The following is a 57,671-nucleotide window of genomic DNA, read 5'->3' as shown; positions in this document are numbered from 1 at the left end:
ACAAGCTCCTCGGCGTGATCGAGCTGGCGTCCTTCTCCCGCTTCTCGGACGTGCACCTGGCCTTCTTCGACCAGTTCGTGAACACCATCGGCGTCGCCATCAACACCATCATCGCCAACTCCCGCACCGAGTCCCTGCTCGGCGAGTCGCAGCGCCTGGCCAGGCAGCTCCAGGAGCGCTCGGACGAACTCCAGAAGCGGCAGGCCGAGTTGCAGCGCTCGAACGCGGAACTGGAGGAGAAGGCGGCCCTGCTGGCCACGTCCTCGCAGTACAAGTCGGAGTTCCTGGCGAACATGTCGCACGAGCTGCGCACTCCGCTGAACTCCCTGCTCATCCTGGCGAGGCTGCTCTCGGACAACCCGGACGGCCGTCTCTCCGACCAGGAGGTCCAGTTCGCGTCGACGATCCACCGCTCGGGCTCCGACCTCCTCCAGCTGATCAACGACATCCTGGACCTGTCGAAGATCGAGGCGGGCCGGATGGACGTACGCCCGAAGCGGCTCCCCCTGATCAAGCTGCTCGACTACGTCCACGCCACCTTCCGGCCCCTGACCATCGACCGGGGGCTCGCCTTCGAGGTGACGGTCGGCGAGGACGTGCCGCGCGAGATGTACTCGGACGAGCAGCGGCTCCAGCAGATCCTGCGCAACCTGCTCTCCAACGCGATCAAGTTCACCGCGTCGGGCCGGGTGGAACTGCGCGTCATCCGCGTGCAGGACCCCGAGCACCGCTACGTCCGCGACAGCGACGACGTGGTCGCCTTCACGGTCTGCGACACCGGTATCGGGATCGCCCCCGAGAAACTCCCGGTGATCTTCGAGGCGTTCCAGCAGGCCGACGGCACCACCAACCGCAAGTACGGCGGCACCGGCCTGGGCCTGTCCATCAGCCGTGAGATCGCGGGCCTGCTGGGCGGCCGGATCGTCGCCGAGAGCGAGCCCGGCCGGGGGTCCGCCTTCACGCTGTACGTCCCGGTCGTCGGCCCCGGCCACTCGGCGACCGGTCCGACAGCCGAGGACCGCCCGCTGCCGGTGCCGGACGACCTGCCGGCCGAGCCGTCCCCCACCCCCCACGACCCCGACGACTCCTGGCCCGCGCCGACCAGGCTGGAGGCGTGGCAGGCGGGCCGCGCGGGTCACGTCCTGACCGGGCGACGGGTGCTGATCGTCGACGACGACATCCGCAACGTCTTCGCCCTCACCCATGTCCTGGGCCGGCTCGGCATGCCGGTCCTCTACGCGGAGAACGGCCGCGAGGGCATCGAGACGCTGGAGCGCAACCCGGATGTCGAACTCGTGCTGATGGACATCATGATGCCGGAGATGGACGGATACGAGACCATCGCCGCCATCCGCCGCACCCCCCGCTGGACGGGCCTGCCCATCGTCGCGCTCACCGCGAAGGCGATGCCGGGAGACCGCGAGAAGTCCATCGCCCGGGGCGCCGACGACTACGTACCGAAGCCGGTGGACATCGACCAGCTGCTGACCGTCGCCTGCGCGCTCCTGGACCCCGAAAGCGGGGAACGGGACGGACGCGCCGGCGCCGAGGAGGCCGCGGTGCCGTCCACGGACGACTGAATGAGGCCCGTCACCCGAGCCCTGAGGCCACGACCGACGGCGCGTCCTGACCTTCCGCGGGCGCGGGGAACCGGGCGGCCGGCCGCAGACCGGCTGCGTCGGCGGCCGAACAGTCCCCCGCCGTCCCCTACGCCTCGCGCGTGCCGGCGTACATCTCCTCGATCAGGTGCTTGTACTCCCGCTCGACGACCGGCCGCTTCAGCTTCAGGCTCGGTGTGATCTCCCCGTGCTCCACGTCGAGATCCCGCGGCAGCAGGCGGAACTTCTTGATCGTCTGCCACCGCTGCAAGCCCTCGTTGAGCTGCTTCACGTACTCCTCGACCATCGCGACCGTGGCGGGCTCCGCGACGATCTCCGCGTACGGCTTCCCCGCCAGCCCGTTGTCCTTGGCCCACTCCTGGATGGACACCTCGTCGAGGGCGATGAGCGCCGTGCAGAAGTTCCGGTCGGCCCCGTGCACCAGGATGTTGGACACGTACGGGCACACCGCCTTGAACTGCCCCTCGACCTCGGCGGGCGCGATGTACTTGCCGCCGGACGTCTTGATGAGGTCCTTCTTGCGGTCGGTGATCCGCAGGTACCCGTCGGGCGACAGCTCGCCGATGTCCCCGGTGTGGAACCAGCCGTCCGCCTCCAGCACCTCGGCCGTCTTCTCGGGCAGCCCGTGGTAGCCCTCCATGATGCCGGGGCCGCGCAGCAGGATCTCGCCGTCGTCGGCGATCCGCACCTCCGTGCCGGGCAGCGGCTTGCCGACCGTGCCGGTGCGGTACGCCTCGCCGGGGTTCACGAAGGAGGCCGCGGAGGACTCCGTGAGGCCGTAGCCCTCCAGGATGTGGATGCCGGCACCGGCGAAGAAGTAGCCGATCTCCGGCGCGAGCGCCGCGCTGCCGGAGACACAGGCGCGCAGGTTGCCGCCGAACGCCTCGCGGATCTTGGAGTAGACGAGCGCGTCGGCGACCTTGTGCTTGGCGCTCAGCCCGAAGGGTGCAGACGCCGTGCCGGTGCGGCGGAAGTTGTCCTGGCTGGCCTTGGCGTACTCGCGGGCGACCTCGGCCGCCCACTGGAAGATCTTGTACTTGGCGCCGCCGCCCGCACGGGCCTTCGCGGCGACCCCGTTGTAGACCTTCTCGAAGATGCGCGGCACGGCCGCCATGTACGTCGGCTGCACGACCGGCAGGTTCTCGATGATCTTGTCGACGCGGCCGTCGACAGCGGTGACGTGCCCGATCTCGATCTGCCCGGAGGTCAGCACCTTGCCGAACACGTGCGCGAGCGGCAGCCACAGGTACTGCACGTCGTCGGGGCCGAGCAGCCCGGTCGCGGCGATCGCCTTCGCCATGTACGACCAGTTGTCGTGCGGCAGCCGCACACCCTTGGGACGGCCGGTGGTGCCGGAGGTGTAGATGAGGGTGGCGAGCTGATCGCTGGTGATCGCGCCGACCCGCTCCCGGACCAGCTCGGCTTCCTTCTCCAGGCGGGCGGCGCCGCGCCTCTCCAGCTCGTCGAGGGTGAGGATCCAGTCGGCGGTCTCGACGCCGGCCGGGTCGATCACGACCACATGGGTGAGGTCGGGCAGCTCGGCCCGCTTCTCGACCGTCTTGGCGAGCTGGGCCGCGTCCTCGGCGATCAGCACCCGGCTGTCGGAGTCGGAGAGGATGAACGCGGACTCCTCCGCGTTGGTCTGCGGGTAGACCGTGGTCGTGGCGGCGCCGGCGCACATGATGCCGAGGTCGGCCAGGATCCAGTCGATCCGGGTGGAGCTGGAGAGCGCCACGCGCTGCTCGGGCTGCACGCCCAGCTCGATCAGGCCCGCCGCGATCGCGTAGACCCGCTCGGCGGCCTTCGCCCAGGTGAGCGACTTCCAGTCGTCCGGGCCGTCACCGGAGGCCGGCGGTACGGGATAGCGGTATGCCTCGGCGTCCGGTGTGGCCGCCACGCGCTCCAGGAAGAGGGCCGCCACGCTCGGCGGACGGTTCTCGATCAAAGTCTGTGTGTCGCTCACGACATCCTCCGGGGCCCGCGACAGTGCGGCTGGCTCAGTGCGGCTGGGTCATTGCGGCTGGACGGTGCGTAGGGGGCAGTCCGGCAGGGGACCGCGTACGGATCATGCGGATATTGCCACTCGCGGGCCGTTGTTTAACTCGCGAGTAACCGTCGAGCAGAGATCAGGGTAGAGCGCGACCGGCCGGTGCGTAAGGGGCGGCGGCCTGTCACTTCCTACAGAGAGCGACGCTACGCACGCGTAGGGGCCCACCGCGCAGACACGCGGCAGGCCCCTGTTCTCACGGTGAATGGCCGGCTACTTCTTGCCCTTGCCGGAACCCGCGTTCTCCTCGCTGCTCAGAACGGCGATGAAGGCCTCCTGCGGAACCTCCACGGAACCCACCATCTTCATCCGCTTCTTGCCCTCCTTCTGCTTCTCCAGCAGCTTCCGCTTACGCGAGATGTCACCGCCGTAGCACTTGGCGAGGACGTCCTTGCGGATGGCGCGGATGGTCTCGCGGGCGATGACCCGGGAGCCGATGGCGGCCTGGATGGGGATCTCGAAGGCCTGGCGCGGGATCAGCTCGCGCAGCTTGGCGACGAGCCGTACGCCGTACGCGTACGCGGCGTCCTTGTGGGTGACGGCGGAGAAGGCGTCGACACGGTCGCCGTGGAGCAGGATGTCCACCTTCACCAGCTGGGCGTCCTGCTCGCCGGTGGGCTCGTAGTCCAGGGAGGCGTACCCGCGGGTCTTGGACTTCAGGTTGTCGAAGAAGTCGAAGACGATCTCGGCGAGGGGGAGCGTGTAGCGGATCTCGACGCGGTCCTCGGAGAGGTAGTCCATGCCGAGGAGGGTGCCGCGGCGGGTCTGGCAGAGCTCCATGATCGAGCCGATGAACTCGCTGGGCGCGAGGATCGTGGCCCGGACGACCGGCTCGAAGACCTTGTCGATCTTGCCCTCGGGGAACTCGCTCGGGTTGGTGACCGTGTGCTCCTTCCCGTCCTCCATGATCACGCGGTAGACCACGTTGGGCGCGGTGGCGATGAGTTCGAGGTTGAACTCGCGCTCCAGGCGCTCACGGATGACGTCGAGGTGCAGCAGGCCGAGGAAGCCGACGCGGAAGCCGAAGCCGAGGGCCGCGGAGGTCTCCGGCTCGTAGACCAGGGCGGCGTCGTTGAGCTGGAGCTTGTCCAGCGCCTCGCGCAGGTCCGGGTAGTCCGAGCCGTCCAGCGGATAGAGGCCGGAGAACACCATCGGCTTGGGGTCCTTGTACCCGCCGAGGGCCTCGGTGGCGCCCTTGTCCTTGCTGGTGATCGTGTCACCGACCTTGGACTGACGGACGTCCTTCACGCCGGTGATGATGTAACCCACCTCGCCGACGCCGATGCCGTCGGCCGGTGTCATCTCGGGCGACGAGACGCCGATCTCCAGCAGCTCGTGGGTGGCGCCGGTCGACATCATCTTGATGCGCTCGCGCTTGTTGAGCTGGCCGTCGATGACCCGGACGTAGGTGACCACGCCCCGGTAGGAGTCGTAGACCGAGTCGAAGATCATCGCGCGGGCGGGGGCGTCCGCGACACCGACCGGGGCCGGCACGTCACGGACGACCCGGTCCAGGAGCGCGTCCACACCGACACCCGTCTTCGCCGAGACCTTGAGCACGTCGTCGGGGTCGCACCCGATGAGGTTGGCGAGCTCCTCGGAGAACTTCTCCGGCTGGGCGGCCGGCAGGTCGATCTTGTTCAGTACCGGAATGATCTTGAGGTCGTTCTCCATCGCCAGGTAGAGGTTGGCGAGGGTCTGGGCCTCGATGCCCTGGGCGGCGTCGACGAGGAGCACGGTGCCCTCGCAGGCCGCGAGCGACCGCGAGACCTCGTAGGTGAAGTCGACGTGCCCCGGAGTGTCGATCATGTTGAGGATGTGCGTGTTGCTCTTGTCGTGGGTGGGAGCCCACGGCAGACGCACGGCCTGCGACTTGATCGTGATTCCGCGCTCACGCTCGATGTCCATGCGGTCGAGGTACTGAGCACGCATCTGCCGCTGCTCCACCACACCGGTCAGCTGGAGCATCCGGTCGGCGAGCGTGGACTTGCCGTGGTCGATGTGCGCGATGATGCAGAAGTTGCGGAGCAGCGTCGGGTCGGTACGGCTCGGCTCGGGCACATGGCTAGGGATCGCGGGCACGCAGGGTCCTGATTCTTGAGGCGTCCGCAGTGTCTGCGGTCTCGGGTCGGATCGATACGTAGCCTCCATCGTCCCACGGGCGGGCCTGTGCGACCGGTTTGGGCCACTCGCGGGCCCGCTGGTACTGTGAGGGGCTGTGTCTCATGCCCTCTCAGCACGAGGCACGTCATCAAGAAATCACCGGCGCGTGAGACGGACCGCAAACGGTCCTCGCTCTCGCGCGCCTGACCTGTAGAGGCTCATTCGTGGCGAACATCAAGTCCCAGATCAAGCGGATCAAGACCAACGAGAAGGCCCGGCTGCGCAACAAGGCCGTCAAGTCCTCCCTGAAGACCGCGATCCGCAAGGCTCGTGAGGCCGCTGCCGCGGGCGACGTCGAGAAGGCCACCGAGTACCAGCGCGCTGCCGCGCGTCAGCTCGACAAGGCCGTCTCCAAGGGCGTCATCCACAAGAACCAGGCCGCCAACAAGAAGTCGGCGCTCGCTTCGAAGGTCGCGACCCTCAAGGGCTGAATCCCTTCTTTGATCTGACCGGGTCCCTCGGGATCCGACTCGCCGGAAGGACCAGAGCGGGCCCTCTCTCATCCGCTCCCGACCGGCATCCCGAGCCTGTACGCGGCCTGCGTTCGCCACGCGGGTACGGGCTCACCAGCTTGGACCGAAGGCCCCGGCACCCCGCCCCTCCCAGGGCGGCGGCCGGGGCCTTCGGTCTGCCCTGGGAGGGGCCTTCGGTCTGCCCGGGCCGGGGCGTGCCGGACCCGGCCGGGGTCACGACCAGAAGTCGTCGGCCATGTCGATGTCCTCGATGCACTCGTCGAGGTCGGTGATCTTGTCTCCGACGATCCGGAAGATGATGCACGCGTTCTCCTCGATGCGCTTCCCGCCCCGCTCGGCCGAGAACCGGTGCATGGCGACCGCGTGCCCCCGGCCGTCGACGAGGATGTTGCGCAGCTCGACCCGCAGGGTCCCCGCCGTCTCCTCGAAGAGCCGGCCGTACATGTCGATGACCGCGTCCTGCCCCTTGAAGTCGCCCGACATCGGGTGACTGCCGGGCGTGTGGTGCGTGGCGTCCGAGGCCATCAGCCCACGCATGGTGTCCATGTCGCCCCGCGTGAAGGCTTCGTATCCCCTGCGGACGAGTGCTGCGTGCGGGTGCTCAGCCATGACCGACCGCCACCTCTCGTTGTTTCGGCGATGTTCGGCTGGTATGTCCGATTCTCCTCCGTGTCGGGGGTACGGCGACTCGGGCAATCGGGAGAGGGGAGCGGCGGGGGCGGCGGGGCGACTTGAGGGTGTGCGCGAAGGCGCGGGACGGGGAGCGCGCGTGGGTGAGGGAGCGAGCGAGGAGAGGGCGAGGGGACGGAGCGTCACGGGACGCGGACGTCAGGGGACGGGGGCCTCAGGGGACGCGGACGTCAGGGGGGCGAAGGTGCCGGGGCGGGCCGGTGGCATCCGGTCTGCCTGCGGCTACCCGCGTCCCCGGGACCGCGCCGCCCGTGCGATGGCGACGACCGCCTTCTCCAGGGCGTACTCGGGGTCGTCCCCGCCGCCCTTCACCCCCGCGTCCGCCTCGGCGACCGCCTGCAGCGCGTACGCGACACCGTCCGGCGTCCAGCCCCGCATCTGCTGGCGCACCCGGTCGATCTTCCACGGCGGCATCCCGAGCTCCCGCGCGAGATCGGCCGGCCGTCCGCCACGCGCCGACGACAGCTTCCCGATCGCCCGCACAGCCTGCGCCAGCGCGCTCGTGATCAGCACCGGGGCCACGCCGGTGGCCAGCGACCACCGGAGCGCCTCCAGCGCCTCCGCGGCCCGACCCTCGACCGCCCGGTCGGCGACCGTGAAGCTCGACGCCTCGGCCCGCCCGGTGTAGTACCGCCCCACGACCGCCTCGTCGATGGTCCCCTCGACATCGGCGATCAGCTGGGACACGGCGGACGCCAGCTCCCGCAGTTCGCTGCTGATGGAGTCCACCAGCGCCTGGCAGGCCTCCGGGGTGGCGGACCGCCCGGCCGCCCGGAACTCACCCCGCACGAACGCCAGCCGGTCCGCCGGCTTCGTCATCCTCGGGCACGCCACCTCCCGCGCCCCGGCCTTGCGCGCGGCGTCCAGCAGCCCCTTGCCCTTGGCTCCGCCCGCGTGCAGCAGCACGAGGGTGATCTCCTCGGCGGGCGCCCCGAGATACCCCTTCACGTCCTTGACCGTGTCGGCCGAGAGATCCTGCGCATTGCGTACGACGACGACCTTCCGCTCCGCGAAGAGCGACGGGCTGGTCAGCTCCGCGAGCGTCCCGGGCTGCAACTGGTCCGGGGTCAGGTCACGTACGTCCGTGTCGGCGTCGGCGGCCCTCGCGGCAACCACCACCTCCCGCACGGCACGGTCGAGCAGGAGGTCCTCCTGGCCCACGGCAAGCGTCACCGGGGCGAGAGGGTCGTCATCAGCAGTCTTCCTGGCCATCGGGTCAAGCATGGCACGGACCACTGACAACGGGTCCCGCTGCTCGGCAAGGGGCAGCCCGGCGGAGGCGGCGGCCGTCGGCATCGGGTCCGCGATCCCCCTCGGCCACCCCCTGGGCGGACGGCGGGGGCGAGCCAAGCCCTTGGCATCAACCCGTCCGGGCGGCACCCCCCGGTCGAGCTCACCCCCGGACAGAGCTACGGCTCCTCACGCCACCCCTCCCACTCCCCCGCGAACGCGTCCAGCTCCCCCGCGTCCAGCCGTCCGTCCTCGTCCCGCACCACCACGAGCCACTGCGCGTCCTCGGCGTCGTCCTCGCCCGCCAGCGCGTCCCGCACCAGCTGCGGCTCCTCAGCCACACCGAACCGCTCCCCGAGCGCCACCGCCACCTCCTCCGCGGCATCCCGGTCGGGCAGCACCAGCACATGTCTCACATCACTCACGCGGCCATTGTCCGGCACCACGCACCGTGGGCACGCCGTCGAGTTCGACACCGAACCGCTCCCGGTACACCGCCAACACCTCCTCGTCCGTACCGACCTCCCGCTCCTCCCGCGCCCCGTCGGCACCCGTCACCTTGAAGGTGCGCCCGCTGAGCGTGATCCGCCCCCCGTCCTCGGTCACCCGCGAGCAGACCAGAGACTGCGTGAAGTGGGAGACCGGCGAGGTGCTGTGCCACCAGGCCCCGGCCACGAAGTCACCGAGCACCCGGGGCCGCGTCTCCAGCCGGTACTGGGCTTTCCCGTCCATGACCACGTCCAGGTCCACCGCCTCCACCGCCCCTCCGTCCACCGCTCCCTTCTCCGGCCCCCCGCCCCCGCCCTCACTCCCGCAGCCGCCCCGCACCCCGGCCGCATCCGGTCCCGCCTCGACGATCCGGAACGTGCCGGCGGGATCCTTCTGCTCCCCCCGCGCCTCGAACGCCAGCGGATAGTGGCTGTGCGCCCCGAAACCGACGTCGGCCAGCCATACGCCCGCGTCCGCCGTCCCCACCCGCAGCGCGAGATGGTCGTACGGGATCCCGAGCCGCCCCTCACCCGCGTACACCCGGGCCGCGAGCAACGTGACGTCGAAGCCGAGAGCTGCGAGCAACGCCCCGAACGCGCCGTTCAGTTCGTAGCAGAACCCTCCTCTCCTCGCGCCCACCACCTTGTCGAGCAGCCGTCCCTCCTCCAGCACGATCCCCTCGCCGAGGTGGACCGACAGGTTCTCGAAGGGCACGGTCTGCAGATGACGCAGGTGCAGGTCGCGCAGTACGTCGAGGGTCGCGCCGGTGGGCCCCACCGGTCGCTCGACTCCCAGGCGCCGGAGATAGGCATCGATCTGTGCGGAGTTCATGGCCTCAGTCTGGCGCCACCCGGAGCGCCGCGTCGCCGGTCCCGTCACCATTTCCGGCGACCGCGAGCGCCCCGTCCCGGTCGGTCCGCAGCACCGTCGCGCCTGCGGCCCGCAGCGCCGCGACCGTGCTGGGGGCCGGGTGACCGTACGGGTTGTCGGCACCGCAGGAGATGAGCGCCAGCCGCGGCGCCACCCTGCGTATGAGCTCCGGGTCCTGGTAGGCCGACCCGTGGTGGGCGACCTTGAGCACATCCACCCCGGCCACCGCCGCGCCCGCCGGTGAGCGCACCAGCGCCTGCTGTGCCGGAGGTTCGAGATCGCCGAGCAACAGGAACCGCAGCTCCGCCGACCGGACCAGCAGGGTGACGCTCGCGTCGTTCGGCCCCTCCGGCTCCGGTGCCGGACGTGGGGGCGGCCACAGCACCTCCCAGGACAGCTCCCCGGTACGCCGCCGCTCTCCGGCCACGGCACGGGTCACGGGAATGCGCCGGGCCGCCGCCTCCCTGCGTACGAACTCGGCCTGGTCCACGGGCTCCTCGTAACCCGTTGTCTCGATCGCTCCCACCGAGCGCCCGCGCAGCACTCCGGGCAGCCCCGCCACGTGGTCGGCGTGGAAGTGGGTCAGCACGACCAGCGGGATCCTGGTGATGCCGAGCGCGCGCAGACAGCGGTCGACGAGCACCGGATCCGGTCCGGCGTCCACGACCACCCCGGTGCCCTCGCCCGCCGCGAGCACCGTCGCGTCCCCCTGTCCCACGTCGCACATCGCCAGCCGCCAGCCCGGCGGCGGCCAGCCGGTGATCACCCTGGTCAGCGGGGGTGGCTGCACCACCACCAGGACCAACAGCAGCCCGCACGCCCCGCACAGCCAGGGGTGTCCCAGCAGCCGTCGGCCGACGAGCAGGACGACCACGGTGACGAGGAGGAGCAGCGCCGCCCCCGTCCAGGTGTCCGGCCAGTCCATTCCCGCGCCGGGCAGCGCCGCACCGGTACGGGCGATCTCCGCGATCCACTCCGTCGGCCAACTCGCGCCCCAGGCCAGCGCCTCGGCCACCGGCATCGCCACGGGTGCCGCCGCCAGCGCCGCGAAGCCCAGCACGGTGGCGGGTGCGACCGCGAACTCCACGAGCAGGTTGCACGGCACCGCCACCAGGCTCACCCGGGCCGACAGCACGGCCACGACGGGTGCGCACAGGGCCTGTGCGGCAGCCGCGGCCGCCAGCGCCTCGGCCAACCGCGGCGGCACCCGGCGTCGCTGCAACGCCGTGCTCCAGCGGGGCGCCAGCGTGAGCAGGGCACCGGTGGCCAGCACGGAGAGCAGGAAGCCGTAGCTCCGGGCCAGCCATGGGTCGTACAGCACCAGCAGCAGGACGGCCGTCGCCAGCGCCGGGATCAGTGATCTGCGGCGGCCGGTCGCGAGCGCGAGCAACGCGACGGCTCCGCAGGCCGCGGCCCGCAGCACACTCGGGTCCGGCCGGCACACGACGACGAAGCCGAGCGTGAGCACCCCGCCGAACAGCGCGGTCGTCCGCAGGGACATCCCGAGGCGGGGCGCGAGCCCCCGGCGCTCGACGTGCTGGGCCAGCCCGGGCGGTCCGATCAGCAGGGCCAGGATGATCGTGAGGTTGCTCCCGGAGACGGCGAGCGTGTGCGCCAGGTCGGTCTCCTTGAAGGCCTCGTCCAGCTCCGGTGTGATCCGTGCGGTGTCCCCGACGACCAGCCCGGGCAACAGCGCCCGCGCGTCCGCCGTGAGTCCGTCCGTGGCGGTCCTCAGCCCGGCCCGCAACCGGCCCGCGAACCGCTGCGGCCCCGACGGTTCCCCCACCACCTCCGGTGCCGCCCGTCCCCGTACCCGCAGCACGGCCGCGACCCGGTCGCCGCCCACCATCGCGGGCGCCAGCCGTGCGGTCACCCTCAGTCGTGTGGACGGCAGCAGCCCGAGCCAGGGTGAACGCCCCGGCCCCTCGGTGACGGGACGCGCTGCGGCCGTCGCCCCCTCGGCGGGCCGGCCGGTCCCTCGGGCCGCCGCGTCGACGAACAGCAGCACCGGCGCGCGCGTCGCCACCACCGTGCCGTCCGGTGCCTCGACGCGTCGTACGTCGGCATTGATCAGCACGGATGTCGGCATCGCGTGGTTGCCCGTGATCCGCGGCCGGGTGAGCCGGGGGTCGGAGGTCACCTCGACCTCCACGGTCGCCGTGGCGTACTGCCGCGCCAATGCGGGCACCGGTCCTCGCCGCAGGTCGGCCCCGTGCAGCCCGGCGGAGGCGGCGGCCGCCGCGACACACAGCAGCACGGCGGCGACCGAGGCACGCGCCCAGGTGACCCGCGCGGGGCGGGCGCGCACCCGGGCGGTCACGAGGAGGACGCCGGCTGCGGCGACGCCGCCGACCGCGAGGCCGGTGACCCACCCCGGCGGCGCGTTCAGTGTCAGCGCGGCCGTCGCCCAGGCCGCCAGTGCGGGCGGTACGAGTCGTAGGTCCGTGGGTCCTTCCTGTCGTGGACGGGCGGCTCCGAGCCGTTTCCCGGAGGTGGCGTGGACGGCGGTGCGGGAGCGAGTGGCCTCGTGCTCGGGCGGCACCTCGGGGGTGCGCCTCGTCCCCGTACTCATGGCCGTACGAGGTTCCGCAGGTCGACGAAGCGACGGTCGCCGATGCCGTTGACCTCGCGCAGCTGGTCCACCGAGCGGAAGCCGCCGTTCTGGGTGCGGTAGTCGACGATGTGCCGGGCCAGCACCGGGCCGACGCCGGGCAGGGTGTCGAGCTGCTCGATCGTGGCCGTGTTGAGCGAGACGGGGGCCGCCGGCGCCGCTCCCGCTCCGGTGCCGGCCGGACCGCCGGCAGCCGGACCGCCGCCCGGGCCCGGGACCGCTGGGACGGCCGGGCTCCCGACGATCACCTGCTCCCCGTCCACGAGGAAGCGGGCACGGTTCAGGCCGTCGGTGCTCGTCCCGGGCTTGACCCCACCGGCCGCGCGCAACGCGTCGGCAACCCGTGAACCGGCCGGAAGACGATGGATCCCCGGCTCACGCACCTTGCCGCCGACGTCCACGACGATCTCGGGTGCCGCCGTCCCCGCGGCGCTCGGCGCACCGGCCGGCCCAGCGGGCGCCGCTTCCTCGCCCGGCGCCTCCTCCGCGTACGACTGGACCGCCCGCACCACCTCGGGTGCCCGAACGGCTTCGGTCCGGCCGACCCAGAAGTGCTCCACGGCGAAGGCCGCGGCGACGACGAGCAGCACGGTCAGCGCGAGCACACCCCGTCGCTCCAGCCCGCACCGCGTCTGCAACCACACCGGCATCCGCTCCCGCAGAGCCAACCCGACCGGTACCCGTCGCCCACCTTCGTCCGGGGCGTGCGCGTCCTCCGTGGCGTGCGCGTCCTCCGTGGCGCCCGCGGCGCCCGCGGCAGTCGGCCCACCCGCAGCAGCGAACCCGCCCACGGCCACGCGGACCTCCTCGCCCGGCGGCCCCTTTCCCGACTCCCGCCCCTTCCCCGTACGTTCGGCGAACAGCGCCTCCGCCCGGCGGCGTAGTTCGTCGGCCGAGGCCTGCCGGTGACGTGCGGCGCGTCCCCGTGCGTGCGGGCGGCGACGAGGAGGCGTACGGGTACCGGTACGGGCGCGAGCGCGGCCGTCGGAGACCGGGCCGCGTCCCGGGCCACTGGTTACGGTCGTTGTGCGTGAGCGTGATCGAAGTGCCATGCGCCGAGGATGGAGCACACCGGCACCACGCGATGATCTTGGTCAATTCCCGGGGACGACCGCCTGATTGTGGATAACTCCGCCACCCACACGAGTGACCGAGCCGCCGGCCGTACACCCCACCCGCGCCCCGCAGATCACACCTGATCCACAGACCGCAGACCGCAGACCGCAGACCGCAGACCGCAGACCGCAGACCGCAGCCGAACCTCACCACACCCGATCCGCACCGCACCCGAACCGCAGACCACATCCGGGATCGCGCATCACGTCGAATCCGCAAGCCGAAGCCGCGCCACCCCGCCTCAACGCGGCGAGACCACGACCCCCAGCAACCCGGGACCCGTGTGCGCCCCGATCACCGCTCCGACCTCGCTCACATGCAGATCGGCGAGACCCGGTACCCGCGCCCGCAAGCGGTCCGCCAGGGCCGACGCCCGGTCGGGGGCTGCCAGATGGTGGACGGCGATGTCGACCTGCGCGCTGCCCGCCCGGTCGGCCACGATCTCCTCCAGGCGGGCGATGGCCTTCGAGGCCGTCCGTACCTTCTCCAGCGGTTCGATGCGGCCGCCGCGCAGCTGCAGGAGCGGCTTCACCGCGAGCGCGGAGCCGAAAAGGGCCTGCGCCGCACCGATCCGGCCGCCGCGGCGCAGAAAGTCGAGCGTGTCCACGTAGAAGTAGGCGGAGGTGCCCGCGGCCCGTTTCTCGGCGGCCGTGACGACCTCGTCCACCGTGCCGCCCGCCTCCGCGGCCTCGGCCGCTGCGAGCGCGCAGAACCCGAGGGCCATCGCGATCATCCCGGTGTCCACCACCCGCACCGGCACCGGCGCCTCGCGCGCCGCCACGACCGCGGCGTCGTGCGTGCCGGACAGCTCGGCGGACAGGTGCAGGGAGACGATGCCGCTGGCACCGGACTCGGCGACCTTGCGATAGGTCTCGGCGAACACCTGAGGGCTGGGCCGGGACGTGGTGACGGACCGTCGCTTCTGGAGTGCCTGGGCCAGCGAGCGGGTCGAGATCTCGGTGCCCTCTTCGAGTGCCTGGTCGCCGAGGACCACGGTCAAGGGCACCGCGGTGATGCCGTGGCGCTCCATCGTCCGCTGCGGCAGGTAGGCCGTTGAATCGGTGACGATCGCGACATGGCGGGACATGAGCTGGAGGTTACCTGGCGTAGCGCCCGCACGGCAGCCCGGCCCCTCTCACCTGGGCGTCCGTGTCCGGATCAAGTCGTGCTCTCGGGGCGGGGCTTCTTCTGCTGCCAGGGATACGTGGGGCGCGGGCCCGGCGGCGTGATCGCGGGTCGCGTCGTGCCCTCGTCGGCGCGTGCCCGGGATGTCCCCGGCCAGGTCTGCTGAGCCGTGCCGCCGTCGGCGGCCGGAGCCTGTGGCCACGGGGGCGGCGGCGTGGCGGACGCGGGCTCGGCCGTCGTCCAGTGCCGCAGCGCTCCGGCCTCCACGTCGATCTGCGTGCTGAGCGAGTCGAGGTCGTCGTCGGCGAAACGGTGGGCCCGGTCGCGTGCCGCCCAGCGCAGCGAGTCCGCCGACTTGGTGATGCGCTCGATGCGCTCGCGCAGTCCGGGCAGTCGCTCGGCGAGCGTGGCCCGGTCTGGCTCGGACTCCAGGCGCTTGAGTTCGGCGTCCAGTTCGTGCCCGTGAACGCTGAGCCGCTCGAAGAGGCCGAGGGACTCCTTGAGGGACTCGTCCTCGGCCACACCCGCGTGCAGCGCGTCCTGGGTGGCACGCATCGAGGTGCGCAGCTTCAGCCGGAGCTGGGCGATCTCGCCCACCGGACCGAGCTGGGCGAAGGACTTGGCCCGCAGGGTGTGGTCCTCGACCGTGCGGCGGGCCTGGGTGAGACTGCGGTCCACGCCACGCTTGGCGGCGCCGACCACCTTCACCGTGGCATAGGCGCCGAGCGCCACGAAGAGCACGAAGAGCAGGGCGACTACTGCGATCACTGCTTCCACGGACTCCTCCTCGAACCGGTCACGGCACGCTGCGCGCCGCTCTCCAACGGTAAACGCAACGGGCAGGCCCGGAGTTCCAGAAGAACCCCGAACCTGCCCGTAGGGGACTACCCCGACACCGGCCGGACGCCGCCGTACCCACGGCATGACGCCACCGGGCCCGCCCCGTGACGCCGCCGCGGCTACGCCGTGACGATGTTCACCAGCTTCGGCGCCCGCACGATCACCTTGCGGATCCCCGCCCCGTCCAGCGCCGCCACGACCTTCTCGTCGGCCAGCGCGACCTTCTCCAGCTCGTCCTCGGAGATGGTCGGCGAGACCTCCAGACGGGCCTTGACCTTGCCCTTGATCTGGACCACGCAGGTGACGGCCTCGTCCACGACGTACGCCGGGTCGGCGACCGGGAAGTCCTGGTGGACGACCGAGTCGGTGTGGCCCAGCTTGCGCCACAGTTCCTCGGCGATGTGCGGGGCCAGCGGAGCGACCAGCAGCACCAGGGCCTCGGCGACGGAACGCGGCAGCGGGCCGCCCGCCTTGGTCAGGTGGTTGTTCAGCTCGGTGACCTTGGCGATGGCGGTGTTGAAGCGCATGCCCTCCAGGTCCTGGCGCACACCGTCGATCGCCTTGTGCAGGGCGCGCAGCGTGTCCTCGTCCGGCTCGCCGTCGACCACCGTCACCGAACCGGTCGTCTCGTCGACGACGTTGCGCCACAGCCGCTGCAGCAGCCGGAACTGGCCCACCACCGCACGCGTGTCCCACGGGCGCGACACGTCCAGCGGGCCCATCGCCATCTCGTACAGACGCAGTGTGTCCGCCCCGTACTCGGCGCAGATCTCATCCGGAGTGACCGCGTTCTTCAGGGACTTGCCCATCTTGCCCAGCAGCCGGGAGACCTTCTCGCCCTGGTGGTAGTACGAGCCGTCGCGCTCCTCCACCTCGGCGGCCGGTACCGCGATACCGCGGCTGTCGCGGTAGACGTAGGCCTGGATCATGCCCTGGTTGAACAGCTTGTGGAACGGCTCGGCCGAGGACACGTGGCCCAGGTCGAACAGCACCTTGGACCAGAAGCGCGCGTACAGCAGGTGCAGCACGGCGTGCTCGGCGCCGCCGACGTACAGGTCGACGCCGCCGTGCGGCTGGCCCTCGCGCGGGCCCATCCAGTACCGCTCGATCTCCGGGTCGACCAGCTTCTCGGAGTTGTGCGGATCCAGGTAGCGCAGCTCGTACCAGCAGGAACCGGCCCAGTTGGGCATGGTGTTGGTCTCACGCCGGTACGCGCGCGGGCCGCGGCCGTCGCCCAGGTCCAGCGTGACGTCGACCCACTCCTGGTTCCGCGACAGCGGCGTCTCGGGCCGGGTGTCGGCGTCGTCCGGGTCGAAGGTGCGCGGCGAGTAGTCCTCGACCTCGGGCAGCTCCAGCGGCAGCATCGACTCGGGCAGGGCGTGGGCGACGCCGTCCTCGTCGTAGACGATCGGGAAGGGCTCGCCCCAGTAGCGCTGCCGGCTGAACAGCCAGTCGCGCAGGCGGAAGTTGACGGTGCCCTCGCCGACACCGGACCGCTCCAGCCACTCGGTGATGCGCGCCTTGGCGTCGACCACGCCCAGGCCGTCCAGCGAGATGTCGTCGTTGGAGGAGTTGATGATCTTCGCGTCGTACGACGCGAAGGCGTCCTCCCACGTCGAGGTGTCGGTGCCGCGGCCGTCGGTGGGCTCGACGATGCAGCGGATCGGCAGCTCGAAGGCGCGCGCGAACTCGAAGTCGCGCTGGTCGCCGGCCGGCACGGCCATGATCGCGCCGGTGCCGTAGCCCATCAGGACGTAGTCGGCGACGAAGACCGGGATCCGCTCCCCGTTGACCGGGTTGGTCGCGTACGCGCCGATGAAGACGCCGGTCTTGTCCTTGGCCTCGGCCTGCCGCTCGACGTCGGACTTGGAGGCGGCCTGCGCCCGGTACGCGGCGACGGCCTCGCCGGGGGTCGCGTGGCCGCCGGTCCACACCTCGTGGGTGCCCTCGGGCCAGGCGGCGGGGGTGAACTTCTCGACCAGCGGGTGCTCGGGCGCCAGCACCATGTAGGTCGCGCCGAACAGGGTGTCCGGGCGCGTGGTGAAGACCGTGATGCGCTCGCCGTCGATCGGGAAGTCGACCCGGGCGCCCTCGGAGCGGCCGATCCAGTTGCGCTGCTGCAGCTTGATGGCCTCGGGCCAGTCCAGCGCGTCCAGGTCGTCCAGCAGCCGGTCGGCGTACGCGGTGATGCGCATGTTCCACTGGCGCAGCTTGGACTTGAAGACCGGGAAGTTGCCCCGCTCGGAGCGGCCGTCGGCGGTGACCTCCTCGTTGGCCAGCACGGTGCCCAGGCCGGGGCACCAGTTGACCGGAGCGTCGGAGGCGTACGCCAGGCGGTACTCGCTCAGGACGTCGGCGCGCTCGGTGGCGCTCAGCTCGCTCCACGCGCGCGTGTGCCCCGGCACGGGACGCTCACCGGACTCGAACCGGGCGATCAGCTCGGAGATCGGGCGGGCCCTGCCCGCCTCGTCGTCGTACCAGGAGTTGAAGATCTGCAGGAAGATCCACTGGGTCCACTTGTAGTACTCCGGGTCGATCGTGGCGAACGACCGGCGCCTGTCGTGGCCCAGGCCCAGCCGGCGCAGCTGGGACTTCATGTTCTCGATGTTGGCCTCGGTGGACACGCGCGGGTGCGTGCCCGTCTGCACGGCGTACTGCTCCGCGGGCAGGCCGAAGGCGTCGAAGCCCAGGGTGTGCAGGACGTTGTGGCCGGTCATGCGCTGGAAACGCGCGACGACGTCGGTCGCGATGTAGCCCAGGGGGTGGCCGACATGCAGGCCCGCACCGGAGGGATACGGGAACATGTCCATGATGAACTTCTTGGGCCTGGCGACCAGGTCGGTGTCCCCGGCCAGGTCCCCCTTGGGGTTCGGCGCCTCGTACGTGCCCTCGGCGTCCCAGAAGTCCTGCCAGCGTGCCTCGATGTCGGCCGCCATGGCGGCCGTGTAGCGGTGCGGCGCGGCCACCTCGGAAGCGGCAGCGGGGTTCGTCTCGCTCATGATCCTCAAAGCTCCATCGATCGTCTCTGCCGGCGGCGTGACTCAGGAAACGAAAAATCCCCTCGCACAGGAGGGGACGCCGCGCCGATGCCGACCGCGGTCTCTCACCAGCGGTCGGGGCTGATCAGCGCGGCCCGCTAAGCAGAAGGCGTACGGCACGCATGCGGTTAGGGTACCGCAGGCCTTGAGCAGGATGCGACGCGCTTACGTATGCCTTCTTGGCACCGGGTGCCGCCCCCACAGTCCCCGTCGAGCACGATCGATCACACCGGAGAACAACAGAACCATGGCCAATGGTTACTTCGCGTAACAGCCACTAACGGGCATCACAACGGCCCCATTGTCGTTTGATAACAACGCAATAACTCAAACCTCGTACCCACCGGTATGGCGCCACTTAAAGTGCGGCAGCGGGACCGCTTTCCCGAAACTGCTCGGAGTTGCCCCCATGAACCCTCGTCGTAGTAACAGCTCGCTCCCCCAGCCCGGCCGGTCGGCCTATGGGGTGGCGTCGGCTGTCGTCCTGCTCCTCATACCCGTGGCCGTGCTGGTCGGAGGTGACCGGTTCCGCGACTTCCTGAACTTCGGCGCCGGCGTGCTGTCCCTGGTCTCGCTCAGCTGCTCGGTGATCTGGGGCCTGGTCGCCCAGGACCGCATCTTCCTGAACACGCGCCAGCGGATCATCGGGCAGGCGGTGCACCGGACGACCGCGGTCGCCTCGATCGCGTTCCTGCTGCTGCACGTCACCACGAAGATCGCGCTCGACCACGTCCAGCTGATCGGCGCGCTGATCCCCTTCTCGCTCGGCGTCACCGGAGTCGAGGGCCTGATCGGTCTCGGCTCCCTGGCCGGCCTGCTCATGGTCTTCGTGGGCATCACCGGCGCGCTGCGCAGCAGGTTCGCCTCCCCCGCCCCGGTGGCGGCCCGCTGGCGGGCGATGCACATGCTGGCCTACCCGGCCTGGTGCGCGGCGCTGCTGCACGGCCTGTACGCGGGCCGCGCCGCGAAACCGATCTTCGTGATCCTGTACGGCCTGTCCCTGCTCGGCGTCACCGCGGCCCTCGCCCTGCGCGCGGCCCCGCGCCCGGTCAAGCGCAAGGTGGCCGACCGGATCGCCGCGTTCATGGGTACCGACGAGCGGCCCGGCCGTGAGGGACTGGACGCGAGCCGGGCCAGAAGGACGGAGTCCACGGGCGCGCTGCCGGGCTACGAGAACCAGCGGGGGACGCGCTCCCAGCCCCGCGCGAACCCCGCCTACCAGGCCCCCGCGGCCCCAGAGCCCGCGAACGGTTTCGCCGCCGCCTACCGTGCCGTCTCCACGCCTGCCCGCGCGCGTCAGCAGCCGTTCCCGGCCGACCAGACCGCGCGCATGGACCTGCCGATGGACATGCAGCCCACGGAGGCCTTCCCGCGCGCGGACGGCGGCAGCACGTCGGGCAGCTGGCCGATACCGTCCCCGCCGCCGGTCGGCGAGGCACCACCGTCGGCCTACGACCCGCTCAACGACACCGGATACAACATCCCGGCCTATGGCAACGCGGGCGCCGCGGGCTACGGCTCGAGTGATGTGTACGACACCGGTGAGACGAACACCCTCTATGGCGCGTACTACCCGGACGACACATACAACAACAGCGGTCCCGCCACTGAACCATCGCCCGGCGCTTCGTACGACTTCGACGCACCGGGCTCGGGCGAACCTTGGAACATGCCTTCCGGAGGCCATAGGTGAACGAGGCCCTGCCCGACGTCCCAGAAGTCCGCGTGGTCGGCCTTCCCCAGCTCACGTCGGGCTTCGACCTTGTCGAACGACTTGACCTGCCCATGCACCTGAAGGTGCACGGGCCGCTCGAACCGATGGGCGGCGAGCAGCTCGCGAAGCTCGCCGAGAACATCAACCTGAAGGGCCGCGGCGGCGCGGGCTTCCCCTTCCACAAGAAGCTGCGCTCGGTCGCCGAAGCGGCGATCAAACGCGGTGTGCGGCCGGTCGTCGTCGTCAACGGCAGCGAGGACGAACCGGCCTGCCGCAAGGACACGGTGCTCATCAACCGTGCCCCGCACCTCATCCTGGACGGTGCGCTGCTGGTCGCCGAGGCGCTGGGTGCCCGCACGCTCGTGGTGGGGGTCACCCGGGAGTCCACGCAGCGCTCCATGGAGGCGGCGCTCGCCGAACGCGGCCTCAGCAACGGACGCCGATCGGCGCTGCGCGCGCGCGTGCAGCGCAATCCGGTGCGCATGGTCACCGGAGCGGCCGCGTCGCTGGTCCGCTCCATCGACGGCGGCCCGGCGATCCCGCCCGGCCGCAAGGTCAGCGCCTCGCAGAACGGCGTCGGCGGCGCGCCCACGCTGCTGTCGAACGCCGAGACCTTCGCCCAGCTGGCGATCGCCGCCCGCATCGGCCCCGAGCGCTACGGCAACACCGGCCTGTACGACGAGCCCGGCACCGTCCTGCTCACGGTCTCCGGCGCCGTCGCCCGCCCCATGGTGATCGAGGTCCCCACGGGCGTGCCGCTGCGCTACGTCCTTCAGCTCGCCGGCGCCCCGCCGGTCCCGCAGGGCGTGCTGACCGGCGGCTACCACGGCAAGTGGATCGACGCGGCGACGGTCAACGAGGCGATCGTCTCCCGCAACTCCCTGGACGCGGTGGGCGGTTCCCTCGGCGCCGGCGCGATCCTGCCGATCAGTCAGGAGACCTGTCCGCTGGGCGAGTCGCTGCGGGTGGCGCAGTGGCTGGCCGAGGAGAGCGCGGGACAGTGCGGTCCCTGCTACCTGGGCCTGCCGGCCGCCGCGCGCGGCATGGAGGACATCATCAACGGCGGCGGACCGGCCGCCCTGGAGGCGCTCAAGCAGGTCGCCAAGAACGTGAAGCGGCGCGGCGCCTGTTCGCATCCGGACGGCTCCGCGATGTTCCTGGAGTCGACGATCAAGGCGTTCACGGACGACCTGGCCGCGCACGTCCTCGGGAACGGCTGCGGAAGGCCCGTGGAGGGCGTTCTGCCGCTCTTCGAGGGCGGCAGGGGCCCCACGGGCATCCCGGGCGGCGGCGAGTCCGAGGAGAGCGGCCCCAGCCGTCAGAAGATCTACGTCGACTGGACCCTGTGCCGGGGGCACGGCCTGTGCGCCGACATCCTCCCCGAGGTCTTCGAACTCGGCGCAGACGGCTTCCCGACCGTCGCACAGGCCCAAGTGCCGCGCTACGCCGAGGCGAAGGCGCTGCGCGCGGTCCGCCGCTGCCCGGCCCTCGCCCTGCGCATCGAGGAGGACACCCGCTCCCAGGGCGCGACCCGCAACAACCTGCCGGTCCTCTCCCAGGGCCGCGGCCGCCGCGCACTGGGCCGCTGAGCGCACCACCGAGGGGCCGCCCGAACCGGGCGGCCCCTTTTCCCCATGCCGGCCGGCCGCTCAACCCGACCCGGGGCACACGAAGATCGCCCCTGAACACACGAAAAATCCCGCCGGATCGAAATGATCCGGCGGGATCTGACTGTGGAGCTAAGGAGAATTGAACTCCTGACCTCCTGCATGCCATGCAGGCGCTCTACCAACTGAGCTATAGCCCCTTGTGGCCACGCGGCGGAACCGCATATCGACCGTGTCGCCCGGTCTCCCCGGCGGCGACGCCAACTTTACCGGCCCACCGGGTGAGCACCAAATCGTTTCCGTTCTGTCCGGATTCGGCAGCTGATGCCGGCTCACGCGGACAGCTGCCGATCACGCCGTGACGAACGAATAGAACCGCTTGAGCGTGCAGTGCTCTTCGAGGAGCCGGCCGTAGATCGGCTCCCCCTCCAGTTCACGGTACGTCTCGATCGGGTCGCCTTTTATGATCAGCGCCCGCGCGCATTCCTCGCACCAGTACTGGTACTCCGGATTGACCGGCTCCATGTCACGGACGATCGGCGTACCACTGCCGCACCAGTCGCACTTTCGCCTGTGTGCACCCATCGATCAGCTCCAGCTGTGGCCGCAGGCCGTGCACACGTAGGAGATCCCCCCGTTGTCACCGAGCACTTGGGCCACATGGACGGAACCGCAGGAAGGGCAGCTGAGACGGATGACCGTGTCCTGTGTCGACGCTGCTTCAAGGAGGTGGCCGACCTCCCTGAGGATGCTCGCAGGCATCACCGCTCCCTCCCGTCGGGCCGCGCCCCCTTCCGGCCGTTTGATTCTGCCACGGCCGGGCCAATACGGTCAGCGACGCCTCAGTACCAGTCCGGACACGGCACCCACCGCGGCCGTCCCGGCCAGCGCGAACACGCACACCGAATGCGCCTCCGCAGAGGTATACGCCCCGAAGCCCTCGAGTGACTCAAGCCGGTTCAAGAACAGTGTGCCGAACACCGCGACGCCGATCAGCTGGCCGAGCTGCGTGACGGTGGCGAGCAGACCGCCGGCGTCCGCCGCGTTCTCGGGCGGCACTGTCGCCAGCGCCCGTGTGAGCGTCGGGCTGAAGGCGAGCGCGAGTCCGACGCCCACCCCGGCGTACGCGACGTACAGCGCCGCACCGCCGTCGTCGCCGCCTTCCAGGCCCAGGCCCACGCCCGAGCCCGGCGAGGTGGACCCGCCCGGGACCGAACCGGGCGCCGAGACGCGCGCCGGTGATCAGCAGCACGGAGTAGGTGATGGCGTGTCCGGCGATCACCAGTTGCAGTTCACCGCCCGACGCCCGCAGGTCGGTGCCGATGGCGAGAGCCGCGACGTTCACGATGAACACGTCGAGCACCGCCATGAACGGGGCGGCGAGCACGAGTGCGAGCAGCGGCCGGGGCCGGTTGTCAGTGCCGGGCGCTTTACTGAGGGCACGGCTCGGAACGGGTGTGGGACCCGGTCCCGTCCTGAGTGCGTCGTCATGCCCTTGAGCCTGGCGACGCTCGGGTACGGGTGCCGAGTGCCCGTTGATGCCGGTACTGACAGCACCTGGCAGGGGACGGGCCGCGCGTCGACGATGGGGGATGTGACGATGGGGACAGCACAGCGACGCCGACCCGAGCTGGCCGCCTTCCTGCGCAACAGGCGCGCCCGCGTGACACCGCAGGACGTGGGCATGCCGCCGGGCTTCCGGCGCCGCACCCCAGGGCTGCGCCGCGAGGAGGTCGCCCAGCTCTCGGGCGTGGGGGTCACCTGGTACACGTGGCTGGAACAGGGGCGGCCGATCAACGCGTCCGCAGAGGTCCGGGATGTAGACGGCGCGGCGCACGCGCTGCTGACAAAAGATCCCGCCCCCTGACAGGGGACGGGATCTTCATCAGGCGATCTTTGACAACTCGACAGAGTGTCGGCTGTGGAGCTAAGGAGAATTGAACTCCTGACCTCCTGCATGCCATGCAGGCGCTCTACCAACTGAGCTATAGCCCCTCGCGCCACGCGGCTGAGCCGCGAGGTGTTTCGCCCCGCTCAGCGGGGCGAACAAGAAGAACTTTAGCCTGCGACCTGCCGGAAAGTGAAATCCGGGTCCCGAAGGCCGTGGGCCGCTCAGTCGTCGTCGCCGAGCACCGGTTCCGGGAGGGTGCCTGCGTTGTGCTCCAGCAGGCGCCAGCCCCGGGCGCCCTCGCCGAGGACGGACCAGCAGCAGTTGGAGAGTCCGCCGAGGCTCTCCCAGTGCTGGGCCTCCAGACCGAGGAGACGGCCGATCGTGGTGCGGATCGTGCCGCCGTGGCTGACCACGACGAGCGTGCCGTTGTCGGGGATCTTCTCGGCATGGCGAAGCACGAGGGGGGCGGCGCGGTCGGCGACCTCGGTCTCCAGTTCGCCGCCACCGCGGCGCACCGGCTCACCGCGCTTCCACGCGGCGTACTCCTCGCCGTACCGGGCGATGATCTCCTCGTGCGTCAGCCCCTGCCAGGCGCCCGCGTAGGTCTCCCGCAGGCCCTCCTCGTGGATCACGTCCAGGCCGGTGAGCTCGGCGAGCTCGGCGGCCGTGTTCGCGGCCCGCTGGAGGTCGGAGGCGACGATCGCGTCGGGCTTCAGGGAGGCGAGCAGCCGGGCGGCGCGGCGGGCCTGGCCGACGCCGGTCTCGGTGAGCTCGACGTCCGTGGTGCCCTGGAATCGGCGCTCCGTGTTCCACGAGGTCTGGCCGTGCCGCCAGAGGATGACGCGGCGTCCGCGGCCGGGCTTGCGGCCGGCGCCCGCGGGGGCGGTCACCGCAGCTCTCCGAAGTCGGCGGTGTCCTCCTCGGCCTGCACCTTGGCGTGCTCCTCGGCCTTGCCTCGGGTGGCCTTGGCGTCGGCGGGCAGCTCGATCTCCGGGCAGTCCTTCCACAGCCGCTCCAGGGCGTAGAAGACCCGCTCCTCGCTGTGCTGGACGTGCACGACGATGTCGACGTAGTCGAGCAGGATCCAGCGGGCCTCGCGGTCGCCCTCGCGGCGCACCGGCTTGACGCCGAGCTCCTTGGAGAGCCGCTCCTCGATCTCGTCGACGATCGACTTGACCTGGCGGTCGTTGGGTGCGGAGGCCACGAGGAAGGCGTCCGTGATCGACAGCACGTCGCTGACGTCGTAGGCGATCACATCGTGGGCGAGCTTGTCGGCGGCCGCCTGGGCGGCGGTGGTGATGAGCTCAAGGGAGTGGTCAGTCGCGGTCACTACAAGGCTTTCGGTCGGCGGTCACTGGACATCAAGGGTCTCACGGACCGCCGAGGGCACCCCACGTGATGGTTGCCGCACGTGGGGTGCCGCCCTCGCCGGGGCCCGTCCTCACGAGGACGACGGCTCGTAGTCCTGTCCGAGGACCACGGCGACGTTCGCGCCCGAGGAGACGGTGCCCTTGCCGACGGAGCTGGTGGGCAGGCCCAGGGTCTTGGCGACCTCGGTGGCGTTCTCCTTGTCGGCGGCGTCGGCGTAGACGACCTCGGAGGCGGTCTGGGCGGCGGAGGCGGTGCCGCCCTCCAGGAAGGTGAAGCCGCCGTTGAGGAGCACGACGCGGGCCTTCTCGGTGTTGTCCTTGACGCCGCTGGCGTTCTGGACGGAGACGCTGACGGCCGCGTCCTTGTCCGGGCTCTTCGCGGTGCCGCCGAGCACGTCCTTGACCACGCTCGCGCTGGCCTCGGCGCTCAGCGTGCCGTCGCTCTGCACGGGCATGGCGGCCGTCTTGTAGTCACCGCCCTTGGCGAGGTCGGCGAGCTTGGCGAGGAAGGTGCCGAGGTCCTTGTCGGTCAGCGAGGGATCGAGGATCTGGGCCAGCGTCTGCACGGTGGTGGTCGCGACCGTGGGGTCGGAGGACAGCTTGCGCAGCACACCCTGCATGACCTGGCCGAACCGCTCCAGCTGGGCGTCCTGGGCCTCTCCGGAGGCACGGTAGGTGGCGTAGGCGACGGCCATCTTGCCGCTGAGGGTCTGGCTCTCCCCCTTCTTCACCAGGGGCGCCGCGCCCTTCTTCTTGGCGTCCGGATCGGGCACGTCGGCGTCGGTGTCGACCTCGATGGTGCCGACGAGGTCGACGAGGTTCTGGAGATAGGGGGTGTCCAGGCGCCAGGTGCCCTCGATGCTGGTGCCGAGGACCGTGTCGAGGGCCTCGCGGGTGCCCGCGGAGCCGTCCTCGTCGACCGACTTGGCGAGGGTGGTCGTGGTGCCGTCGTCGTCCGTCACGACGAGGGAGTTGGGCAGCAGGACGGTGGTGCCCTGCTTGGTGGTGGTGTTGTCGACGAGCAGCACCGTGGAGGTGCCGCCCTCGGCGGTGTTGTGCAGGTGGACGACGATCACGTCGCGGCTCTGGGCGCCGGCGGCCGTCGCGGTGCCTGTCGTGCCGTCGGAGGACGACGACAGGCCGGGCAGCTTCCCCGCGAACCAGAGGTAGCCGACACCGCCGACCGCGACCAGCGCGAGGACGACGACCAGGGCGACGACCCGGCTGCGGGCGCGGCGCTTGGCCTCCTCGCGGCGCTCGGTGCGGTTCTCGGTGAACTTCATCCAGTCGATGACGTCCTCGGAGTCACCGTCGGGGTCCTCCACGAACGCGAACTGCTCGGTGCGGTACTCGCGTTCGCCTTCCCCGGCGGGTGCCCCGCCGGGCTCGGCGCGGTGGGCACCGCCGGGCTCGGGCTGCCGGTCCCGGCCGGCGACGTCCGGTTCTTCGACCGGCCCGGCCTGCTGGGGGATGTAGGCGGTCTGCTCGGCGACACGGGGCTGCTGCCCGCTGGCGGCGCTCTGGCCGTAGGGGTCGTAGGGGTCGTAGGACGGCCCCGGCCCGCCGGCCTGCTGGGTACCGGCGGCGTACGGGTCGTAGGGCGGCACGGGTGCCTGCTGACCGGTGCCGTAGGGGTCGTACGCCGGTGGGGGCTGCTGCCCGCCCGTGGCGTACGGGTCGTAGCCGTAGCCCTGCTGCGTGTACGGGTCGTACGGCTGCCGGCCGCCGTACTCCTGCTGCTGCGGAGCCTGTTGGGGCTGGGCCTGCTGAGGCTGGGCCTGCCGGTACACAGGCCGGCCGAACTCGTCGTAGCCGACGAGCTCGTACTGGTCGTCGTGATCGCCGCTGTGTCCCGCGTCGTATCGGTCGTTCACCGGTGCCCCTCTCGGCTCACTCGCCGCGGTACAGCTCGCGCTTGTCGATGTAGCGCACGACTCCGTCCGGCACCAGATACCAGACGGGGTCGCCCTTGGCGACTCTCGCACGGCAGTCGGTGGAGGAGATGGCGAGGGCGGGGACCTCGACGAGCGAGACGCCGCCTTCGGGGAGGCCGGGGTCGGACAGGACGTGGCCCGGCCGGGTCACCCCGATGAAGTGCGCGAGGGAGAACAGCTCGTCCGCGTCCCGCCAGGTCAGGATCTGGCCGAGGGCGTCGGCACCGGTGATGAAGAAGAGATCGGTGTCGGGGTTGAGCGCCTTGAGGTCGCGCAGGGTGTCCGTGGTGTAGGTGGGGCCGCCGCGGTCGATGTCGATGCGGCTGACCGAGAACTGCGGGTTCTCGGCGGTCGCGATGACGGTCATCAGGTAGCGGTCCTCGGCCGGGGAGACCTTGCGGTGGCTCTTCTGCCAGGGCTGGCCGGTCGGGACGAACACCACCTCGTCCAGGTGGAACTGCGCGGCGACCTCGCTGGCCGCCACGAGGTGCCCGTGGTGGATCGGGTCGAACGTTCCGCCCATGACGCCGAGGCGCCGCTTGCCGGGGCTCGACGGGCCGTTGCCCGGGCCGACCGGCAGGGGCTTCCGCCCGCCGCTCACCGGACCGCCGCCGGCCGCACTCGCCGGGCCGATCGCGGCGTCTCTCACCGGACCGCCACCCGCACCCCTCACCGCGTCACCACCGACAGCCCGTGCCGGACCGTTCCCGGCACGAGTCGCCGAGCCGTCGCCGGCACCGCGCGAACCGTCTCCGGTACCGCTCGCCGGACGGTTGCCGGTGCCGCTCACCGGACGGTGGTCCGTGCCGCTCGCCGGATGGTTGCCGGTGCCGCTCGCCGGGCGGTGGTCCGTGCCGTTCGGCGTGTCGTTCGCCGGACCGGTAGGCATGTCCTGCTCTCCCATGCGTGCAGACCCTACCGGCCCGGCCTGAGGGCTCCGGCCGTCAGATCCCCGGACGGCCCGGGCCCGGAGGCCCCGCCGGACCGCCGTCAGGCCCCTGCCGAACTCAGCGGTCGCGGTTGAAACGGGTGGTGATCCACAGCAGCAGCATCAGGATGACGAAGGCCCCGCCGCCGGTCAGCAGGGGACTGAGGCTCTCGTGGTTGCCGCCGTGCTCCCCGCCCTCGGCGGCGACGGTGACCAACTGGGCAGCGGTGCTGTGGAAGCTCATCTTCGGCAGGACCTATCCGGTGTGGGCGGGATAAAGACGTCGGCCCATGGTAAGCGGGTGACACAGGAGCCATCACGCCGACTCCACCGTTGGGGAACCGGGGAACCTTCGTACCGCCTCAGTCGTCCTTCCGCTTGTACCCCCGCAGCAGGAACCACGCGGTCAGCGCGCACCCCAGCATCATCACGATCAGGACGACCCGGAGCAGATTCCCCGCACCTTGCTGTCCGGCGGCGCTCGCGGCCTCGATGAGCCAGGCGGTCCGGGGGGTGTGCTCCATGGCGCGGAACTCCTTCGGTGTAGTGCCCGTCCACGGTATCTCCGCCTAGGCTGGGCTCTGCTTCGGGGGCGCAAAGGACCGCACAACAGTCCGCAAAGGGCCACTCACACGCACATGGGGGAAGACATGTCCGACGGCCACCAGCAGAACGGGCACGAGCACGTGCCGAGCAGGCAGCGCAGGCGCTTCCCGGGGATCTCCTCCCGTGCGTACGAACACCCGGCCGACCGTTCCGCCCTGGTGGCGCTGCGCAAGCTGAGCGGGTTCGACACGGTCTTCAGGGCGCTCAGCGCTCTGCTGCCCGAGCGCAGCCTCAGGCTGCTGTTCCTGTCCGACTCGGTGCGCGTGTCCGACCAGCAGTTCGCGCACCTCAACGACATGCTGCGGGACGCCTGTTACATCCTGGACCTGGAGAAGGTCCCGCCGATGTACGTCAACCAGGACCCCCAGCCGAACGCGATGTGCATCGGCCTGGACGAGCCGATCATCGTCGTCACCACGGGTCTCGTCGAGCTGCTCGACGAGGAGGAGATGCGGGCGGTCGTCGGGCACGAGGTGGGGCACGCGCTGTCCGGTCACTCCGTCTACCGGACCATCCTGCTGTTCCTGACCAGCCTTGCCCTGAGGGTGGCGTGGATCCCGCTCGGCAACCTCGCGATCATGGCGATCGTGACCGCGCTGCGCGAGTGGTTCCGCAAGTCGGAGCTGTCCGCCGACCGCGCCGGGCTCCTCGTCGGCCAGGACCTCCAGGCCTCCATGCGCGGCCTGATGAAGATCGCGGGCGGCAACCACCTGCACGAGATGAACGTGGACGCGTTCCTGAAGCAGGCCGAGGAGTACGAGGCCGGCGGCGACCTGCGCGACTCCGTGCTGAAGATCCTGAACGTGCTGCCGCGCTCCCACCCCTTCACCACCGTGCGGGCGGCCGAGCTGAAGAAGTGGGCCGAGTCCCGTGACTTCCAGCGGATCATGGACGGCCACTACCCGCGGCGCAGCGAGGACAAGGACACCTCGGTGACGGACTCGTTCCGCGAGTCGGCGTCGGCCTACGCCACCAACGTCAAGAGCTCCAAGGACCCGCTGATGAAGCTGGTCAGTGACCTCGCCGGCGGGGCGGGGGACCTGGGCGGCCGGGTGCGGCGCGGCTTCGGAGGCTTCTCGGCCTCGGCGCCGCCGAAAGACCAGCCGCCGACGGACCAGCCGCCGAAGGACACTCCCCCGGGCGGCCAGGACTGATCGACTCCGGACCCCCTGGCCCGGCCCAGGGGACGGGGACCGCGACCGGCCCGGACCCGCACCGACCCGGCCCGGACCCGCACCGACCCGTACCCCGGACCCGCACCGACCCGGCCCGGACCCGCACCGCCCCGTACCCCGGACCCGCACCGACCCGTACCCACGAACGGGCTCCGGTCCTGTGTCACACCCTCGGCTGCGCGCTCGTCGCCAGTGATCCGCACAGGGCCGTCGCGCTGCCGGCCGCGTACGGGTCCGTGCCGGCCGGGCCGCCCGCCTTCGCGCTCTGGCCGGCGAGCAGCGGGTGCAGGCGGTTGGCGGGGTCCTCTGCGCAGGACAGCGGCCCGGCCCGCACGGAGGAGACGACGAGCTGGGCGGTGCGCATCCGCAGGTCGTCGTGGTCGAAGCGGAAGTGCAGCTCGCGCCGGACGGTGAAGAGCGAGGCGCGCGCCCCCTCGTCGGCGTCGATGGGCCGCAGCGCGTAGACGAAGGTGTGGTCCGCGGTGACCTCCAGCGTGGACGCGTCGGTCTCGGCGGCCCGCAGGGTGCCCTGGACGCGGATCTTCCGGTCGGCCAGTTCGGCGTCGGACGGGTCGAAACGAACCAGCCACCCGGTGGGCGCGTGCCGGCCGTCGGCGGCCGGCCGGGTGAAGCTCTGGTCGAACTGGTCGAGTTGGTCCGTGTCGAGGAGGACCCGCACGGAGCGGACCTGCCCGCCGGTGAGGACGTCCGGGTCGAGCGAGGAGCGGACGATGTAGTCCTTGGCGGTGGTCAGGGCGCTCATCACCTGGCTGTCCGAGAAGTGCGCGGTGCGCCGGGCGGCCGGCAGCGGTATCCCCTCGGCGCCGACGCGGTACTGCGCAGCGGGACTGTGCGCGTAGAGCTGCTCGGGGTCGGGGTGGCCGGGCACCTTGCCCTGCGGGGCGAGCGGGATGACGGTCATCCGCAGGGGCTCGGCGGGCTGCCGGGCGGCGGGGGCCTGGTAGGGGTGGCGTACGCCCATGTAGATGGCGGTTCCGAAGGCGATGGCGATCAGCAGGACCAGGACGAGTGCCTGCCGGGAGAGCCCGCGGCGAAGGGGCGGCCTGCGGCGTACGGCGGGCGCGTGGTCGGCGATGCGCTCCTGGGCGGAGAACTCCTGGAGCCGGGCAGCGCGGACGAACGACTCGTCGAAGACGACGGATCGGTACTCGTCCTCACCACCTCCGGGGCCGCCCTCGGGTGTCCCCTCAGGTGGGTCTCCAGGCCCTCCCATGTCTTCAGGGTAGGTCGCCGGGAGCTCAGGTAAACGCCCTGGTACACGACAAGTTCTGACAGGTTCTCACCGGATCCGGCCAGGGTCCGCCGGGCCGTGGTCAGGGCGTGCGCGGGACCGCGGAGGCGGCTGGCTGGGAGTAGTCGGCGGACGCGGACGGCGCCGCCGCGGTGCCCTGTTCCAGGCCGGTGGAGGCGGGTGGCGGAACCTGGTCCCGGTCGTCGGAGGAGGCGCTCCGGTAGACCGCCGCGAAGGCCAGCGCGACCATGCCGATCCCCATCACGAGGGCGAGCAGCCAGGCGACGGGACGGTGCCAGCGGACCGGCTTCCCGTACGTCCCGGAGGTGCCGTAGCGGCCTTCGAAGACGTCGGTGTCGTCGGTGTCGTCGGTGTCGTCCGGGTCGTCGAGGTCCGGATCATGGCGGAAACCGCTGAGGCCGTCGGGGCCGAAGCCGTCCTCGTAGTGCTCGCCGCCGCGTGCGCGGCGGGTCTCGGCCTCGGAGGCCTCCGCTCTCGCCTGCGCGGCGGCCAGGAGGCGTTCCACGGCGGTCGGCTCGTGCACCACGGCCGCCCGGACGAAGCCCTCGTCGAAGACCACGGAGGCGAACTCTTCGTCCGACACCCCGCGGTCGTGGTCGTCGTCGGGCTCCCAGCCGTCAGGGAACGGCGTACCCCCCACGTCCTCCGGCACGAATCCAGAGTAGACCTGGGGGGTCAATTTGGGCAGACGGTATGGAAATTCATCCGGTGGGTGAGACGGCCCCGCGGCGGCACGGGCCGGCGCCCGGCGTGCGCGCCGAGCGCGTGCTCCGTGCCGGAACCGGGTCCGTGCGCCTCAGCGCCGTACGTGTCCGTCCCCGGTGACGATGTACTTCGTGCTGGTCAGCTCGGGCAGGCCCATCGGGCCGCGGGCGTGCAGCTTCTGGGTGGAGATGCCGATCTCCGCGCCGAAGCCGAACTGGCCGCCGTCCGTGAACCGGGTGGACGCGTTGACCGCGACCGTCGTGGAGTCGACCAGCTGGGTGAAGCGGCGGGCCGCCTGCTGCGAGGTGGTGACGATCGCCTCGGTGTGGCCGGAGGTCCACAGCCGGATGTGCTCGACCGCCCGGTCGAGGGAGTCGACGACCGCCGCGGCGATGTCGTACGACAGGTACTCGGTCTCCCAGTCCTCCGGCGTGGCCTCGACGACGGTGGCCTTGGAGTCCTCGGCGTACGCCAGCACCCGCTCGTCGGCGTGCACGGTCACGCCCGCCTCGGCGAGGGCGTCCAGGGCGCGCGGCAGGAACGCGGGGGCGATGTCCTGGTGGACGAGGAGGGTCTCGGCGGCGTTGCAGACGCTGACGCGGTGCGCCTTGGAGTTGATCAGGATGTCGATCGCCATGTCGAGGTCGGCGTGGGCGTCGACGTAGACGTGGCAGTTGCCGGTGCCGGTCTCGATGACCGGGACGGTGGACTCGGCGACGACGGTCCGGATGAGGGAGGCGCCGCCGCGCGGGATCAGCACGTCGACCAGGCCGCGGGCGCGCATCAGCTCGCGCACGCTCTCGCGGCTCTCGCCGGGTACCAGCTGCACGGCGTCGGCGGGCAGCCCGGCCCCGCCGACGGCGTCGCGGAGCACCCTCACGAGCGCGCTGTTCGACTCGTACGCGGAGCCCGAGCCGCGCAGCAGCACCGCGTTGCCGGACTTCAGGCACAGGGCGGCGGCGTCGACGGTGACGTTCGGGCGGGCCTCGTAGATGATGCCGACGACCCCGAGGGGGACGCGGACCTGGCGCAGGTCGATGCCGTTGGGCAGGGTCGAGCCGCGGACGACCTCGCCGACCGGGTCGGGCAGCGCGACGACGTCCCGCACGTCGGAGGCGATGGCCCGCACCCGCTCCGGGGTGAGGGTCAGCCGGTCGATGATCGCCTCGCTGGTGCCCGCCTGGCGGGCCTTGGCGATGTCCTTGGCGTTGGCCTCGACGATCTCGCTCGTACGGACCTCCAGCGCGTCCGCGATGGCGAGCAGCGCGTCGTCCTTCTCGGCCCGCGGGAGCGGGGCGAGGTCGGCGGCGGCGGCCTTGGCGCGGTAGGCGGCCTGGGTGACCGGGGACATGGCGTCGTACGGCGAAAGCGTGGTCATAAGGGAAGCCTAGTGCGCCACGCGGATGCGTCCACCGCTCATCCCACACCCCGAGACAAGCCCCGCAGAGCTCGCAGACCTCTCAAAAGGGGTGCACGCCCACCGGGGTCGCCGGCGCCGGCCCGTACCCCTCGGAGATGCGCTGGTGGTAGGTCTGGCGGTCGATGACCTCCAGGCCGACGATCTCCCACGGCGGAAGCCCCGCGGTCTGCCGGTGCTCGCCCCACAGGCGCAGGGCGACGGCGGCCGCGTCGTGCAGGTCGCGGGCCTCCTCCCAGTACCGGATCTCCGCGTGATCGTTGGCGTACCTGCTGGTCAGCAGGAAGGGGTGGTCGTGGGCGAGCTGTTCGAGGGCGCGCCGGACCTCCTTGAGCGGTGCCTCGTCGCCGGAGACGCTCAGGGTGACGTGCCACAGGCGCGGCAGGTCCGCGGGCTCCCCGCCCTCGTAGCGGTCACCGGCCGCGACGCTGGTCAGGGCACGTTCCTCGCCGGGCACGCGCGCGGAGGCACCACCGGTACCAGCGCGGGACGCCGCCGCCCCAGGGCGCACTCGTCTCACGACGGCCTCCTTCACGCACAGATCGACCCCGGGGGTCGGGCAATGTATCCCTGGGACAAAGTTGAGCAGGCCGCAAGGGCTCGTGGGGCGGTTTTGCGGAACGTCCACCTCAGGGCGACGCTGTTGTCAGGTCGTTCACCCCGTTTTCGGGCGCCGCGTGCGGTAATGCGGACGAAGGGTGGTGTGATGCGCCGCGATGCGGGGGGTGCGCGGCGTGAGGCGAGGGGTGGGCGGGGGGTGCGCGGCGTGATGCGGGTGCGCGGGCCGTGGTGTCCGGCGTCCGGGTGCCCCACTGCGCGCTACGGGTGCAGGATCACCAGATCGTCCCGGTGCACGACCTCGCGCTCGTACGCGGGGCCCAGCTCGCGGGCGAGTTCCCGGGTGGAGCGGCCGATGAGCCGGGGGATCTCCTTGGCGTCGAAGTTGACGAGCCCACGGGCCACCGCGTGCCCCGCGCCGTCCCGCAGTTCGACGGGGTCGCCCGCGACGAACCCGCCCTCCACGGAGGCGATCCCGGCCGGCAGCAGCGATGTACGGCGGTCGACGACCGCGCGCACCGCGCCGTCGTCCAGCGTCAGCGCCCCCTGCGGGGTGGACGCGTGCTGCAACCACAGCAGCCGGTCGGCGGAGCGCTTGCCGGCGGGGTGGAAGTAGGTGCCCGTGTCCCCGCCGGACAGCGCGTCGGTCGCGTGGACCGTGCTGGTGAGGACCACCGGGATGCCGGCGGCGGCCGCGATCCGGGCGGCCTCGACCTTGGTGACCATGCCGCCGGTGCCGACGCCCGCCTTCCCGGCGCTGCCGATCTGCACACCGGCGAGGTCCGCGGGCGTGCGCACCTCCGCTATCCGCGAGGTGCCCGGCTTGGCGGGGTCGCCGTCGTAGACGCCGTCCACGTCGGAGAGCAGCACCAGGAGGTCGGCGTGGACGAGGTGGGCGACCAGGGCGGCGAGCCGGTCGTTGTCGCCGAAGCGGATCTCGTCGGTGGCGACGGTGTCGTTCTCGTTGACGACCGGCAGGGCGCCCATCGCCAGCAGTTTGTCGAGGGTGCGGGAGGCGTTGCGGTGGTGGGCGCGGCGGCTCATGTCGTCGGAGGTCAGCAGCACCTGGCCGACGCGGATGCCGTAGCGGGCGAAGGAGGCGGTGTAGCGGGCCACCAGCAGGCCCTGGCCGACGCTGGCGGCGGCCTGCTGGCGGGCCAGGTCCTTGGGGCGGCGGCGCAGGCCCAGCGGGGCGAGACCGGCGGCGATGGCGCCGGAGGAGACCAGGACGATCTCTCTCTCCCCGCCGCTGCGGCTCTTGGCGAGGACGTCGACCAGCGCGTCGACCCGGTCGGCGTCCAGGCCGCCGGAGGCGGTGGTCAGCGACGAGGAGCCCACTTTGACGACGATCCTGCGGGCCTCGCTCACGGCCTGCCTTGCCCCTGCCACGTGCCTGCCCCACTTCCTTGCCGAGTGTCCTCAATCTACGGGAACAGGGGGCGGCCTCGCGTGCGCGTTCCATCCGCCGGACGCGGGGGCGGCCGCCGCACGCCCCGGCGGAGGGGACCCGGACGCGCCGCGCCCCGCCCTCCCCGGCAGCGGGCGCCCGCCGTCCCATTACCGCCGCCCGGTCAAGGGCGTTGTCCAGGGAGCCCGACATCGAGCCCTTGGAGTGAGCGCAGTGCCCCTACCTCTCCCCCGCCGATGGTGCGCCGCAGGGCTGCCGCGCCGGCAGCTCCTGGTCAAGGCGCTCGTCGTGGCCGTCCTCGGAGCCGCGTTCGCCGCCCAGGCCGTGGCGGCCCTGCGTCCGCACGTCCCGCTGCTGCTCGCCGCCACGGCCGTCTCGCTGGCCGTGGAGGGCGTCCTGTACCGGTGGCAGCGGGGCATGCTGTCGCTGTTCGCCAAGTCGCACGCGGACCTCACGGTCCGGCATGTGCTGCGGGACCTGCTGCTGGTCGTCGGCCTGCTGCGGGTCGGCGAGCAGGACCGGGAGACGGCGTACGCCCCGCTGGTCGCCGGGCTGCTCGTCTTCTACGCGCTGCACTGCGCGATCCAGGCGCTCTCGGTGCTGGTCCGCCGCACCCGCACGCTGCCGGTGGTCACCCGCAACATCGACGCCGGCGCCCTGCGCCTGTCGCCGGCCCCGCCCGTGCTGCTGCGCCGCCCCGGCCACCGGCTGCTGGCCTACGGTCTCCCGTCGACGGCCGGTCTGCTGGCCACGGCGGCCACGGGGGAGCCCGGCTGCGCGGCCCTGGGCGTGTCGGTGTCCCTGGGCCTCGCGCTGACGGGCCTGTTCGACCTTCTCGTACGGCTGTTGCCGAGCCGGCGTCCGGCGGGCGAGCAGGAGGTGCTGGACTGGTTCGACGCGTGGCTGGCCGAGTACCGGCCGACCGTGGGCCTGTACTTCTCCGGCGGGGCGTCCTCGGCGTACCAGGCGAACATGTGGCTGGAGCCGCTCGCGAAGCTCCAGGGCCGGCCGCTGATCGTGCTGCGCGAGAGGTTCATGGTGCAGAAGATCACCGCGACCGACGTGCCGGTCGTCTGCCTGCCGAAGGTGTCCACGCTGATGCGGCTGGAGCAGTCCTCGCTCCAGGTGCTCATCCATCCCTCGAACTCGGGGAAGACCTCGCAGGTCCTGCGCATCCCCACCCTCAAGCACGCCTTCGTCAACCACGGCGAGAGCGACAAGCTGTCCTCGTGCAATCCGTACGCGAAGGCGTACGACGAGGTGTGGGTGGCCGGTCCCGCGGCCCGCGAGCGGTACGCGACGGCCGAGGTGGGCGTCGAGGACAAGGACGTGGTGGAGATCGGCCGCCCGCAGCTGGAGGCCGTCCGGCCGTACGCGGGGCCGCCGGCGGGAGCGTTCACGACCGTCCTGTACGCGCCCACCTGGGAGGGCTGGGACGGCAACCCCGGCAACACGTCGGTGATCGGGGCCGGCGAGAACCTCGTCCGGGCGCTGCTCGCGGATCCGGGCGTACGGCTGCTGTACAAGCCGCATCCGCTGACCGGGTCGGTGGATCCGCGGGCGGGGGCGGCGGATCTGCGGATCCGGGAGCTGGTGCGGGCGGCGAACCGGCGGCGCGCCGGGCAGCGGCCGTCCGCGCACGGTGACCTCGCGGCGCTCACGGCGGAGTTGGACCGGCTCACCGCGGCCTCCTTCCGGACCGCGGCGGACCAGGCCGAGCGGATGCTGGCGCAGTCCACGCCCGAGCCGGGGCGTGCCGAGGCGGTGGCGCGGGCGACAAAGGCCTGGGAGGAGGCGTACTGGGCGTCGCTGCCGGAGGGGGAGCACCAGATCGTCACCGACGCGCGGCCCGCGCTGTACGCCTGCTTCAACCAGGCCGACCTGCTGGTGAGCGACGTGTCGAGCGTGGTCAGCGACTTCCTGGCGAGCGGGAAGCCGTACGCGGTGGCCAATACCAGCGGCCTGCCGGAGGAGGCGTTCCGCGAGACGTTCCCGACGGTTCGCGCGGCGACCGTGCTGACGCCGGACGCGGCCGGGGTGGCCCGGCTGCTGGACGCGGTACGGCATCCGGAGCGGGACGAACTGGCCGAGGCCCGCGCCGAGTTGAAGCGGTACCTGCTGGGGCCGGACGAGCCGTCGTCGCAGGCCCGCTTCGACGAGGCGGTGGGGACGCTGTGTTCGGCGGCCCGGCGGCACCGGGCCCGGATGGCGGCGCGGCTGGCGGCGGAGCTTCCCGCTCAGCGCCGGGAGACGCCCGTGCCGGGGCCCGTCACGCGGCCACGGTGAACCGCGCGGGCAGCGCCCGGCGGGCCTTGCGGGCCGCGCGGCGCAGGAAGGAGTCGATCACGCTTTCCCGGTAGCCCGGGAAAGCCTTGGCCTCCCGCCTGTCGGCGAGGTACACGGAGTCGGGGATGCCCGCCGCGGCGTCCCGGAAGTGCGGGTAGGCGAGATAGAGGCGGCGCCCCCTCTTCTCCACGAGGGCGGGGGCCTGCTTCTTGCTCCGGACGAACTCCACGACCTCCAGGAGGAGATCGGGCCGCTGGGCCGCCACCAGGTGCAGCCTCAGCCGCTCGTGGACCCGCAGGCGGCGGGCGACGTCGTCGTTCCAGTAGGCGTCCATCAGCGGCTTCGCCAGCTCGAACTTGTGCCGCCGTGTCTCTTCGCTGTCGGTGAGGAACTTCGGGCCGAACTGCGGCAGCAGCGTCACGAGGAACGGACGGACCATGAGCACGTCCCGCTTCGGACCCGGAGGGAGCATCGTCGCGATCAGGGTCGTCAGGGCGCGCGCGGAGTCGAAACGCAGGGTGTAACTCCCGCTCCGCGTCACGTGTTTGCCGTCCTCGCGGCCCACCAGGTAGTAGCAGGTGTAGTCGGCGAGCACGGACACGCCGTCCGCCCGCAGATACGCCTCCATCGTGAACAGCGCGTCCTCGCCGGTCCACAGGGACTCGTCGAACCGCATGCGGTGACGTTCCAGCAGCGCGCGGCGGAACAGCTTCTGCGCGCTCAGCGTGAACTTGATGTTGGAGGAGAAGACGTCGGTACGCGTCAGCGTCCGGCCCCACATCGACGTCGGCGCACCGCGGTTGACACCCTCGACCCTGCCGAGGACGACGTCCGTGCCGTTCTCGTCGGCCATGGCGACCATCCGCTGAAGGGCCTCCGGGCCGAGCCGGTCGTCGGCGTCGAGGAAGAAGACGTACCGCCCCGCCGCCTTGCCCAGACCGACGTTGCGCGGGCCGCTCGGGCCGCCGGAGTTGTCCTGCCGGATCACGGTGACCGGCATGGCGGCGCGGGCCGCGAACTGCTCCAGGTACTCCCCCGTACCGTCCGTGGAGCCGTCGTCCACGGCGATGACCTCGATGCGGGTCGGGTCGATGGTCTGCGCCTCCACGGATGCCAGGCACTCGACCAGATACGGCATCGCCTCGTACGCACCGATGATCACGGTCACATCAGGCTGCGCAACGGTCACGCTTCCCCCTCGTCACGAAGAATTCCCCCTGTATCGCCTCACTGGCGAGCTGCTAGACGGCCTGCCGTGAGAAGCGGTTGCCCCTGCGCCAGGTATGGCTGTCCCAGCTCACATGGCGAATCGACAGGTCCGGGTTCGCAGGGACGCCCTTGAATACGCGGCAGGGCCCGGTTTTCGAGGATCACTCCTCGAAAACCGGGCCCTGACCGGAAGCGAGCGGACTCAGCCCGCCGTCACACCGTCCGCCTCACCGGCCGCCGACGCCCGCTGGACGGGCACCGCGCCCGCCAGTTCCTCGGCCTCCGCGGCTCCCGCGTCCGCCGTCGTGTCCTCCGCGGCCGCGGCCGCCGCCCGCGACTCCTGGCCGGCGTTGCGCGTCTCGGCCTTCACCGCGAGGTTCGCCACCGCGGTGTTGAACTGCTCGATCGAGGTCGGCTGGTCGGGGCCCAGCAGGTACTGCTTCAGCTCGGTCCGGTCCCCGGCCAGCGGGTCGGCCGCCGGGTCGCGGACCGCGTCCAGCAGTCCGCCCAGTTCGGCCGCGCTGTTGGACAGGATCACCGCGGCGCGCACGGCCGTGTTCTGCCGCTTGAACTCCTCCACGCCCAGTTCGGCGGAGTCCGTGACCGCGTACGGCTTGCCGCTCGCGATGAAGTCGGAGACCACGCTGGAGATGTCGGAGACCATCGCGTCGGAGACGTTGAAGCAGTCGTACAGGCGCGGTTCGGCGCCCGTGATGACCCGGTGCTCCCAGGTGCCGAAGGACCGCCAGTACGCGTCGTTCCACTCGGCCCGCAGCCGGGCGATCTCCTCGTGCCTGGTGACGTCGACCAGGCCGTCGCGGGAGGCCTCGGCCTCGTCGCCCTTCTCCCCGCCGCTGCCGGCCAGTTCGGCGATCCGGGCCTCGATCCGGGCCAGGTCCGCCTTGGCCCGCGCCTGGGCGGAGGTGTCGGCGGTGAAGCGCGGGTCGGCGGCCCGCTCGGCGGCGGCCTTCTCCACCAGGGCGGTGACCCGCCGGTGCGCGGCGCCGGCCTCGGCGCTGACGGTGCCCGTGAAGGGGTGCGGCTTGTACAGCACCCGGACCGGCGGGTCGGCCTTCACCAGCTTCTTCACGATGTTCTCGCCGGCGAGAACGAGCGAGGTGTTGCCCGGGTTGCCGTCCCAGCCCTCCCAGGTGGGCGCGTACAGCACGGTCGGGACACGGCCCTCGGGCACGCCCTGCCAGGTCTGGATCGGCGCCAGCTGCGGGCGGCCGACCTCGACGATGTCGTCATCGCGGACACCGACGTCGGCGATGGCGTAGCGGTCGCGGCCCGCGCGGCCGGCCGTCCACACCTCGTCGTACACCTTGCTGAACGGGTTGACACTGGCCAGCTTGTCGCTGTCGCCGTGGCCGATGAAGACGTGCTTCATGGTCGGGACGCGCAGCAGGTGGATGTTCTTGCCGACGTTCGCCGCGTACAGCGCGACCCGCACCGTCGACAGGTCCATGTTCATCAGGTGCACCCCTCCGGGCACGCAGATGACCGGGACAGTGGTGGGGGCCAGGTTCGCCAGGATGACCCGCTCGCGCAGGATGATCAGCGGCTTGGAGTCCAGCTGCTCCATGGTCTCCAGCCACATGTTGACCTGGTAGGCGGAGTCCTTGGAGCCGGAGAAGTACAGCACCGTCTCGGGCCGGTACTCGCTCAGCCAGTCGTCGACCGCGGCCAGCACCTTCTCGGCCTTCGGCGGGATCTTGCGGCCGCGCACGTACGGCATCAGCGCGAGGACGTACAGCGTGCCGAGGACCAGGGTGGCGCCTATGCCGACGAACGCGGCCACAGCCGACTCCGTGCCCGCGGAGATGAGTATGCCGACCACGGCCGCGAGGTCGAGGTGCAGCATCTTCTCGGCGGAGCGGTCGAGCAGGTGCTTCGACGGGGCGTCCGGGATGCGGATGCGGGAGGCCAGGTCGACGTTGCGGGTGGCGACCGGCATCCGGCGGCGGTTGCGGATCAGGGTGACCAGCGCGCCGTGCGGGGCCTGGAGGCCGTAGAACGCGATGAAGCAGGCGGTCGTCCCGTAGAAGATCAGGTTGTCGGAGAGGGAGAGGCGGGCCAGCAGCAGGATCAGCAGGAGCTGCCGGATCAGGAAACGGATCGACAGGCCGGCGCGCACCTTGCTGAGGCGGTTGATCAGATAGCTGCCCTTGCGGTGCAGATAGTGGTCCGCCAGGTACGTCACGGCGGTCGCGGCCGCGAAGGCGGGAACGCTCGGGACGAGCGCGGCCAGCATGATCGCGGGGAAGCCCGCCATCATGAGGACCGCCGCGGCCAGTTCGGCCGCGCTGCCCACCCGGGCGACGCGAATAGCGGTGGATATCACGGAGAACCTGCTCTGGGAGGGGTGCCGGTTGTGAAAGCCGAAAAAGTCCGGAAATGGAATGGTGAAGACCCTGGGAACTTTACGGACTCAGGCCCCTGCGAATGTGCCGTGAACGGGCAGCCGCAGAGGCCTGAACAACAGAAGACTATTTGCCGGTGATTATGCCACGCCGTCCTGCCGGTCCAGCACACTGGCCAGCGCCGCGTCGAATCCGGAGGCCAGGCCGGCCGACGCCGTCGGGTCCTGCTGGCGGACGTCGATGACGTGTCCGGTCAGCTCGGACAGCAGCACGTCGAGCGAGGTGCGGGCCACGGCCTCGGAGGAGAGCAGGGTGCCCGCCGGCTCCTGGCCGAACGCCTTGGTGCGCATCGGGGTCGCGGTGCGCTCGGGGTTGATGCAGTTGACGCGGACGCCGTCGCCGGCCCACTCGTCGGACAGGGCCTGGGTGAGGTTCACCATGGCGGCCTTGGTCGAGGAGTAGAGGCTGTACTCGGCGCGTCCCCGGGTGTAGCTGCTGGAGGTGTACAGCAGCAGCTGCCCCTTGGTCTCGGACAGGTACTTGTACGACGAGCGGGCGATCTGCACCGGGGCCAGGTAGTTCACCTTCAGCGCTTCCTCGATGGTCGCGTTGTCGGTCTCGGCGAGCTTGCCGATGCGCAGCACGCCCGCCGTGTTGACGACGTAGTCGATGCGGCCGGTCTCGGCGTACGCCTTGGACAGCGCGTCGTCGACCTCCTCCGGGTTCTCGACGTGCGTGCCGGTGGTGGAGCGGCCCAGCGCGTACACCTTCGAGCCGTAGGACTCGGCGAGTTCGGCGATGTCCTTGCCGATGCCGTACGAACCGCCGAAGACGACGACCGTCCTGCCGGTCAGCAGCTCGCGGTAGGCCTCCTCGGAGACCTGCTCGGGCGCGGCGGTGGAGGCGAGCTGGAACAGCTTGTCGGCGATGAAGACGTCGACGGGCTGGGTGACCTTCATGTTGTACTCGTCGCCCGCGACGACGTGGATCGGCACGTCCGGGAGGTACTTGAGCACGACCGAGCAGTCGTCCGTGGCCTGGAAGTTGGGGTCGCCGGCGGCGACCTGGTAGGCCCGGCGGATCGTGGACAGCTTGAACGCCTGGGGCGTCTGGCCGCGGCGCAGCCGGGAGCGGTCCGGGATCTCGGTGATGAACTCGCCGTCGTCGCCGTGCGTGCGGGTGACGATGATGGTGTCCGCGGACGGGATGGCCACGTCGACGGCCTGAAAGCGCTCCAGCGCCGTGACGCAGTCGTCGATGACGCGCCGCGACAGCAGGGGACGCACGGCGTCGTGGAACAGGACGTTCACGTCCTCGCCGTCGGCCAGCCCCTCACCCAGGGCGGCGATGGCGCGCTCGGTGGTCTCGTTCCGGGTGGCACCGCCCTCGATGATCTTCGTGACCTTCTGGAACCCGGCCTTGGCGACGATCTTCTCGATGTCGGGCACGTAGCCCGGTGCCATCAGCACGATGATGTCGTCGATCGAGTCGGCCTGCTCGAAGGTGGTCAGGGTGTGCTCGATGACTGCCTTGCCGGCGATCTTCAGCAGCTGCTTGGGGATCGACAGACCCACCCGCTGGCCGGTGCCACCGGCCAGGATCACTGCGGTGGTACGGGGCTTGGCTATGTGCTGTGACACAGGTTGACCTACCTTGGGACGACAGGGAACGCCGAAATGGTCCCACTCTTAGTTACCGCAGTGCAAGGTGAGCGCCGTTCGCCGCATATGTGCGCGCCATCTGTCATTCACCTTGCACCCCTGGTGATTGGGCGGGCCGCCGCGGACACCCCGGGAATTGCTGTGAGTAACTCCACAGGCATCAGGCATTGCTGAGTGTGACGTCCGGTTCCCCTCAGCGCCGCCGCAGCTTCTTCAGGCACCGGTGTCCCAGCACCCTCACGAGTTCCTTCGACGAAGTCTGGTGCACCGTACGGGCCTTGGCGGGCGCGGTGTGCCGGATGGGCGCCGCCGCGGCCGCCGCGAGGGCGCCGTACAGCGCCCGGGCCGCCACCTCGGGTGCGATCAGCGGATCCGCGGGCACCTCGCCGGCCGGACGCGGTACGGCGGACAGCAGCGCCGGGTCGCCCAGCACGCGCACGCCCGTCGCGCCGATCCGCCCGGCCATCTCGGCACCGATCCCGGCGGCGGCCTCGACGGCCCACTGCGGGGTGCCGATCCTCACGTCGCGCGGACCGGGGGTGTGTGTGTTCTTCATGTGCATCACCGCGCCGCAGCGGACGAGCTGCGAATAGAGCTCCTCCGGGAGTCCATTGCCGCGGAATTCCTTATTAAGATTCCGCAGCATTTCGGTCTCGGGGAGGGTGAGGGATCGATTCGACGCGTCCGGAACCGGTTGCAGCAGATTCTCCGGCAGCCCGAGAAGCCGCTCGAAGGTGCGCAGCAGACCGCCCCGGTCGCGGTCGTCGACCACGACGACGGTGACCCGCTCCGGCCCGACCACCCGGGCCCAGCGCTCCACGAGGCGGTCGTGCCGGTGCCGGCGCCAGAAGCTGGGGTTGGGCTGCTCGTACGGGGCCTTGCGGAGCATGTGCTCCAGCCAGTCCTCGTAGCTCATCCGCAGGCCGTTCTGCACGTACTGCTGCCACTGCGAGGGCATGATCTTCGCCAGCGGGCGCAGGGTGACCAGGACGTGCAACCGGTCGCCGCCGAGTTCCCCGGCCACCCGCGCGATGGTCTCGTCGTCCGGGGCGTCGGCGAAGAACTCGCTGCTGATGACCGACGTGCGGCGGCCGGTGGCGTCCACCTGCTCCAGCAGGCGCCGCCAGTGCCGCTCGGTGGGCCTGGTGTCGCCGATCATCCCCGGGCGGGCACAGGCGGCCAGAACGGCCTCCATGGGGTGCCGGGTGGCGGCCGGGAAGGCGACGCCGTGCTCGGCCATCGTCTCCTTCGCCGCGAAGAGCGCGCCCTGGACGGCGGTCGTGCCGGTCTTGTGCGGGCCTATGTGCAGCAGCCGGGTGCCGGCGGGCAGCGGGGCGATCTCAGCGTTCGCCGCGGGGGCGCCGGTCGCTGCGGGGGCGCCGCTCGCCGGGGTGTCGTGTCTCGTACAGTCCGTCTCCATAGTCAGAGGACGGTAAGAGAGGTTCCTGAGACTGGGCTGAGAGAGCCTGGGACCGGGCTGAGAGAGACCTGGGACATCGATGGGTCCCAGGTCCCAGGTCTCCACCGGTCCTTCGCCGCCTCAGACCACCCTGACGCCCGGCCTGCCCGCGTCCACCCGCAGTCTGGCCAGCGTGCGGGGCGTGGACTTCGGCCGGAGCACCGTGTCGACGATCCGGACCTGCGCGTCGATGCGGTCGCGGCGGATGTCGAAGAGGTGGTAGCCGCGGTGCGCGTCCAGCAGTTTCCAGTGCGGGTTGTCCGCCATCAGCGGGTCCCACTGCCTGCGGAAGGCGGCCTGGTCCTGGTCGCCGTTGCTGGAGATGGAGGTGCCGACGAACTCGGCGCCCACCGTGGCGGACGTGGGCCTGGCGTAGTCCTCCCTGAGGTCGCTGACCATCGTCAGGTGCCGGTCGCCGGTGAGCACGACGGGGTTGCGCACGTTCCTGAACTGCTTGAGCAGCGCGTTGCGTTCGGCCTGGTAGCCGTCCCAGGCGTCGTAGTACCAGAGCTTGCCCTCGCCGATCTTCAGGTCGGTCTCGGCCATCATGATCTGCGAGGCGATCAGGTTCCAGCGGGATGGTGAGCCGCGCAGTCCCTTGAGCAGCCACATCTTCTGCTCGGCGCCGAGCATGGTGAGCGACGGGTCCTGTGCGCCGGCCTGGCTGGTCGCCTGGTCGCTGCGGAACTGCCGGGTGTCCAGCACGTTGAGCCGGGCCAGGCGGCCGAAGTCCAGACGGCGGTACATCCGGATGTGCGGTCCGTTCGGCACGGCCGTCGCGCGCACCGGCATGTGCTCGTAGTACGCCTGGTAGGCCGCGGTCAGCCGGGCCACGAACGCGTTGTGCGCCTGCTTGTCCGGGTCCTGCGGGATGTCGCCGGCGAAGTCGTTGTCGACCTCGTGGTCGTCGAAGGTGACCACGAAGGGCGCGTTGGCGTGCATCTCGGCGAGGTCCGGGTCGCTGCGGTACTGGGCGTACCGGTTGCGGTACTGGGTGAGGCTGGACGGCTCACCGGTGCCCTCGTGCCGTCGTACGGCCGTGGCCGACGGCGACGACTCGTAGATGTAGTCGCCGACGAACAGGACGACGTCCGGGTCCTGGGCGAGCATGTCGGCGTACGGCGTGAAGTAGCCGTGCTGCCAGTTCTGGCAGGAGGCGAGCGCGACCCGCAGGCCGCCTGGCGAACTGGTCGCGGCGGGGGCGGTGCGGGTGCGGCCGACGCGCGAGAGCTGCCCGTCGGCACGGAAGCGGTACCAGTACGTGGCGCCCGCGCGCAGACCCCGGACATCGACGTGAACGCTGTGCCCGTACGTGGGCCGCGCCTGGGCGGTGCCCCGGCGGACGACCTTTCTGAACCGCTCGTCCTCGGCGACCTCCCACTGCACGGGCACCGCGGAGTTCGGCATGCCGCCGCCGTTCAGCGGGTCGGGAGCGAGCCGCGTCCAGATCACCACGCCGTCCGGCAGCGGGTCACCGGACGCCACGCCGAGGCTGAACAGGCCGTCGGGCAGCGCGGTCCCGGCGGCTCGGGCGGTGTCCGGCAGCCACAGCTGGGCGGAGGCCGCGGCGCCGAGGACGGCGGCTCCGGTGGCCAGGAATCGGCGTCGGTCGGGCGATGGTGCTCCGGTCATCGGGCGAACTCCCCTGCCTCGCTTGCCTCGTGGACAGGGGAAGCTCACGCCGTGGGGCGGTCCGCCCGCTGAACGCAGACCTTCGCGTGCATGACAGGTGGAGAGACAACAAGAGACCCGTTGCGACACGGGAACCACACGATGAACGCGGGTTGGTCGCAACGGGTCCTGCAGCCGTCAGTGTGCGGAGAACGGACGGTTGTTCAGTCGGAATTCAGAACGGTGCGGGGCTCCGGAACGGCTAGAACGGCTCGAAGTCGTTGAACTCCTGCGCCGCGTCGTCCCGTTCCGCCTGCTTGTCCCGGCGGCGCTGCGCGGCGGGCCGCGGCTCCTCCAAGCGGTGGTCCTCGCCACGGCGGCCCAGCATCTCGGCGCCGGCCATCACCGTCGGCTCCCAGTCGAAGACGACCGCGTTGTCCTCGGGTCCGATGGCGACCCCGTCGCCGGACCGGGCGCCCGCCTTCATCAACTCCGCTTCCACACCGAGGCGGTTGAGCCGGTCGGCGAGGTAGCCGACGGCCTCGTCGTTGCTGAACTCGGTCTGGCGCACCCAGCGTTCGGGCTTCTCGCCGCGCACCCGGAACAGGCCGTCGTCCTCCTTGGTGACGGTGAAGCCCGCGTCGTCCACGGCCTTGGGCCGGATGACGATCCGCGTGGCCTCCTCCTGGGGCTTGGCGGCCCGCGCCTGGCCGACCATCTCGGCCAGCGCGAACGACAGTTCCTTGAGCCCGGTGTGCGCCACCGCCGACACCGCGAAGACCCGGTAGCCCCGCGCCTCCAGGTCCGGCCGCACCATCTCGGCGAGGTCCTTGCCGTCCGGTACGTCGATCTTGTTCAGGACGACCATGCGGGGACGGTTGCCGAGGCCGCCGTACTCCTTCAGCTCGGCCTCGATGATGTCGAGGTCGGAGACCGGGTCGCGGTCGGACTCCAGAGTCGCCGTGTCCAGCACGTGCACCAGCACACTGCACCGCTCGACGTGGCGCAGGAACTCCAGGCCGAGGCCCTTGCCCTGGCTGGCGCCCGGGATGAGTCCCGGGACGTCGGCGATGGTGTAGACGGTGGAGCCGGCGGTGACGACGCCGAGGTTCGGCACGAGGGTGGTGAACGGGTAGTCGGCGATCTTCGGCTTCGCGGCGGAGAGCACGGAGATCAGCGAGGACTTCCCGGCGCTCGGGTACCCGACCAGCGCCACGTCGGCGACCGTCTTCAGCTCCAGGACGATGTCCTGGGCGTCACCCGGCTCGCCGAGCAGCGCGAATCCGGGCGCCTTGCGCCGCGCCGACGCCAGCGCCGCGTTGCCGAGCCCGCCCCGGCCGCCCTGCGCGGCGACGTACGACGTCCCGTGCCCGACCAGGTCGGCCAGCACGTTGCCCGCCTTGTCCATCACGACCGTGCCGTCCGGCACCGCCAGCACCAGGTCCTGCCCGTCCTTGCCGGAGCGGTTGCCGCCCTCGCCGGGCTTGCCGCTGGTGGCCTTGCGGTGCGGGGAGTGGTGGTAGTCGAGGAGGGTGGTGACGGACTGGTCGACCGTGAGGATCACGTCACCGCCGCGTCCGCCGTTGCCGCCGTCGGGTCCGCCGAGCGGCTTGAACTTCTCACGGTGGACGGAGGCACAGCCGTGACCTCCGCTACCCGCGGCGACGTGCAGCTCGACGCGGTCCACGAAGGTGGTCATGGGATGTGCCTCCAGTTACGTACGGGATGGTTCTTGGGTCAACACGCGAAAGGCGGACCCGCTTCCCGGGAGGGAAGTGAGGTCCGCCTCGCGCAAAGCTTCCGATCAGGCGACCGGAACGATGTTCACGACCTTGCGGCCACGGCTGGTGCCGAACTCCACCGCACCGGCCTGCAGCGCGAACAGCGTGTCGTCGCCGCCACGGCCGACGCCCGCACCGGGGTGGAAGTGGGTACCGCGCTGGCGGACCAGGATCTCGCCCGCGTTGACGACCTGACCGCCGAAGCGCTTCACGCCGAGGCGCTGAGCGTTGGAGTCACGACCGTTGCGGGTGGACGATGCGCCCTTCTTGTGTGCCATCTCTCCTCAGTCCCTTACTTCGCAGCCGCGGGGATCTCAGTGACCTTGATCGCCGTGTACTGCTGGCGGTGGCCCTGACGACGGCGGTAGCCGGTCTTGTTCTTGTAGCGAAGGATGTCGATCTTCACACCCTTGTGGTGGTCCACGACCTCGGCCTGGACCTTGATGCCGGCCAGGACCCACGGGTCGCTGGTCACAGCGTCGCCGTCGACAACGAGCAGCGTAGAGAGCTCTACGGTGTCGCCAACCTTGGCAGTGGAAATCTTGTCAACCTCAACGATGTCGCCGACAGCAACCTTGTGCTGGCGACCACCGCTGCGCACGATGGCGTACACGCGGATCTCACTCTCTCGCTCGGGAACGGCACCCCCGCAGTCCAGCCGCCCACGGCACGCGGGCGGCCTCTCCAGAACACCGTGTGCTCCGGAGGAAGAGGTTTACGGGGATGTGGCACGTCTATGGACACGCCGACGCTCCAGGTTACGGGCCCACGGCCGAACGGGTCAAACCGGGGCGGCGGGTCCGGCCGGGACGGTTCAGCGGCCGAGGCTCTCCCGGTAGGCCACGCACGCCTCGTAGGAGGGCAGCAGTCCCTGCTCGCGGGCCTCGGCCAGGGTGGGCGCCTGCTCGTCCTTGGCGGAGAGCAGCGGGGCGAGGTCCGCGGGCCAGTCGATGCCGAGGTCCGGGTCGAGCGGGTGGATGCCGTGCTCGCGCTCGGGGGCGTATCCCTCGGAGCAGAGGTAGACCACGGTGGCCCCCTCGGTGAGCGCCATGAAGCCGTGGCCGAGGCCCTCGGAGAGGTAGACCGCGTGGTGGTCGCGGTCGTCCAGCCGGACCGCCTCCCACTGGCCGAAGGTGGGCGAGCCGGTGCGGATGTCCACGATCACGTCGAGGACCGCGCCGCTCACGCACTTGACGTACTTGGCCTGGCCGGGCGGCACGTCGGCGAAGTGGATGCCGCGCAGGGTGCCCCGGCTGGAGACCGACATGTTGGCCTGGGCCAGCGTGAGCGGGTGGCCGGCCGCCTCGGTGAAGGCCGGGGCCTTGAACCACTCGTGGAAACTGCCCCGGCCGTCGGGGAAGACCTTCGGTTCGTGCACCCAGGCGCCGGAAATCGAAAGAGGTCGCATCTCGGGGGTTCTCAGCCCTTCTTCTGCTGGTTGGTCAGGGCGCGCTTGAGGCGCCCGGCGGCCCGGCGCCACAGCGGGCGCGGCGCGGCGGCCTTCTTGGGGGCGGCCTTGTCCGCGGGAGTCGCGGCCGGGGTGTGCCGGTCGATCACCCGGGCGGAGCCGTCCTCGGCGACCACCACGTCGACCGGGAGACGGGTCCAGCGCGCGTCGCCCCGCGCGGGCGACGGCAGCCCGATCCGGACCGCCCAGCGGCGGCCGGTGAGCTGCTCCAGCGGCAGCCGGGCGCTGAGAGCGGCGCCGTCCGGCACGGCGTCGACCGGGTACTTGCCGACGTTCTTGCGTTCGAAGCGCAGCCGCACCGGCTCGCCGCCGTCCACCGCGAGGTGCAGCGGCAGCGGCAGCCGGACCGTCGCGCCGTCGACCGAGGCCGCCGCCGGGTCCATCCGGGCCGCCGCCTCGCCCTCCAGCTTCCCGGTGTGCTGGTCGACGTCGAGGGAGAGGTTGCCGGGCCCGTCGGTCCAGTACGGCAGCACGAGGCGGGCCGGGTCACCGGTGAGCGCGGGCGTCCGCCCGGCCTCGACGTCCTCGCCGCGCACCGCGCCGAGCCGGGTCTCCTTGCTCCAGCCGCAGGACTTGATCCGCAGGTGCAGGTCCCAGATGCCCTTGGTGAGCGGGACTCCGGCCGCCGCGGTCCGGGGGTCGAGCACGGCCCGGGCGGAGATCCGCTGCCGCAGGGCGCCGTCCCCGGCGGGCGACTGGTGCAGCTCGCTCTTCACGGGCAGGTAGAACTGCCGGGCGTCCTCGCGGTGCCGGACCACCAGGTCGACGTCGCTCTTGTCCAGCGGCGCCTCCAGGGTGATGCCCTGGCCGGCCAGGGCCCCCAGTGCCTCGTCGGACAGCGGCAGGGCGAGCAGCTCGCGGTCGCCGTCCCGGTGGAAGGTCATCGGGGCGCCGTCGACCTGCATCTCGGCGTCGAAGCCGATGTCCAGGGCGCCGTTTCGCCAGCTGAGGGAGGTGAGGGTGCCGGTGGGCCGGATCCCGGCCTCCCACTGGGCGAGCGTGCGGACGTCCTCGTAACGGTCGGCGACGATCAGTCCGGCGACCACCCGCTGGGTGAGGGCGAGGCGGGCGACGACGCCCGGTCCGAAGCGCTCGGTCACCACGCCGCGGATCTCGCGGTACAGCTCCTCGGCGTAGTCCTCGGGAAGCTTCAGCAGGCGCTGGCCGCGCAGCCGCTCCACCATCTCGTTGCGCAGCCAGCGGCTGAACAGCTTGTCGCGCAGCGGGCCGGGCTCGGTCAGCTCCTCGACCACGTCGAGGGCCTCGCGCAGGTTGGTGAAGTAGCCGACCGGGTCGAAGCGCTGGAAGCCGGCGTTGGAGCCGTCGTCCCGGGTGATGTGGTAGTAGCACAGGTAGTCGCTGAGGACGGCGACGCTCTTGGCCCGCAGGTACGTCTCGACGACGAAGACGTGGTCCTCCAGGCGGCGGCGGCCCTCCTTGAAGCGGATGCCGTGCTCGTCGAGGAACGCCCGGCGGAACATCTTGTGCGGGGTGAGGCTGTCGATCAGCGGCGCGTTCTCCACCGTGGCGCGCGGCCGGTTGACCCGGAACAGCTCCTGCGGGACCGGGCGTCCGATGCCCGCCATCTTGCCCACGACCACGTCGGCGTCGTTCGCCTTGCCGTAGTCGTACATCCGCTCCAGGGCCTCGTCGCCGAGCCAGTCGTCGTGGTCGACGAACATGACGTACTCGCCGCGGGCCGCCTCGATGCCGGTGTTGCGGGGGCGGCCGGACCAGCCGGAGGACTCCTGGTGGATGACGTGCAGATGGGGGTGCTCGGCCGCCAGCTCGTCCAGCCGGGCGGGGGTCTCGTCGGTGGACCCGTCGTCGACGAAGAAGACCTCGAACTCGTCGGGGGTCAGGCTCTGCCGCAGCACGGACGAGACGCAGTCCTCGACGTACTTGCCGGGGTTGTAGACCGCGATGACGACGCTGACCTTGACTGTCACGCCGGGTTCTCCTTCATGTGGACCCGGTGGATCTCCGGGAAGGCCTCGGTGAGCGCCGCGCGCCAGTCGCGCAGCGGCTCCATGCCGGCCTCGGCGAACCGGTCGTGACCGAGGACGCTGTAGGCGGGGCGGGGAGCGGGGCGGGTGAAGGCCGCGCTGGTGGTGGGGCGGACCCGGTCCGGGTCGGCGCCGAGCAGGCGGAAGATCTCCCGGGTGAGGCCGTACCAGGTGGTCTCGCCGGAGCTGGTGCCGTGGTAGACACCGGCCGGTGCGGTGCCGGCCAGCGCGCCGCGGCCGAGGTCGTACAGGAGCCCGGCCAGGTCGGCGCTCCAGGTGGGCTGGCCCCGCTGGTCGTCGACGACGTCGAGGGTGTCCTTGACGCCCTCCAGCTTGATCATCGTGCGGACGAAGTTGGGACCGCCGGTGCCGTACAGCCAGGCCGTGCGGACCACGTAGCCGCGGTCGGGCAGCGTCGTGAGGACGGCCTGCTCCCCGGCGAGCTTGGTGCGTCCGTAGGCGCTGCGCGGGGCGGTGGGCGCGTCCTCGGCGTACGGGGCGCCGGCGTCGCCGGCGAACACGTAGTCGGTGGAGACGTGCAGCAGGACGGCTCCCGTGCGGGCGCAGGCGGCGGCCAGGTTCGCCGGCCCGTCGCCGTTGATCCGCAGCGCCTCGGCCTCACGGGTCTCGGCGTCGTCCACGGCGGTCCAGGCCGCGCAGTTGACGACCACGGCGGGCCGGTGCCGGTCCAGCGCCTCGTCGACGGCGTCGGCGTCGGTCAGGTCCAGCGCCGCGCGGTCCAGGGCGGTGGCCTGCTCGCCAGCCCGGGCCAGCCGGGCCAGCACGTCCTGGCCCAGCATCCCGCCGGCCCCGGTGACCAGCCAGGGCTGTGTGCTCAACGGTTCGGTCACAGCGCTGCCCGCTCCTTCAGCGGCTCCCACCAGGCGCGGTTCTCGCGGTACCACCGCACCGTCTCCGCGAGGCCCTGCTCGAAGCTCTTGCGGGGCTCGTAGCCGAGCTCCTCGCGGATCTTCGTGCAGTCGACGGAGTAACGGCGGTCGTGGCCCTTGCGGTCCTCGACGTACTCGACGCTGGTCTCCCAGTCGGCGCCGCACGCCTTGAGCAGCAGCCCGGTCAGCTCCTTGTTGGAGAGCTCGGTGCCGCCGCCGATGTTGTAGACCTCGCCCGGGCGGCCCTTGGTGCGCACCAGCTCGATGCCCTGGACGTGGTCGTCGATGTGCAGCCAGTCGCGGACGTTGCCGCCGTCGCCGTACAGCGGGACCTTCTTGCCGTCGAGGAGGTTGGTCACGAAGAGCGGGATGACCTTCTCGGGGAAGTGGTGGTGCCCGTAGTTGTTGGAGCAGCGGGTGACGCGGACGTCCAGGCCGTGGGTGCGGTGGTAGGACAGCGCGATCAGGTCGCTGGACGCCTTCGCCGAGGAGTAGGGCGAGTTGGGCTGCAGCGGGTGGGTCTCGGGCCAGGAGCCCTCGTCGATCGAGCCGTAGACCTCGTCGGTGGAGATGTGCACGAAGGTCTTGACGCCGGCCCGGTGCGCCGCGTCGATGAGCGTGTGCGTACCGACGACGTTGGTGCGGACGAACTCCGCGCCGCCGTCGATGGAACGGTCCACGTGCGATTCGGCGGCGAAGTGCACGACCTGGTCGTGCTCGGCCATCAGCTTGCCGACCAGCTCCGGGTCGCAGATGTCCCCCTGCACGAAGGCGAATCCCGGGTGCGCGCGCACCTCGTCGAGGTTGGCCGGGTTGCCCGCGTAGGTCAGCTTGTCCAGGACGGTGATCGCGACATCACCGGGCCCCTCGGGGCCGAGCAGCGTACGGACGTAGTGCGAGCCGATGAAACCGGCGCCGCCGGTCACCAGGATCCGGGTCGGGTGGGCGGGAGAGGTCGAAGGGGCCGTCATGAGGAAATCTGCACCTTGCTGTGATCACCGAGCACGAGCCGGTGGGCCTTGGGGTTACGGGGAGCGGGCGTCACTTCGACGTCACGCCCGATGAGCGAGGCCTCCACCCGGCGCACGCCGGTCACGGAGGAGCCGCGCAGCACGATGGAGTACTCGATCTCGCTGTCCTCGATCCGGCAGTCCTCGGAGACCGAGGTGAACGGGCCGATGTACGCGTCGCTGACCACCGTGCCGGCACCGATGATGGCAGGCCCGACGATCCGGCTGCCAGTGATCCGGGCGCCCTCCTCGACGCGCACCCGGCCGATGATCTCGCTGTCCTCGTCCACCGTGCCGGCGTTCAGCGGCTCCACGGTCTCCAGGACGGACCGGTTGACCTCCAGCATGTCGGTGACGTTGCCGGTGTCCTTCCAGTAGCCGGAGATGGTGGTGGAGCGGACGTCGCGCTTGTCGTCGATCAGCCACTGGATGGCATGCGTGATCTCCAACTCCCCGCGCCAGGAAGGCTGGATGGAACGGACGGCCTCGTGTATGGCCGGGGTGAACAGGTAGACGCCGACGAGCGCGAGGTCGCTCTTCGGCTGCTTCGGCTTCTCCTCCAGGCCCACCACCCGGCCGGCGCCGTCGAGTTCGGCGACACCGAAGGAGGTGGGGTTCGCGACCCTGGTCAACAGGATCTGCGCGTCGGGCCGTTCGTTGCGGAACCCTTCCACCAGGCCGGTGATGCCACCGACGATGAAGTTGTCGCCGAGGTACATCACGAAGTCGTCGTCGCCGAGGAAGTCCTGGGCGATGAGTACGGCGTGGGCGAGCCCCAGTGGGGCGTCCTGCGGGATGTAGGTGACCTCGATCCCGAAGCGCGAGCCGTCACCCACCGCCTCGCGGATCTCGTCCGCGGTGTCGCCGACGACGATCCCGACCTCGCTGATGCCGGCCTCGGCGATGGCTTCCAGGCCGTAGAAGAGCACCGGCTTGTTGGCGACCGGCACGAGCTGTTTGGCCGAGGTATGGGTGATCGGGCGGAGGCGGGTGCCCGCTCCCCCGGAGAGCACGAGAGCCTTCACTTATTGCGCCCCAATACTGTACCTATACAGGGATGAATATCCCAGTTTGTCTGAATTTAGCGTCAATCTAGACTTACATCATAACCAGGCCAACACGATCATTCATTCACCTGTCATTCACATATTCGATTCCTGGGTGACAGAGCGCGTCCGGAAGAAAAATGATCCGCCCCCGGTCGGACCGGGGGCGGATCACCTGCTCCGTACGGCGAGGCGTCAGGCCTCGTCGGCGGTGGTCGAGACGGACGGGGCCGACTGCTGCTCGGCCGCCGCCGTCTTCTTCGTCGCCGTCTTCTTCGCCGGGGCCTTCTTCGCCGTGGTCTTCTTGGCGACCGTCTTCTTGGCCACGGTCTTCTTGGTGGTGGCGGCCTTCTTCGCCGTCGCCTTCTTGGCCGTCTTACGGGCCGTCTTCTTGGCCGGAGCCGCGTCCTCGGCGGTCTCCTGCGCACCGCTTTCCGCACCGGTTTCCACACCGGCTTCCACACCGGTCTCGGTGCCGGTCTCGGTGCCGGACTCCGCCGGGGCCTCCGTGACCGACGGGACGACCGTGACAGCCGCCTCCTCGGGCGCGGTGGGCGCGGTGGCCTTGCGGACGGCACGGCGCCGCGGACGGGCCGGGGCGGCGCTCTCGGCGGGCGCCTCGGCGACGGCCTCGCTCGGCGCGGCCGGCTGCTGCGCGACCGGCTCCTGCCCGGCCTGCGGCGCGGACGCCGGCGCGCTCTCGGCGACCGTCACCACGGCGGCCTCGGCTCCCGCGGGCGACCCGGCCGGAGCGGACACCTTGCGGGTGGCCCGGCGACGCGTACGGCCCTTGGGCGCGGCCTCATCCGCGGCAGGCGCGGCGGCAGGCGCGGCGGCCGGCACGGCGGCCGGCGCCTCGACGACCGGGTCCTCGGCGGCGCTGGGCGCCGCCTGCGCGGCGGCGGCCTCCTCCGGCTGCACCGGACGCTCGGCCTCTTCCTCGGCCGTCACGTCCTGAGCCGTCGGAACCTCAGCCCATCCCTCGGCCTTCGCCTCGTCCCGCGCCTCGTCCCGCGCCTCGTCCCGCCGGTCACCGCGCCGGTCGTCCCGACGGTCCTCCCGCTTCGGCGCGCCCGCCGGAGCCGACGCCCGGCGGCTCGCCCGGCGCCGCGAACGACCCCGGCCGGCCGCGGCCTCCGCCTCGGCGACACTGCTGAACAGTTCCTCGTCGAGCACGAAGTCGGGCTCGGCCAGGGCGACCGGCTCGGCCACCTCGGCGGCGACCTCCGCCTCGGTCTCCTCCGGGACCTCGGCCGTGTCCACGGCCGCCTCGTGCTCGTGCGGCTGACCGTCACCGCCACGCCCGCGCTTCTTGTTGCGCTTGCCGCCGCCACCGGCGGCGGTCGGCTGCTCCATGTGCACGATGACACCGCGGCCGTTGCAGTGGACGCAGGTCTCGGAGAACGACTCCAGCAGACCCTGCCCGACCCGCTTACGGGTCATCTGCACCAGCCCCAGCGAGGTCACCTCGGCGACCTGGTGCTTCGTCCGGTCCCGGCCCAGGCACTCCAGCAGGCGCCGCAGCACCAGATCCCGGTTGGACTCCAGGACCATGTCGATGAAGTCGATGACGATGATCCCGCCGAGGTCGCGCAGCCTGAGCTGGCGCACGATCTCCTCGGCCGCCTCCAGGTTGTTCCTGGTGACCGTCTCCTCCAGGTTGCCGCCCTGGCCGGTGAACTTGCCGGTGTTGACGTCGACGACGACCATCGCCTCGGTCCGGTCGATCACCAGCGAACCACCGCTGGGCAGCCACACCTTGCGGTCCAGCGCCTTGGCGAGCTGCTCGTCGATCCGGTACGTGGCGAAGACGTCGACCTCGGAGGTCCACCGGGACAGCCGGTCGGCCAGGTCGGGCGCGACATGCGAGACGTACCCGTGGATGGTCGACCAGGCCTCGTCACCGCTGACGATGACCTTGGTGAAGTCCTCGTTGAAGATGTCGCGCACGACCCGGACGGTCATGTCCGGCTCGCCGTACAGCAGCGTCGGAGCGTTGCCGCTCTTCGCCTTCTTCTGGATGTCCTCCCACTGCCCCTGCAGACGCTCGACGTCGCGGCGCAGCTCGTCCTCGCTCGCGCCCTCGGCGGCGGTGCGCACGATGACGCCCGCGTCCTCGGGGACGATCTTCTTCAGGATGGTCTTCAGCCGGGCCCGCTCGGTGTCGGGCAGCTTGCGGCTGATGCCGGTCATCGAGCCCTCGGGGACATACACGAGGTAACGGCCGGGGAGAGAGACCTGGCTGGTCAGGCGCGCGCCCTTGTGACCGATCGGGTCCTTGGTGACCTGGACGAGCACCGGCTGGCCCGACTTCAGGGCGGACTCGATGCGACGCGGGCCGTTGGCCATGCCGAGCGCCTCGAAGTTCACCTCGCCGGCGTAGAGCACCGCGTTGCGGCCCTTGCCGATGTCGATGAAGGCGGCCTCCATCGACGGCAGCACGTTCTGCACCTTGCCGAGGTAGACGTTGCCGACGTACGAGGTCGCCTGCTCCTTGTTGACGTAGTGCTCGACGAGCACCCCGTCCTCCAGGACACCGATCTGCGTACGGTCGCCGTGCTGACGGACGACCATCACCCGCTCGACGGCCTCGCGCCGGGCCAGGAACTCGGCCTCGGTGATGATCGGGACGCGCCGGCGGCCCTGCTCGCGGCCTTCACGGCGGCGCTGCTTCTTGGCCTCCAGGCGGGTCGAGCCCTTGATGGACTGGACCTCGTCGGACGGCTCGGCGGGCTTGCGCGGCTCGCGGACCTTGACGACGGTGCGCTCGGGGTCGCCGTCGCCGGGCTCCGTGTCGACGGAGGTGTCACCGGACCGGCGCCGGCGGCGCCGGCGGCGCCGGCTGCTGCTGGAGCCGCCGGACTCCTCGTCACGGTCCTCGGCGTCCGCCGCGTCCTCGGCGTCCTCCTCGGCCTGCTCGACGGTGTCCTCGGCGTCCTGTGCGGCCCGCGCGGACCGTGCGACGACCAGGTCGTCGGTGTCGTCCTGGTCCTCGCCCAACTCGGCGTCGGCGGAGTCACCCCGGCGACGGCGACGGCCGCCCCGACGGCGACGACGGCGCGAGCCGGTCTCCTCGTTCTCGTCCCCGTCGACGGCGTCCTCGGCGGACTCCTCGCCGTCCTCCGGCTCCTCGTCCACGACGGGCTCGGGGGCCTTGTCCTCGGGCTCCTGCACGGCCGAGGCGCCTCGACGGCGGCGCCGGCGGCGCGCTCCGCCCTGCTCCTCGGCGATCTCCTCGGAGTACGGCTCGGAATACGGCTCGGTGTACGGCTCGGGCTCCTCGGCCACCTCGGTCTCCGCCTCCGCGGCGGCTTCGGCGGCGGCCCGCTGCGGCGTCTGGAACATCGGCTCGGTGAACACGGGCGCCTGGAACACGGCGACGGCCGGCCGCGCGGGCGGGCGCGGACCCTCGTCCTCGGCGGTCTCGCTGCCGGCCGGCCGCGCGGGCGCGGCGAATCCGGTGGCGGCCTTGCGCACCGCACGCCGGCGGCGACGCGGGGCGCCGTCCTCGGCGGACGCGCTCTCGACGGCGGCGGGGGCCTCCGGCTCCGCCTCGGGCTCGGGGGCGGCCGTCACCACGGCCTCCTCGGCCGGTTCCGACTCGCCACCGGCTGCCTCGACGGGCGCGACGGGCGCTGACACCCGGCGCGTGGCCCGACGCCGGGTACGACGCGGCTCGGCCTCGGCGGCCTCGGCGGCCTCCGGGGTCCCGGCCTGCGCGGGCTGCCCGGCGGTGACCGGGGCGGGGTCGACGTCCGTCGCGGCCGCGAGGTCCACCGGTTCCCCGGCGTTCTCGGCCGTCTCGACGGCCTGCGCCGCCTCCGGCGTCTCGGTGGTGTCCGGGGCGTCGGCCGGCGCGGCGGCTCGGCGGCTCGCACGACGACGCGTACTTCTACCAGAGCGAGGTCGTGACGAAGGCGATGCACGGCGCGCTGTACGCCGTGCACTCCTCCCGCCCCGACGACCCGATGCTGGCGCACGTCC

Annotated in this window: 43 protein-coding genes, 2 tRNA genes and 2 pseudogenes (1 of these 47 running past the window's edge); 7 read left to right on the top strand and 40 right to left on the bottom strand. The window is 71.3% G+C overall.

Annotation, left to right across the window (positions count from 1 at the left end):
- Positions 1-1,580, top strand: partial view of a HAMP domain-containing protein gene (locus ACWD0J_RS19815; RefSeq protein WP_451497104.1) — the 3' end only. 2,551 nt of this gene lie to the left of the window's left edge; 1,580 of the gene's 4,131 nt are visible here — the last part of the coding sequence; its start codon lies off the left edge, out of view; the stop codon is at positions 1,578-1,580.
- Positions 1,581-1,707: 127 nt separating this feature from the next.
- Here the strand turns inward: ACWD0J_RS19815 and ACWD0J_RS19810 are convergent, their stop codons facing one another.
- Positions 1,708-3,582, bottom strand: a complete 1,875-nt coding sequence (locus ACWD0J_RS19810) for an AMP-dependent synthetase/ligase (protein WP_451497103.1) — start codon at positions 3,580-3,582, stop codon at positions 1,708-1,710.
- A gap of 297 nt (positions 3,583-3,879) precedes the next feature.
- Positions 3,880-5,748 carry a translation elongation factor 4 gene (gene lepA / locus ACWD0J_RS19805; RefSeq protein WP_451497102.1) on the bottom strand — a complete coding sequence of 623 codons (1,869 nt, stop codon included), beginning with the start codon at positions 5,746-5,748 and terminating at the stop codon, positions 3,880-3,882.
- A gap of 245 nt (positions 5,749-5,993) precedes the next feature.
- On the opposite strand from lepA, the gene rpsT reads away from it, so the two are divergent.
- Complete coding sequence (gene rpsT / locus ACWD0J_RS19800; protein WP_053750780.1) at positions 5,994-6,260, top strand: 30S ribosomal protein S20; 267 nt, start codon at positions 5,994-5,996, stop codon at positions 6,258-6,260.
- 255 nt (positions 6,261-6,515) lie between these two features.
- On the opposite strand, the gene ACWD0J_RS19795 is transcribed toward rpsT, so the two are convergent.
- The 9 genes from ACWD0J_RS19795 to leuS all read right to left on the bottom strand — a co-directional run bounded on the left by ACWD0J_RS19795 (position 6,516) and on the right by leuS (position 18,272).
- The gene (locus tag ACWD0J_RS19795) at positions 6,516-6,911 is read right to left on the bottom strand and encodes a nuclear transport factor 2 family protein (protein WP_451497101.1); all 396 of its coding nucleotides are present in this window, start codon (positions 6,909-6,911) and stop codon (positions 6,516-6,518) included.
- A 303-nt stretch (positions 6,912-7,214) separates the two neighbouring features.
- Positions 7,215-8,204 carry a DNA polymerase III subunit delta gene (gene holA, locus ACWD0J_RS19790; RefSeq protein ID WP_451497100.1) on the bottom strand — a complete coding sequence of 330 codons (990 nt, stop codon included), beginning with the start codon at positions 8,202-8,204 and terminating at the stop codon, positions 7,215-7,217.
- A 197-nt stretch (positions 8,205-8,401) separates the two neighbouring features.
- Complete coding sequence (locus tag ACWD0J_RS19785) at positions 8,402-8,647, bottom strand: hypothetical protein (protein WP_451497099.1); 246 nt, start codon at positions 8,645-8,647, stop codon at positions 8,402-8,404.
- A complete protein-coding gene (locus ACWD0J_RS19780; protein WP_451497098.1) occupies positions 8,640-9,542 on the bottom strand; it encodes an arylamine N-acetyltransferase family protein in 903 nt (300 codons plus the stop codon). Before ACWD0J_RS19780 ends, ACWD0J_RS19785 begins: the two co-directional genes overlap by 8 nt.
- A gap of 4 nt (positions 9,543-9,546) precedes the next feature.
- Entirely contained in the window at positions 9,547-12,153 is a 2,607-nt protein-coding gene (locus tag ACWD0J_RS19775; RefSeq protein WP_451497097.1) for a ComEC/Rec2 family competence protein, read from the bottom strand.
- The gene (locus ACWD0J_RS19770; RefSeq protein ID WP_451497096.1) at positions 12,150-13,244 is read right to left on the bottom strand and encodes a helix-hairpin-helix domain-containing protein; all 1,095 of its coding nucleotides are present in this window, start codon (positions 13,242-13,244) and stop codon (positions 12,150-12,152) included. Before ACWD0J_RS19770 ends, ACWD0J_RS19775 begins: the two co-directional genes overlap by 4 nt.
- Before the next feature lie 305 nt (positions 13,245-13,549).
- A complete protein-coding gene (locus tag ACWD0J_RS19765; protein WP_451497095.1) occupies positions 13,550-14,395 on the bottom strand; it encodes a DegV family protein in 846 nt (281 codons plus the stop codon).
- A gap of 71 nt (positions 14,396-14,466) precedes the next feature.
- Entirely contained in the window at positions 14,467-15,210 is a 744-nt protein-coding gene (locus tag ACWD0J_RS19760) for a hypothetical protein (RefSeq protein ID WP_451497094.1), read from the bottom strand.
- 182 nt (positions 15,211-15,392) lie between these two features.
- Entirely contained in the window at positions 15,393-18,272 is a 2,880-nt protein-coding gene (gene leuS, locus ACWD0J_RS19755) for a leucine--tRNA ligase (RefSeq protein WP_451497093.1), read from the bottom strand.
- A 448-nt stretch (positions 18,273-18,720) separates the two neighbouring features.
- On the opposite strand from leuS, the gene ACWD0J_RS19750 reads away from it, so the two are divergent.
- Complete coding sequence (locus ACWD0J_RS19750; RefSeq protein ID WP_451497092.1) at positions 18,721-20,004, top strand: cytochrome b/b6 domain-containing protein; 1,284 nt, start codon at positions 18,721-18,723, stop codon at positions 20,002-20,004.
- Positions 20,001-21,614 carry an NADH-ubiquinone oxidoreductase-F iron-sulfur binding region domain-containing protein gene (locus ACWD0J_RS19745; RefSeq protein WP_451497091.1) on the top strand — a complete coding sequence of 538 codons (1,614 nt, stop codon included), beginning with the start codon at positions 20,001-20,003 and terminating at the stop codon, positions 21,612-21,614. Before ACWD0J_RS19750 ends, ACWD0J_RS19745 begins: the two co-directional genes overlap by 4 nt.
- Positions 21,615-21,759: 145 nt before the next feature.
- Here the strand turns inward: ACWD0J_RS19745 and ACWD0J_RS19740 are convergent.
- The 3 genes and pseudogenes from ACWD0J_RS19740 to ACWD0J_RS19730 form a co-directional block, all read right to left on the bottom strand.
- Positions 21,760-21,832, bottom strand: a tRNA-Ala gene (locus ACWD0J_RS19740).
- A 151-nt stretch (positions 21,833-21,983) separates the two neighbouring features.
- Entirely contained in the window at positions 21,984-22,217 is a 234-nt protein-coding gene (locus ACWD0J_RS19735) for a hypothetical protein (protein ID WP_053750770.1), read from the bottom strand.
- A gap of 246 nt (positions 22,218-22,463) precedes the next feature.
- Positions 22,464-22,814, bottom strand: a pseudogene (locus tag ACWD0J_RS19730) (MFS transporter); the annotation flags it as partial.
- A gap of 418 nt (positions 22,815-23,232) precedes the next feature.
- On the opposite strand from ACWD0J_RS19730, the pseudogene ACWD0J_RS19725 reads away from it, so the two are divergent.
- A pseudogene (locus ACWD0J_RS19725) lies at positions 23,233-23,451 on the top strand (helix-turn-helix domain-containing protein); the annotation flags it as partial.
- Positions 23,452-23,554: 103 nt separating this feature from the next.
- Here the strand turns inward: ACWD0J_RS19725 and ACWD0J_RS19720 are convergent.
- The 7 genes from ACWD0J_RS19720 to ACWD0J_RS19690 all read right to left on the bottom strand — a co-directional run bounded on the left by ACWD0J_RS19720 (position 23,555) and on the right by ACWD0J_RS19690 (position 28,279).
- Positions 23,555-23,627, bottom strand: a tRNA-Ala gene (locus ACWD0J_RS19720).
- A gap of 117 nt (positions 23,628-23,744) precedes the next feature.
- Entirely contained in the window at positions 23,745-24,413 is a 669-nt protein-coding gene (locus ACWD0J_RS19715; protein WP_451497090.1) for a histidine phosphatase family protein, read from the bottom strand.
- Positions 24,410-24,853: a ribosome silencing factor gene (rsfS, locus tag ACWD0J_RS19710; protein ID WP_451497089.1), complete on the bottom strand. Its 444-nt coding sequence runs from the start codon at positions 24,851-24,853 to the stop codon at positions 24,410-24,412. The genes ACWD0J_RS19715 and rsfS overlap by 4 nt, the downstream gene beginning before the upstream one ends.
- A 111-nt stretch (positions 24,854-24,964) precedes the next feature.
- Positions 24,965-26,767: a LytR C-terminal domain-containing protein gene (locus ACWD0J_RS19705; RefSeq protein WP_451497088.1), complete on the bottom strand. Its 1,803-nt coding sequence runs from the start codon at positions 26,765-26,767 to the stop codon at positions 24,965-24,967.
- A gap of 16 nt (positions 26,768-26,783) precedes the next feature.
- The gene (nadD, locus tag ACWD0J_RS19700; protein WP_451497132.1) at positions 26,784-27,350 is read right to left on the bottom strand and encodes a nicotinate-nucleotide adenylyltransferase; all 567 of its coding nucleotides are present in this window, start codon (positions 27,348-27,350) and stop codon (positions 26,784-26,786) included.
- Between the two features lie 484 nt (positions 27,351-27,834).
- On the bottom strand, positions 27,835-27,999 hold the full coding sequence (locus ACWD0J_RS19695) for a hypothetical protein (RefSeq protein ID WP_451497087.1): 165 nt from the start codon (positions 27,997-27,999) through the stop codon (positions 27,835-27,837).
- Between the two features lie 118 nt (positions 28,000-28,117).
- A complete protein-coding gene (locus ACWD0J_RS19690; RefSeq protein WP_451497086.1) occupies positions 28,118-28,279 on the bottom strand; it encodes a hypothetical protein in 162 nt (53 codons plus the stop codon).
- A gap of 114 nt (positions 28,280-28,393) precedes the next feature.
- Between ACWD0J_RS19690 and ACWD0J_RS19685 the strand changes: the two genes are divergently transcribed.
- On the top strand, positions 28,394-29,515 hold the full coding sequence (locus tag ACWD0J_RS19685; RefSeq protein ID WP_451497085.1) for a M48 family metallopeptidase: 1,122 nt from the start codon (positions 28,394-28,396) through the stop codon (positions 29,513-29,515).
- 184 nt (positions 29,516-29,699) lie between these two features.
- Here ACWD0J_RS19685 and ACWD0J_RS19680 read toward each other — a convergent pair whose 3' ends face one another.
- The 5 genes from ACWD0J_RS19680 to proB form a co-directional block, all read right to left on the bottom strand.
- Positions 29,700-30,770: an SCO2583 family membrane protein gene (locus tag ACWD0J_RS19680; RefSeq protein ID WP_451497084.1), complete on the bottom strand. Its 1,071-nt coding sequence runs from the start codon at positions 30,768-30,770 to the stop codon at positions 29,700-29,702.
- 100 nt (positions 30,771-30,870) lie between these two features.
- Positions 30,871-31,461, bottom strand: a complete 591-nt coding sequence (locus tag ACWD0J_RS19675; RefSeq protein ID WP_451497083.1) for an SCO2584 family spore wall biosynthesis protein — start codon at positions 31,459-31,461, stop codon at positions 30,871-30,873.
- 144 nt (positions 31,462-31,605) lie between these two features.
- Positions 31,606-32,892 carry a glutamate-5-semialdehyde dehydrogenase gene (locus ACWD0J_RS19670; protein ID WP_451497082.1) on the bottom strand — a complete coding sequence of 429 codons (1,287 nt, stop codon included), beginning with the start codon at positions 32,890-32,892 and terminating at the stop codon, positions 31,606-31,608.
- An 82-nt stretch (positions 32,893-32,974) separates the two neighbouring features.
- Positions 32,975-33,442 carry a hypothetical protein gene (locus ACWD0J_RS19665; protein WP_451497131.1) on the bottom strand — a complete coding sequence of 156 codons (468 nt, stop codon included), beginning with the start codon at positions 33,440-33,442 and terminating at the stop codon, positions 32,975-32,977.
- Between the two features lie 308 nt (positions 33,443-33,750).
- Positions 33,751-34,857 (bottom strand): glutamate 5-kinase, encoded by a 1,107-nt coding sequence (gene proB / locus ACWD0J_RS19660; RefSeq protein ID WP_451497130.1) that lies wholly within the window; start codon positions 34,855-34,857, stop codon positions 33,751-33,753.
- 253 nt (positions 34,858-35,110) lie between these two features.
- Between proB and ACWD0J_RS19655 the strand changes: the two genes are divergently transcribed.
- On the top strand, positions 35,111-37,183 hold the full coding sequence (locus ACWD0J_RS19655) for a hypothetical protein (protein WP_451497081.1): 2,073 nt from the start codon (positions 35,111-35,113) through the stop codon (positions 37,181-37,183).
- Here ACWD0J_RS19655 and ACWD0J_RS19650 read toward each other — a convergent pair.
- The 14 genes from ACWD0J_RS19650 to ACWD0J_RS19585 all read right to left on the bottom strand — a co-directional run.
- Positions 37,167-38,372: a glycosyltransferase family 2 protein gene (locus tag ACWD0J_RS19650; protein ID WP_451497080.1), complete on the bottom strand. Its 1,206-nt coding sequence runs from the start codon at positions 38,370-38,372 to the stop codon at positions 37,167-37,169. The two genes, ACWD0J_RS19655 and ACWD0J_RS19650, sit on opposite strands and share 17 nt — an antisense overlap.
- 222 nt (positions 38,373-38,594) lie before the next feature.
- On the bottom strand, positions 38,595-40,706 hold the full coding sequence (locus ACWD0J_RS19645) for a hypothetical protein (RefSeq protein ID WP_451497129.1): 2,112 nt from the start codon (positions 40,704-40,706) through the stop codon (positions 38,595-38,597).
- Between the two features lie 189 nt (positions 40,707-40,895).
- Positions 40,896-42,395: an SDR family NAD(P)-dependent oxidoreductase gene (locus ACWD0J_RS19640; protein WP_451497079.1), complete on the bottom strand. Its 1,500-nt coding sequence runs from the start codon at positions 42,393-42,395 to the stop codon at positions 40,896-40,898.
- A gap of 214 nt (positions 42,396-42,609) precedes the next feature.
- Positions 42,610-43,836, bottom strand: coding sequence for a hypothetical protein (locus ACWD0J_RS19635; protein WP_451497078.1), 1,227 nt, complete (start codon positions 43,834-43,836; stop codon positions 42,610-42,612).
- A 120-nt stretch (positions 43,837-43,956) separates the two neighbouring features.
- Positions 43,957-45,507: an alkaline phosphatase D family protein gene (locus ACWD0J_RS19630; protein ID WP_451497077.1), complete on the bottom strand. Its 1,551-nt coding sequence runs from the start codon at positions 45,505-45,507 to the stop codon at positions 43,957-43,959.
- A 241-nt stretch (positions 45,508-45,748) separates the two neighbouring features.
- Positions 45,749-47,185: a GTPase ObgE gene (gene obgE / locus ACWD0J_RS19625; RefSeq protein WP_451497076.1), complete on the bottom strand. Its 1,437-nt coding sequence runs from the start codon at positions 47,183-47,185 to the stop codon at positions 45,749-45,751.
- A 105-nt stretch (positions 47,186-47,290) separates the two neighbouring features.
- Positions 47,291-47,545: a 50S ribosomal protein L27 gene (rpmA, locus tag ACWD0J_RS19620; RefSeq protein ID WP_030051735.1), complete on the bottom strand. Its 255-nt coding sequence runs from the start codon at positions 47,543-47,545 to the stop codon at positions 47,291-47,293.
- Between the two features lie 14 nt (positions 47,546-47,559).
- The gene (rplU, locus tag ACWD0J_RS19615; RefSeq protein WP_007381993.1) at positions 47,560-47,880 is read right to left on the bottom strand and encodes a 50S ribosomal protein L21; all 321 of its coding nucleotides are present in this window, start codon (positions 47,878-47,880) and stop codon (positions 47,560-47,562) included.
- A 201-nt stretch (positions 47,881-48,081) separates the two neighbouring features.
- The gene (gene rfbC, locus ACWD0J_RS19610) at positions 48,082-48,675 is read right to left on the bottom strand and encodes a dTDP-4-dehydrorhamnose 3,5-epimerase (protein WP_451497075.1); all 594 of its coding nucleotides are present in this window, start codon (positions 48,673-48,675) and stop codon (positions 48,082-48,084) included.
- A gap of 11 nt (positions 48,676-48,686) precedes the next feature.
- Positions 48,687-50,684: a glycosyltransferase family 2 protein gene (locus tag ACWD0J_RS19605; protein WP_451497074.1), complete on the bottom strand. Its 1,998-nt coding sequence runs from the start codon at positions 50,682-50,684 to the stop codon at positions 48,687-48,689.
- Entirely contained in the window at positions 50,681-51,592 is a 912-nt protein-coding gene (gene rfbD, locus ACWD0J_RS19600) for a dTDP-4-dehydrorhamnose reductase (protein WP_451497073.1), read from the bottom strand. Before rfbD ends, ACWD0J_RS19605 begins: the two co-directional genes overlap by 4 nt.
- Positions 51,589-52,602: a dTDP-glucose 4,6-dehydratase gene (gene rfbB / locus ACWD0J_RS19595; protein ID WP_451497072.1), complete on the bottom strand. Its 1,014-nt coding sequence runs from the start codon at positions 52,600-52,602 to the stop codon at positions 51,589-51,591. Before rfbB ends, rfbD begins: the two co-directional genes overlap by 4 nt.
- Entirely contained in the window at positions 52,599-53,666 is a 1,068-nt protein-coding gene (locus tag ACWD0J_RS19590; RefSeq protein ID WP_451497071.1) for a glucose-1-phosphate thymidylyltransferase, read from the bottom strand. Before ACWD0J_RS19590 ends, rfbB begins: the two co-directional genes overlap by 4 nt.
- 216 nt (positions 53,667-53,882) lie before the next feature.
- Positions 53,883-57,671, bottom strand: a 3,789-nt coding sequence (locus ACWD0J_RS19585) for an Rne/Rng family ribonuclease (RefSeq protein ID WP_451497070.1), incomplete at its 5' end; no start/stop codon positions are given.

This window comes from Streptomyces sp. NPDC003011, assembly GCF_053591515.1.
This window is presented reverse-complemented; position numbering and strand designations above follow the sequence as displayed.

What these genes read in the sequence shown, in the direction of transcription:
- ACWD0J_RS19795 (WP_451497101.1), bottom strand. Translation starts at nt 6,911, where the DNA reads ATGGCTGAGCACCCGCACGCAGCACTCGTCCGCAGGGGATACGAAGCC.
- holA (WP_451497100.1), bottom strand. Translation starts at nt 8,204, where the DNA reads ATGGCCAGGAAGACTGCTGATGACGACCCTCTCGCCCCGGTGACGCTT.
- ACWD0J_RS19780 (WP_451497098.1), bottom strand. Translation starts at nt 9,542, where the DNA reads ATGAACTCCGCACAGATCGATGCCTATCTCCGGCGCCTGGGAGTCGAG.
- ACWD0J_RS19775 (WP_451497097.1), bottom strand. Translation starts at nt 12,153, where the DNA reads ATGAGTACGGGGACGAGGCGCACCCCCGAGGTGCCGCCCGAGCACGAG.
- ACWD0J_RS19770 (WP_451497096.1), bottom strand. Translation starts at nt 13,244, where the DNA reads ATGGCACTTCGATCACGCTCACGCACAACGACCGTAACCAGTGGCCCG.
- ACWD0J_RS19765 (WP_451497095.1), bottom strand. Translation starts at nt 14,395, where the DNA reads ATGTCCCGCCATGTCGCGATCGTCACCGATTCAACGGCCTACCTGCCG.
- leuS (WP_451497093.1), bottom strand. Translation starts at nt 18,272, where the DNA reads ATGAGCGAGACGAACCCCGCTGCCGCTTCCGAGGTGGCCGCGCCGCAC.
- ACWD0J_RS19750 (WP_451497092.1), top strand. Translation starts at nt 18,721, where the DNA reads ATGAACCCTCGTCGTAGTAACAGCTCGCTCCCCCAGCCCGGCCGGTCG.
- ACWD0J_RS19735 (WP_053750770.1), bottom strand. Translation starts at nt 22,217, where the DNA reads ATGGGTGCACACAGGCGAAAGTGCGACTGGTGCGGCAGTGGTACGCCG.
- nadD (WP_451497132.1), bottom strand. Translation starts at nt 27,350, where the DNA reads ATGGGCGGAACGTTCGACCCGATCCACCACGGGCACCTCGTGGCGGCC.
- ACWD0J_RS19695 (WP_451497087.1), bottom strand. Translation starts at nt 27,999, where the DNA reads ATGAGCTTCCACAGCACCGCTGCCCAGTTGGTCACCGTCGCCGCCGAG.
- ACWD0J_RS19690 (WP_451497086.1), bottom strand. Translation starts at nt 28,279, where the DNA reads ATGGAGCACACCCCCCGGACCGCCTGGCTCATCGAGGCCGCGAGCGCC.
- ACWD0J_RS19685 (WP_451497085.1), top strand. Translation starts at nt 28,394, where the DNA reads ATGGGGGAAGACATGTCCGACGGCCACCAGCAGAACGGGCACGAGCAC.
- ACWD0J_RS19680 (WP_451497084.1), bottom strand. Translation starts at nt 30,770, where the DNA reads ATGGGAGGGCCTGGAGACCCACCTGAGGGGACACCCGAGGGCGGCCCC.
- ACWD0J_RS19670 (WP_451497082.1), bottom strand. Translation starts at nt 32,892, where the DNA reads ATGACCACGCTTTCGCCGTACGACGCCATGTCCCCGGTCACCCAGGCC.
- ACWD0J_RS19635 (WP_451497078.1), bottom strand. Translation starts at nt 43,836, where the DNA reads ATGGAGACGGACTGTACGAGACACGACACCCCGGCGAGCGGCGCCCCC.
- ACWD0J_RS19630 (WP_451497077.1), bottom strand. Translation starts at nt 45,507, where the DNA reads ATGACCGGAGCACCATCGCCCGACCGACGCCGATTCCTGGCCACCGGA.
- obgE (WP_451497076.1), bottom strand. Translation starts at nt 47,185, where the DNA reads ATGACCACCTTCGTGGACCGCGTCGAGCTGCACGTCGCCGCGGGTAGC.
- rpmA (WP_030051735.1), bottom strand. Translation starts at nt 47,545, where the DNA reads ATGGCACACAAGAAGGGCGCATCGTCCACCCGCAACGGTCGTGACTCC.
- rfbC (WP_451497075.1), bottom strand. Translation starts at nt 48,675, where the DNA reads ATGCGACCTCTTTCGATTTCCGGCGCCTGGGTGCACGAACCGAAGGTC.
- rfbB (WP_451497072.1), bottom strand. Translation starts at nt 52,602, where the DNA reads ATGACGGCCCCTTCGACCTCTCCCGCCCACCCGACCCGGATCCTGGTG.